The 52,478-nt window shown below is 70.8% G+C and carries 74 protein-coding genes and 2 tRNA genes; 24 read left to right on the forward strand and 52 right to left on the reverse strand.

Going from position 1 to position 52,478, the window contains the following annotated elements; genetic code table 11:
- The 4 genes from ACYVK5_RS12995 to ACYVK5_RS13010 all read right to left on the reverse strand — a co-directional run.
- A partial coding sequence (locus ACYVK5_RS12995; RefSeq protein WP_460705561.1) for a hypothetical protein occupies positions 1-529 on the reverse strand: 529 nt, incomplete at its 3' end.
- A 1-nt stretch (position 530) separates the two neighbouring features.
- Entirely contained in the window at positions 531-1,733 is a 1,203-nt protein-coding gene (locus ACYVK5_RS13000; protein WP_460705563.1) for a Gp37-like protein, read from the reverse strand.
- The gene (locus ACYVK5_RS13005) at positions 1,730-2,680 is read right to left on the reverse strand and encodes a hypothetical protein (protein ID WP_460705565.1); all 951 of its coding nucleotides are present in this window, start codon (positions 2,678-2,680) and stop codon (positions 1,730-1,732) included. The genes ACYVK5_RS13000 and ACYVK5_RS13005 overlap by 4 nt, the downstream gene beginning before the upstream one ends.
- Positions 2,677-5,349, reverse strand: a complete 2,673-nt coding sequence (locus ACYVK5_RS13010; protein WP_460705567.1) for a phage tail tape measure protein — start codon at positions 5,347-5,349, stop codon at positions 2,677-2,679. Before ACYVK5_RS13010 ends, ACYVK5_RS13005 begins: the two co-directional genes overlap by 4 nt.
- A 57-nt stretch (positions 5,350-5,406) precedes the next feature.
- On the opposite strand from ACYVK5_RS13010, the gene ACYVK5_RS13015 reads away from it, so the two are divergent.
- Positions 5,407-5,838 (forward strand): hypothetical protein, encoded by a 432-nt coding sequence (locus ACYVK5_RS13015; RefSeq protein ID WP_460705569.1) that lies wholly within the window; start codon positions 5,407-5,409, stop codon positions 5,836-5,838.
- Positions 5,839-5,843: 5 nt separating this feature from the next.
- Here ACYVK5_RS13015 and ACYVK5_RS13020 read toward each other — a convergent pair whose 3' ends face one another.
- From ACYVK5_RS13020 to ACYVK5_RS13240, 45 genes are all read right to left on the reverse strand, one after another.
- Positions 5,844-6,215, reverse strand: a complete 372-nt coding sequence (locus tag ACYVK5_RS13020; RefSeq protein WP_460705571.1) for a hypothetical protein — start codon at positions 6,213-6,215, stop codon at positions 5,844-5,846.
- A 23-nt stretch (positions 6,216-6,238) separates the two neighbouring features.
- On the reverse strand, positions 6,239-6,733 hold the full coding sequence (locus ACYVK5_RS13025) for a hypothetical protein (RefSeq protein ID WP_460705573.1): 495 nt from the start codon (positions 6,731-6,733) through the stop codon (positions 6,239-6,241).
- A gap of 90 nt (positions 6,734-6,823) precedes the next feature.
- Complete coding sequence (locus tag ACYVK5_RS13030) at positions 6,824-7,324, reverse strand: phage tail tube protein (RefSeq protein ID WP_460705575.1); 501 nt, start codon at positions 7,322-7,324, stop codon at positions 6,824-6,826.
- 6 nt (positions 7,325-7,330) lie between these two features.
- The gene (locus ACYVK5_RS13035) at positions 7,331-7,561 is read right to left on the reverse strand and encodes a hypothetical protein (protein ID WP_460705577.1); all 231 of its coding nucleotides are present in this window, start codon (positions 7,559-7,561) and stop codon (positions 7,331-7,333) included.
- Positions 7,562-7,627: 66 nt separating this feature from the next.
- Positions 7,628-8,032, reverse strand: coding sequence for a hypothetical protein (locus ACYVK5_RS13040; RefSeq protein WP_460705579.1), 405 nt, complete (start codon positions 8,030-8,032; stop codon positions 7,628-7,630).
- Positions 8,029-8,418, reverse strand: a complete 390-nt coding sequence (locus ACYVK5_RS13045) for a hypothetical protein (RefSeq protein WP_460705581.1) — start codon at positions 8,416-8,418, stop codon at positions 8,029-8,031. Before ACYVK5_RS13045 ends, ACYVK5_RS13040 begins: the two co-directional genes overlap by 4 nt.
- Position 8,419: 1 nt before the next feature.
- The gene (locus ACYVK5_RS13050; RefSeq protein ID WP_460705583.1) at positions 8,420-8,812 is read right to left on the reverse strand and encodes a DUF6093 family protein; all 393 of its coding nucleotides are present in this window, start codon (positions 8,810-8,812) and stop codon (positions 8,420-8,422) included.
- A complete protein-coding gene (locus tag ACYVK5_RS13055) occupies positions 8,809-9,396 on the reverse strand; it encodes a hypothetical protein (protein WP_460705585.1) in 588 nt (195 codons plus the stop codon). Before ACYVK5_RS13055 ends, ACYVK5_RS13050 begins: the two co-directional genes overlap by 4 nt.
- 19 nt (positions 9,397-9,415) lie before the next feature.
- Positions 9,416-9,727 carry a hypothetical protein gene (locus ACYVK5_RS13060; protein ID WP_460705588.1) on the reverse strand — a complete coding sequence of 104 codons (312 nt, stop codon included), beginning with the start codon at positions 9,725-9,727 and terminating at the stop codon, positions 9,416-9,418.
- Positions 9,728-9,771: 44 nt separating this feature from the next.
- Positions 9,772-10,617, reverse strand: coding sequence for a hypothetical protein (locus tag ACYVK5_RS13065; RefSeq protein ID WP_460705590.1), 846 nt, complete (start codon positions 10,615-10,617; stop codon positions 9,772-9,774).
- Between the two features lie 16 nt (positions 10,618-10,633).
- A complete protein-coding gene (locus ACYVK5_RS13070) occupies positions 10,634-11,338 on the reverse strand; it encodes a hypothetical protein (RefSeq protein ID WP_460705592.1) in 705 nt (234 codons plus the stop codon).
- 71 nt (positions 11,339-11,409) lie between these two features.
- Positions 11,410-12,468, reverse strand: a complete 1,059-nt coding sequence (locus ACYVK5_RS13075) for a hypothetical protein (protein WP_460705594.1) — start codon at positions 12,466-12,468, stop codon at positions 11,410-11,412.
- Positions 12,431-13,894, reverse strand: coding sequence for a phage portal protein (locus tag ACYVK5_RS13080; protein ID WP_460705596.1), 1,464 nt, complete (start codon positions 13,892-13,894; stop codon positions 12,431-12,433). The genes ACYVK5_RS13075 and ACYVK5_RS13080 overlap by 38 nt, the downstream gene beginning before the upstream one ends.
- A gap of 2 nt (positions 13,895-13,896) precedes the next feature.
- The gene (locus tag ACYVK5_RS13085; protein WP_460705598.1) at positions 13,897-14,574 is read right to left on the reverse strand and encodes a terminase; all 678 of its coding nucleotides are present in this window, start codon (positions 14,572-14,574) and stop codon (positions 13,897-13,899) included.
- Entirely contained in the window at positions 14,558-15,610 is a 1,053-nt protein-coding gene (locus ACYVK5_RS13090; RefSeq protein ID WP_460705600.1) for a terminase, read from the reverse strand. Before ACYVK5_RS13090 ends, ACYVK5_RS13085 begins: the two co-directional genes overlap by 17 nt.
- The gene (locus tag ACYVK5_RS13095) at positions 15,600-16,112 is read right to left on the reverse strand and encodes a hypothetical protein (protein ID WP_460705602.1); all 513 of its coding nucleotides are present in this window, start codon (positions 16,110-16,112) and stop codon (positions 15,600-15,602) included. Before ACYVK5_RS13095 ends, ACYVK5_RS13090 begins: the two co-directional genes overlap by 11 nt.
- A 3-nt stretch (positions 16,113-16,115) precedes the next feature.
- Entirely contained in the window at positions 16,116-16,373 is a 258-nt protein-coding gene (locus ACYVK5_RS13100) for a hypothetical protein (RefSeq protein ID WP_460705604.1), read from the reverse strand.
- A 718-nt stretch (positions 16,374-17,091) separates the two neighbouring features.
- Positions 17,092-17,331 (reverse strand): hypothetical protein, encoded by a 240-nt coding sequence (locus ACYVK5_RS13105; RefSeq protein ID WP_460705606.1) that lies wholly within the window; start codon positions 17,329-17,331, stop codon positions 17,092-17,094.
- A complete protein-coding gene (locus tag ACYVK5_RS13110) occupies positions 17,328-17,624 on the reverse strand; it encodes a hypothetical protein (protein WP_460705608.1) in 297 nt (98 codons plus the stop codon). Before ACYVK5_RS13110 ends, ACYVK5_RS13105 begins: the two co-directional genes overlap by 4 nt.
- Positions 17,621-17,917 (reverse strand): DUF6221 family protein, encoded by a 297-nt coding sequence (locus ACYVK5_RS13115; protein ID WP_460705610.1) that lies wholly within the window; start codon positions 17,915-17,917, stop codon positions 17,621-17,623. The genes ACYVK5_RS13110 and ACYVK5_RS13115 overlap by 4 nt, the downstream gene beginning before the upstream one ends.
- Positions 17,918-18,087: 170 nt before the next feature.
- Positions 18,088-18,999 carry a hypothetical protein gene (locus ACYVK5_RS13120; RefSeq protein ID WP_460705612.1) on the reverse strand — a complete coding sequence of 304 codons (912 nt, stop codon included), beginning with the start codon at positions 18,997-18,999 and terminating at the stop codon, positions 18,088-18,090.
- Complete coding sequence (locus ACYVK5_RS13125; RefSeq protein ID WP_460705614.1) at positions 18,996-19,649, reverse strand: hypothetical protein; 654 nt, start codon at positions 19,647-19,649, stop codon at positions 18,996-18,998. Before ACYVK5_RS13125 ends, ACYVK5_RS13120 begins: the two co-directional genes overlap by 4 nt.
- A 331-nt stretch (positions 19,650-19,980) precedes the next feature.
- On the reverse strand, positions 19,981-20,319 hold the full coding sequence (locus ACYVK5_RS13130; protein WP_460705616.1) for a hypothetical protein: 339 nt from the start codon (positions 20,317-20,319) through the stop codon (positions 19,981-19,983).
- Entirely contained in the window at positions 20,316-20,564 is a 249-nt protein-coding gene (locus tag ACYVK5_RS13135; RefSeq protein WP_460705618.1) for a hypothetical protein, read from the reverse strand. Before ACYVK5_RS13135 ends, ACYVK5_RS13130 begins: the two co-directional genes overlap by 4 nt.
- A complete protein-coding gene (locus ACYVK5_RS13140; RefSeq protein ID WP_460705620.1) occupies positions 20,557-20,736 on the reverse strand; it encodes a hypothetical protein in 180 nt (59 codons plus the stop codon). Before ACYVK5_RS13140 ends, ACYVK5_RS13135 begins: the two co-directional genes overlap by 8 nt.
- Complete coding sequence (locus ACYVK5_RS13145; protein WP_460705622.1) at positions 20,729-21,178, reverse strand: hypothetical protein; 450 nt, start codon at positions 21,176-21,178, stop codon at positions 20,729-20,731. Before ACYVK5_RS13145 ends, ACYVK5_RS13140 begins: the two co-directional genes overlap by 8 nt.
- Positions 21,175-21,726, reverse strand: a complete 552-nt coding sequence (locus ACYVK5_RS13150; protein ID WP_460705624.1) for a hypothetical protein — start codon at positions 21,724-21,726, stop codon at positions 21,175-21,177. The genes ACYVK5_RS13145 and ACYVK5_RS13150 overlap by 4 nt, the downstream gene beginning before the upstream one ends.
- Complete coding sequence (locus ACYVK5_RS13155; protein ID WP_460705626.1) at positions 21,723-21,947, reverse strand: hypothetical protein; 225 nt, start codon at positions 21,945-21,947, stop codon at positions 21,723-21,725. Before ACYVK5_RS13155 ends, ACYVK5_RS13150 begins: the two co-directional genes overlap by 4 nt.
- A 63-nt stretch (positions 21,948-22,010) precedes the next feature.
- Entirely contained in the window at positions 22,011-22,493 is a 483-nt protein-coding gene (locus ACYVK5_RS13160) for a hypothetical protein (protein WP_460705628.1), read from the reverse strand.
- Positions 22,486-22,869, reverse strand: coding sequence for a VRR-NUC domain-containing protein (locus ACYVK5_RS13165; protein WP_460705630.1), 384 nt, complete (start codon positions 22,867-22,869; stop codon positions 22,486-22,488). Before ACYVK5_RS13165 ends, ACYVK5_RS13160 begins: the two co-directional genes overlap by 8 nt.
- Positions 22,866-23,150: a hypothetical protein gene (locus ACYVK5_RS13170; RefSeq protein WP_460705632.1), complete on the reverse strand. Its 285-nt coding sequence runs from the start codon at positions 23,148-23,150 to the stop codon at positions 22,866-22,868. Before ACYVK5_RS13170 ends, ACYVK5_RS13165 begins: the two co-directional genes overlap by 4 nt.
- Positions 23,150-23,404, reverse strand: coding sequence for a hypothetical protein (locus tag ACYVK5_RS13175; protein ID WP_460705634.1), 255 nt, complete (start codon positions 23,402-23,404; stop codon positions 23,150-23,152). Before ACYVK5_RS13175 ends, ACYVK5_RS13170 begins: the two co-directional genes overlap by 1 nt.
- Positions 23,401-23,661, reverse strand: coding sequence for a hypothetical protein (locus ACYVK5_RS13180; RefSeq protein WP_460705636.1), 261 nt, complete (start codon positions 23,659-23,661; stop codon positions 23,401-23,403). Before ACYVK5_RS13180 ends, ACYVK5_RS13175 begins: the two co-directional genes overlap by 4 nt.
- Positions 23,658-23,930: a hypothetical protein gene (locus ACYVK5_RS13185; protein WP_460705638.1), complete on the reverse strand. Its 273-nt coding sequence runs from the start codon at positions 23,928-23,930 to the stop codon at positions 23,658-23,660. Before ACYVK5_RS13185 ends, ACYVK5_RS13180 begins: the two co-directional genes overlap by 4 nt.
- Positions 23,930-24,370, reverse strand: coding sequence for a hypothetical protein (locus tag ACYVK5_RS13190; protein ID WP_460705640.1), 441 nt, complete (start codon positions 24,368-24,370; stop codon positions 23,930-23,932). Before ACYVK5_RS13190 ends, ACYVK5_RS13185 begins: the two co-directional genes overlap by 1 nt.
- Entirely contained in the window at positions 24,367-25,488 is a 1,122-nt protein-coding gene (locus tag ACYVK5_RS13195; RefSeq protein ID WP_460705642.1) for a hypothetical protein, read from the reverse strand. Before ACYVK5_RS13195 ends, ACYVK5_RS13190 begins: the two co-directional genes overlap by 4 nt.
- The gene (locus ACYVK5_RS13200) at positions 25,485-25,871 is read right to left on the reverse strand and encodes an AsnC family protein (RefSeq protein ID WP_460705644.1); all 387 of its coding nucleotides are present in this window, start codon (positions 25,869-25,871) and stop codon (positions 25,485-25,487) included. Before ACYVK5_RS13200 ends, ACYVK5_RS13195 begins: the two co-directional genes overlap by 4 nt.
- Positions 25,868-26,470, reverse strand: a complete 603-nt coding sequence (locus tag ACYVK5_RS13205; RefSeq protein WP_460705646.1) for a DUF4326 domain-containing protein — start codon at positions 26,468-26,470, stop codon at positions 25,868-25,870. Before ACYVK5_RS13205 ends, ACYVK5_RS13200 begins: the two co-directional genes overlap by 4 nt.
- Positions 26,470-26,754 carry a hypothetical protein gene (locus ACYVK5_RS13210; protein WP_460705648.1) on the reverse strand — a complete coding sequence of 95 codons (285 nt, stop codon included), beginning with the start codon at positions 26,752-26,754 and terminating at the stop codon, positions 26,470-26,472. The genes ACYVK5_RS13205 and ACYVK5_RS13210 overlap by 1 nt, the downstream gene beginning before the upstream one ends.
- A 115-nt stretch (positions 26,755-26,869) precedes the next feature.
- Positions 26,870-26,992, reverse strand: coding sequence for a hypothetical protein (locus tag ACYVK5_RS13215; RefSeq protein WP_460705650.1), 123 nt, complete (start codon positions 26,990-26,992; stop codon positions 26,870-26,872).
- A complete protein-coding gene (locus tag ACYVK5_RS13220; protein WP_460705652.1) occupies positions 26,989-27,144 on the reverse strand; it encodes a hypothetical protein in 156 nt (51 codons plus the stop codon). Before ACYVK5_RS13220 ends, ACYVK5_RS13215 begins: the two co-directional genes overlap by 4 nt.
- Complete coding sequence (locus tag ACYVK5_RS13225; protein WP_460705654.1) at positions 27,141-27,362, reverse strand: hypothetical protein; 222 nt, start codon at positions 27,360-27,362, stop codon at positions 27,141-27,143. Before ACYVK5_RS13225 ends, ACYVK5_RS13220 begins: the two co-directional genes overlap by 4 nt.
- Entirely contained in the window at positions 27,359-27,661 is a 303-nt protein-coding gene (locus ACYVK5_RS13230; protein WP_460705656.1) for a hypothetical protein, read from the reverse strand. Before ACYVK5_RS13230 ends, ACYVK5_RS13225 begins: the two co-directional genes overlap by 4 nt.
- Positions 27,658-28,668 carry a hypothetical protein gene (locus tag ACYVK5_RS13235; RefSeq protein WP_460705658.1) on the reverse strand — a complete coding sequence of 337 codons (1,011 nt, stop codon included), beginning with the start codon at positions 28,666-28,668 and terminating at the stop codon, positions 27,658-27,660. Before ACYVK5_RS13235 ends, ACYVK5_RS13230 begins: the two co-directional genes overlap by 4 nt.
- On the reverse strand, positions 28,665-29,027 hold the full coding sequence (locus ACYVK5_RS13240; protein WP_460705660.1) for a KOW motif-containing protein: 363 nt from the start codon (positions 29,025-29,027) through the stop codon (positions 28,665-28,667). Before ACYVK5_RS13240 ends, ACYVK5_RS13235 begins: the two co-directional genes overlap by 4 nt.
- 110 nt (positions 29,028-29,137) lie before the next feature.
- On the opposite strand from ACYVK5_RS13240, the gene ACYVK5_RS13245 reads away from it, so the two are divergent.
- Entirely contained in the window at positions 29,138-29,755 is a 618-nt protein-coding gene (locus ACYVK5_RS13245) for a hypothetical protein (RefSeq protein ID WP_460705662.1), read from the forward strand.
- A gap of 57 nt (positions 29,756-29,812) precedes the next feature.
- On the opposite strand, the gene ACYVK5_RS13250 is transcribed toward ACYVK5_RS13245, so the two are convergent.
- Positions 29,813-30,043 carry a helix-turn-helix domain-containing protein gene (locus ACYVK5_RS13250; RefSeq protein WP_460705664.1) on the reverse strand — a complete coding sequence of 77 codons (231 nt, stop codon included), beginning with the start codon at positions 30,041-30,043 and terminating at the stop codon, positions 29,813-29,815.
- A complete protein-coding gene (locus ACYVK5_RS13255) occupies positions 30,040-30,309 on the reverse strand; it encodes a hypothetical protein (RefSeq protein ID WP_460705666.1) in 270 nt (89 codons plus the stop codon). The genes ACYVK5_RS13250 and ACYVK5_RS13255 overlap by 4 nt, the downstream gene beginning before the upstream one ends.
- A gap of 114 nt (positions 30,310-30,423) precedes the next feature.
- Here ACYVK5_RS13255 and ACYVK5_RS13260 point away from each other — a divergent pair, with 114 nt between their 5' ends.
- From ACYVK5_RS13260 to ACYVK5_RS13290, 7 genes are all read left to right on the forward strand, one after another.
- On the forward strand, positions 30,424-30,702 hold the full coding sequence (locus ACYVK5_RS13260; RefSeq protein WP_460705669.1) for a helix-turn-helix domain-containing protein: 279 nt from the start codon (positions 30,424-30,426) through the stop codon (positions 30,700-30,702).
- 285 nt (positions 30,703-30,987) lie between these two features.
- Complete coding sequence (locus ACYVK5_RS13265; protein ID WP_460705671.1) at positions 30,988-32,175, forward strand: tyrosine-type recombinase/integrase; 1,188 nt, start codon at positions 30,988-30,990, stop codon at positions 32,173-32,175.
- 362 nt (positions 32,176-32,537) lie between these two features.
- Positions 32,538-33,719 carry a helix-turn-helix domain-containing protein gene (locus ACYVK5_RS13270; protein WP_460705673.1) on the forward strand — a complete coding sequence of 394 codons (1,182 nt, stop codon included), beginning with the start codon at positions 32,538-32,540 and terminating at the stop codon, positions 33,717-33,719.
- A gap of 395 nt (positions 33,720-34,114) precedes the next feature.
- Positions 34,115-34,450: a hypothetical protein gene (locus ACYVK5_RS13275; RefSeq protein WP_460705675.1), complete on the forward strand. Its 336-nt coding sequence runs from the start codon at positions 34,115-34,117 to the stop codon at positions 34,448-34,450.
- A 312-nt stretch (positions 34,451-34,762) separates the two neighbouring features.
- Positions 34,763-35,278: a hypothetical protein gene (locus ACYVK5_RS13280; protein ID WP_460705677.1), complete on the forward strand. Its 516-nt coding sequence runs from the start codon at positions 34,763-34,765 to the stop codon at positions 35,276-35,278.
- Between the two features lie 30 nt (positions 35,279-35,308).
- A complete protein-coding gene (locus ACYVK5_RS13285; protein ID WP_460705679.1) occupies positions 35,309-35,710 on the forward strand; it encodes a helix-turn-helix domain-containing protein in 402 nt (133 codons plus the stop codon).
- A gap of 50 nt (positions 35,711-35,760) precedes the next feature.
- Complete coding sequence (locus ACYVK5_RS13290; protein WP_460705681.1) at positions 35,761-36,204, forward strand: hypothetical protein; 444 nt, start codon at positions 35,761-35,763, stop codon at positions 36,202-36,204.
- Positions 36,205-36,586: 382 nt separating this feature from the next.
- Here the strand turns inward: ACYVK5_RS13290 and ACYVK5_RS13295 are convergent, their stop codons facing one another.
- Positions 36,587-38,290 carry a GMC oxidoreductase gene (locus ACYVK5_RS13295; protein ID WP_460705683.1) on the reverse strand — a complete coding sequence of 568 codons (1,704 nt, stop codon included), beginning with the start codon at positions 38,288-38,290 and terminating at the stop codon, positions 36,587-36,589.
- Positions 38,291-38,438: 148 nt separating this feature from the next.
- Here ACYVK5_RS13295 and ACYVK5_RS13300 point away from each other — a divergent pair.
- From ACYVK5_RS13300 to pcaDC, 15 genes are all read left to right on the forward strand, one after another.
- A tRNA-Ser gene (locus ACYVK5_RS13300) sits at positions 38,439-38,527 on the forward strand.
- A gap of 364 nt (positions 38,528-38,891) precedes the next feature.
- Positions 38,892-38,967: transfer RNA gene (locus ACYVK5_RS13305), tRNA-Arg, on the forward strand.
- An 836-nt stretch (positions 38,968-39,803) separates the two neighbouring features.
- The gene (locus ACYVK5_RS13310; protein ID WP_460705685.1) at positions 39,804-40,766 is read left to right on the forward strand and encodes an ABC transporter substrate-binding protein; all 963 of its coding nucleotides are present in this window, start codon (positions 39,804-39,806) and stop codon (positions 40,764-40,766) included.
- A complete protein-coding gene (locus ACYVK5_RS13315; protein ID WP_460705687.1) occupies positions 40,763-41,581 on the forward strand; it encodes an ABC transporter permease in 819 nt (272 codons plus the stop codon). Before ACYVK5_RS13310 ends, ACYVK5_RS13315 begins: the two co-directional genes overlap by 4 nt.
- On the forward strand, positions 41,578-42,498 hold the full coding sequence (locus ACYVK5_RS13320; protein ID WP_460705689.1) for an ABC transporter permease: 921 nt from the start codon (positions 41,578-41,580) through the stop codon (positions 42,496-42,498). Before ACYVK5_RS13315 ends, ACYVK5_RS13320 begins: the two co-directional genes overlap by 4 nt.
- Position 42,499: 1 nt before the next feature.
- Positions 42,500-43,315: an ABC transporter ATP-binding protein gene (locus tag ACYVK5_RS13325; RefSeq protein WP_460705691.1), complete on the forward strand. Its 816-nt coding sequence runs from the start codon at positions 42,500-42,502 to the stop codon at positions 43,313-43,315.
- Between the two features lie 42 nt (positions 43,316-43,357).
- Positions 43,358-44,152: an IclR family transcriptional regulator gene (locus tag ACYVK5_RS13330; protein WP_460705693.1), complete on the forward strand. Its 795-nt coding sequence runs from the start codon at positions 43,358-43,360 to the stop codon at positions 44,150-44,152.
- Positions 44,153-44,224: 72 nt separating this feature from the next.
- Positions 44,225-45,430, forward strand: coding sequence for a thiolase family protein (locus ACYVK5_RS13335; RefSeq protein ID WP_460705695.1), 1,206 nt, complete (start codon positions 44,225-44,227; stop codon positions 45,428-45,430).
- Complete coding sequence (locus ACYVK5_RS13340) at positions 45,427-46,140, forward strand: 3-oxoacid CoA-transferase subunit A (RefSeq protein ID WP_460705697.1); 714 nt, start codon at positions 45,427-45,429, stop codon at positions 46,138-46,140. The genes ACYVK5_RS13335 and ACYVK5_RS13340 overlap by 4 nt, the downstream gene beginning before the upstream one ends.
- Before the next feature lie 50 nt (positions 46,141-46,190).
- Positions 46,191-46,826, forward strand: a complete 636-nt coding sequence (locus ACYVK5_RS13345; RefSeq protein WP_460705707.1) for a 3-oxoacid CoA-transferase subunit B — start codon at positions 46,191-46,193, stop codon at positions 46,824-46,826.
- Positions 46,823-48,001: a 4-hydroxybenzoate 3-monooxygenase gene (locus tag ACYVK5_RS13350; protein ID WP_460705699.1), complete on the forward strand. Its 1,179-nt coding sequence runs from the start codon at positions 46,823-46,825 to the stop codon at positions 47,999-48,001. The genes ACYVK5_RS13345 and ACYVK5_RS13350 overlap by 4 nt, the downstream gene beginning before the upstream one ends.
- Before the next feature lie 185 nt (positions 48,002-48,186).
- A complete protein-coding gene (gene pcaH / locus ACYVK5_RS13355) occupies positions 48,187-49,023 on the forward strand; it encodes a protocatechuate 3,4-dioxygenase subunit beta (RefSeq protein WP_460705709.1) in 837 nt (278 codons plus the stop codon).
- The gene (gene pcaG / locus ACYVK5_RS13360) at positions 49,016-49,666 is read left to right on the forward strand and encodes a protocatechuate 3,4-dioxygenase subunit alpha (RefSeq protein WP_460705701.1); all 651 of its coding nucleotides are present in this window, start codon (positions 49,016-49,018) and stop codon (positions 49,664-49,666) included. The genes pcaH and pcaG overlap by 8 nt, the downstream gene beginning before the upstream one ends.
- 36 nt (positions 49,667-49,702) lie before the next feature.
- Positions 49,703-50,956, forward strand: a complete 1,254-nt coding sequence (locus tag ACYVK5_RS13365; RefSeq protein WP_460705703.1) for a lyase family protein — start codon at positions 49,703-49,705, stop codon at positions 50,954-50,956.
- A gap of 20 nt (positions 50,957-50,976) precedes the next feature.
- On the forward strand, positions 50,977-52,182 hold the full coding sequence (gene pcaDC, locus ACYVK5_RS13370; RefSeq protein ID WP_460705705.1) for a bifunctional 3-oxoadipate enol-lactonase/4-carboxymuconolactone decarboxylase PcaDC: 1,206 nt from the start codon (positions 50,977-50,979) through the stop codon (positions 52,180-52,182).
- Positions 52,183-52,478: the final 296 nt, after the last annotated feature.

Consider the following 52,478-nt stretch of genomic DNA (forward strand, 5'->3'; position numbering starts at 1 on the left):
TCAGGGGCGCGGCTGGCAGGGTGGCGCCTGGCTCGACCAGGATGGTGCGTCCCAGCCAGGAGCGCTCCGGGACGGCGATCGCCTGATTCAGGCCCTCCCCCTCGATGCGGGTCACGCGCCACAGGCGCACGTCCGTGGTCGGGTCGTAGTCGGGCGCGTCGGCCGATCCCTCGGTTCCTGCGATGCGGTGCAGGCGGACCGGGCCGGGCGCGGTGCCGAAGGCGACCGGGTCGAAGCGGGCTACGATGCGGTCGGTGCGGCCGGTCGCGCCGCCGCCGACCGAGGCGGGGATGTCGATGGACTGTGTGGTGCCGGCCTCGATCCGCAGTGCACGGCCGACCACGACGGCGATCGAGTCGAGCGTGGCCGATCCGACCTCGGCCGTGTCCGATCCCGACGGCAGCGTGATGTTGAATGCGGTGCCGTCGGTGTCGGCGACGATGCCCCTGTCGTCGCCGAAGATCCAGCCCCAGTTCTCGTCGGTGAACGCCACGCCGTCCAGCGGCCCGGACTCCTGTACTTCCGCCATATCAGCGGCTCCTCTCCAGTCTGGCCAGACGCGCGAGCAAGCGGTTGATGCGTGCCACCTCGGCGGTGGATGTGGACGTGGCCCCGGGGGCACCCACGACCAGGGACACCTCGTCGGCGGCGCCCGGGCGTACTCGGGTGGCGACCTCTCGGACGCGGCGATCGGAGACCTCGACCGGGAAGTCGGGAAGCTCGATGCCGACGACGGCGCCGAGGTCGTAGTCGACGCCGCGGATCAGATCGCCGGTGGCGGAGGCCGTGAGCTCGACCGAGGACGGCGAGCCACCAGCAGCGAGCCGTTCGGCTAGGACGTCGTCGACCACTGATTGGTCGTCGGTCTGCCGGTCCACCAGCTGCTCGCGACGCCGGCCCCACAGGGCCTCGCCGCCTGCGTCCACGAGCTGGGCGGCCTCGCGTGCGGCCTGCTCCCCGGCAGCGAACGCGATCGCGGCCGTGGTCTCGGGCTCGCTGAGGGAGTAGCCCCAGGAGGTCATCAGCCCGGTGGCGCGCAGTGCGTCGGTGGCGCCGAATGTGACATTCGCGCTGACGTCGGTGACGTCGGTGACCTGCACCAGGAGGCGCGGCGCGCTTGGTGTCGGCTCGTCGTGCACGACCCGCACACGCAGGTTGCCCGCTTCGGCCAGCGACGCGACGACGTCGCCTAGCACGTCCATGCGCGCCTGCCAGGTCGCCGTCCCGCCACGATCCAGCGAGGCCGGCACCACCAGGTCGGTCAGGCGGCGGTCGACCAGCGGCGCGGCCGGGCCGAGGTTGTCGGCGATGTAGCCCAGCAGTAGCGCCTCACGTGAGCCCGTGCGGGTGTCGTGCGAGACGGTGAACGTGGACAGGGTCGAGGTCAGGGCGTGTGCCGGGTCCGGCCAGCACAGGCGCGACCACAGCTCACGGTTGTCCTCGATGAACCCGAGGGTGATCGTGTCCTGCAGGACCATCACGCCCTGGTCGTCGGGCACCCACTCGGCGCGACGCCGGATCGTGCGCACCTGCCCGGACATGACCTGCTCGCCCTCGCGATCCAGGATCGCGCCCATACCCGGGGTGAACACGCGCAGCTGCTCGGCCGGACCCTTCACGACCCACGTGCCGGGCGCGTTGTACCGCTCTACCGGGTCGAGCTCGTCGAACTGGGGCGGGTCCAGCGTGCGCCCCAGATCCGCGTCACGCGGCGCGAGCGTCCAGGCGGTCACCACAGGCTCCGGTACTGACCCCGCCACGAGATCCGCAGCTGCGTGCTCGCGTCAGCGCCAGGTGCGGACACGTCGATGCGGGTCGTGCCCAGACTGAACGGGACACCGAGCGATCCGCGGGCCAGATGCCCGGCTGCCGGCTCACCGTCCAGCCGGACCGACTTGCCCCGCGGGCTCGTGACGATCCGCAGGGTCGCGCCGCCCGCGACACCGGCCGGCACGTCGATCCGCAGACCGTTGTCCCCCGTGATCAGGACCGACGAGGCCGGACCGGTCAGCTCGAACGTCGGGTACACCGGCACCGCCGACGTCATCACGATCGGCGTATCCGCCCCGGCGATCGCCGAGGAGACCAGGTAGATCTGCCCCCAGATCCCGCCCAGGAACGGCGTCGTGTCCTGCACCAGTGCGAACTCCCGGACCTGCTCGGCCTGGTCCTCGGCGAACGGCTGCACGGCGAGCGCGTCCAGCGGGTACCGGGCAGCCCACGGCAGCAGGCCACCCGTCCCCTCCAGACCCGAGCGGTAGGCCAAGTTCAGGCGCCGCATGCCTGACGCCGACCGGCACACGAGACGGAAGTTCCCATCCGGCGTCATGTCGCGGGCAGGGTCGGTCAGGTCCCGCAGCGCCTGCACCTCACGCCACTGCTCGGCCTGATCGCGCGTATTGACCATCAACGGCAACAGCACCGGCCGCGACGGCGTCGACGTGCCCTGCACGACCTCACCGGCCGCGCCGGGCAGCCCGCTGGAGTACAGGCTGGAGGGTGCGACCTCCAGGCCCAGGTTTCCCGTCTGCAGCTGCAGCGGGCCCTCATGATCGGCCCCACCGATCTGCAGCACGCGAGCGCCGTCCCACGACTCCAGCCAGAACCGCCGGGAATCGGACGGTTCGGCGGTCGGGGGCGGCTCAGCGCCACGCGCTGAGGCCAGGACGTAGAAGGTCACGACGGCGACACCTCCGGGTCCTGCAGCTCCAGGACACGATCGGCATGCAGCAGATCCCGCACACCGAACTCGCGGCCGTTGTTGTTCACCGTGATCGACCGATACGTCGTCGCCCCCACCGGCTGCGCCGTCGAGGACGGCGCAGCGACCGGCATGACGAACTGCCGGGCAGTCATCTCCACCGCGCCACCGTTCGCGAAGTGCGCCATGCCCGAGTGCAGCGCCTGCCGGAACGCATACACGCCCGCCTGCCCGCCCATCGCCTGCACGTCAGCGACGTCGAGCATGTGCTCACCGGGCATCGCCATGACCGGCACCGAGTCGCGGCCCGGGACCCCGCCATAGACGGCGCCGCCGTCAGCCATGGCCGTGGCCCCGAGGCTGCCGCGGAACGCGATTGCGATCGTGCGGCCTGACGCGTCCTTGATGAACGACTCCAGCGAGTTGCGCGCGCTCGTGGTGTCGGCCACGACCTCGGTCGTGACGGTCTTCGGGATCAGTCCAAGCTGGTCGGCGAGCTGGCGCGCCTGCTCCTTCGTGGCGCCCATCGACTGCGCGGTCTTGATGAACCGGTCCCGCGTCGTCTGCATCGTGTCCTGCAGCTCCTGCTGAGAGGATCCGGTGGCGTGCATGGACTCGATCAGGTCCCATCCGGAGTCCGCAATGGCGTCCAACGCGGCCTGGTTGTCCCGGCCCTTGGACGTGGTGATGTCCAAGGTGCGGCCGTTCTCCTTGAGGGCGCCCGTTGCGGCGTCGAGCGCCTCCTCGGCCGAGCGTTGGGCGTCACGAAGGTCGAGCACGCCGTTCGCTGCGGTCTGCTGGGCGGAGATCGCCTCGCCGAGCACGTCGACGTATTCCTCGGTCTGCGCAGTCAGGTCGGCGGTGGCCTCGGTGAGCCCCTCGGACTCCTCTGCAGACTCGGCCTTGGCGCGGGCCTCCTGCGCGGTCCGGCGCTCAGCCTCAGTCAGAGACTCGGACTGGCGCTCGAGCTCGTCCCGCAGGCTCCGGGCGGTGTCCCGGTTGGAGCTGTTGATCTTGTCCCATACGGACGCGTTCTCGACGTAGTCGGTTAGCGCGCCGTCGACGCGCTCGACAGCGTCCGCCTCGCCCAGCACGTAGCCGGTGAGGTCCTCGGTGGCGATGCCCATCCGGTCGGCGAGGTCTATCCAGGTCGTGGACCCGTCCACCCAGGACTTGGTGCTGCTCGCCAGCGACTCCGCGATGACATCTGCCGTCTTCTCCGTGGAGCTTCCGAGGTCGTCGAGCGTGGCCGCGTACGCCTCGGTCCGAGCCTTCGCGTCGGCGGCGCTCTGCAGCCAGATCGTCAGGGCCACCGTTGCCACCCCGAGGGCGGCGCCCATGGCGCCGACGGCGATCGTCGCGGTCCGGGTCGTGATGCCCAGGGCCTTCATGGCGTCTCGCGTCTCCACGACGCCGACCGTGAGCTTCCCCAGCCCCGCCACGCCCAGGAGGGCAAGGCCGCCGGCGCCGGCGATCATGGTCGTCGCGTTCAGCACGGGCCCGGGGATCTCCCCGATGGCGTCGACCAGAGTTTCAGTGCGCTGCACCATGTCTCGCAGGACGTCGTTCGCGCCGCCCCTGGACTGGATGAACACGGTGTCCAGCGATCCGCCGAGTGCCTCGAGGTCGCCGGCGAGGTTGTCGAGCTGGATGGCCGCGGTTTCGGCCGCGTAGCCCTGGTCGTCGACAGCCCCAGTCCACTCGCGGACACCCTCGGCGCCCTGCTTGTAGATGATCGAGGCGGCGCGCACGGCGTCCGACCCGAAGATGGTCGCCAGCGCGCTGTTGCGCTGCTGGGGCGTCAGATCCTCAAGCGCACTCTGGAGGTTCCCTGCCAGTGCCTCGAGCCCGACGAAGTTGCCCTGCGCGTCGTAGGCGCTGATGCCCAGGCGTTCCATCTCCGTGGCCGCCGTGGACGAGGGCGCCGAGAGCACCTGCAGCATCGTCTTGAAGGAGGTGCCGGCGTCGGATCCGAGCAGACCCGCCGAGGCGAACGCGGACAGAGCCGCCGTCGTCTCTTCGATCGTCAGGCCCGTCTGCGCGGCAATGAGGCCGGACTGGTTGAGCGCCTGGCCCAGGTCGGTGACACCGCCCTGAGCCTTTCCGGCGCCGGCCGCGAGCAGGTCGGCGACGTGACCGACATCCGATCCCTTGAGGCCGAACTGCGTCAACGCGCTGGCCGCCGTCTCGGCGGCCTCGGACACATCGATCCCGCCCGCCGCCGCGAGCGCCAGCGCGCCGTCCAGTCCGCCCGCGAGGATGTCGGTCGTCGAGACGCCGGCCTTGGCGAGTTCCTCGATCGCGCCGGCTGCCTCGCTCGCGGAGAACGACGTGTCCGCGCCGGCCCGGATCGCGGCCTCACGGAGTGCGTCCAGCTCCGCACCGGTGGCGTGCGTCGCCGCGGACACCGAGGACATGGCCTTGTCGAACTCGGCGAACCGCTGGACCGCGACCCCGGCCACGCCGAGCGCGACCGTGCCGACCGTTGCCAGCCGGTTCGACAGCAGGTCGATGCTGGCGGAGTTGTCCCGCACGCCGCTTTCGACCTTGGACGCGAAGTCCGTCATGGCGCGCTGTGCGGCGCCGAGCTGGGCGCGCAGGCCCGGGATGTCGATGCCGAAGCGGAACTTCACGGTGCGGTCGGCCACGAGTTCACCCCCTGTTTTGCTGGTCAGGCGCGGTGGACCGCGAGCACGATGGGCGGCATGACTGAGGACGTGGGAAGCGCCGCGGAGGCGAAGGGGCAGGGCGGCGAGAGCGAACCGGGCGGCGTCGGCACCGGGAAGGGATGTTTGTTCGGGTGCCTCGGAGTCATCGCCGTGCTGCTGCTGGTGGCTTTCGTGCCTGTCTTGCTGGCGATGTCTGGCGTGTGGGACGACGACGGTGATTGGGAGCCCACTTCTTCGCAGGCGGCCGAAATTTGCGAAGAGTGGGTGTCCGAGAAGCTCAAGTCGCCCTCGACGGCCGATTTCTCCGAGGAGCGGGAATCGTCAACCGGGACCGACTCGTGGACGATCACTGGGCTCGTGGATGCGCAGAACAGCTTCGGCGCGATGATCCGCGCTGAGTGGAGGTGCGATGTGCGGTGGGACGTGGCCGGCGAGCGGTGGCGCGGCTCGGCGACGCTCATCGAGTAGCCGAGCTACGGCTTGAGCCCGGCTCCCCATAGGAGGGCGTCGTCGTGCTCGCCTGGTGCTTTGGCGCGGGCCGCCTGGGCGCGTTTGATCGCGGTGGTGACGTGGCAACGGGTTGGTAGGGGCACCTCGAGGTTGAACTCGGTCTCCGGTGCCTGGCAGATCTCGCGCGGCATCCCGCACAGCGGGCACACATGCTCGGTGCGCCATGCCGCGAGGGAGAGCATCCAGGCTCGTTCCGTGTCGTCCCACTCGACCTCGGGGCGTGAGGCGACCAGGCGTCCGTCGGTGTCGTACTCGTAGATCGTGCGCGGTTCCCAGCCCTGCATCCGCTTGTAGCTGATGCCGAGCCGCTCGGCCGCTTCCACCTCCGCGCGCACGGCCGGGTCTTGGAGGCGGCCTGTCAGAAAGGGTCGGACGACCCGCGGTTTAGCTCCAGCAGAGCCATGCCGAACACCTGGTAGGTGCCGTCGGAGATCTCCTCGAGCACCGGCCCCCACTCGGTGGCGGCCACCTCCACGGGCTCATGCGAGTCGCGGTAGCGCACTGCGATGACGCACTTCGGCCACGCCTCGGCCACGAAGGTGTCCCAGTTGATCCGGAACGCCTTGTCGGCCGTCTTGTCAGTGCGCGGAGGGTTCGACGCCTCCAGCTCCGCCCACTCCTTACGGCGCAGAGCTTCGAGCTCCACCTCGAGCACCGTGGCGGCAGCAGCCTCCTTGAGCTCCGCCACTACCTTGGTCGCCTTGCGCACCGCGGTGGAGTTCTCCGAGGCGCGGTACTTCTTCCGGGCCGCAGCCAGCTCGCTCTCGGCAGTCTCGATCTGCGCGGCGACAGCGAGGTCGGGGTAGAACGCGACGAGCCTGCGGGCCCGCTTGATCTTGTCGGCAAGGGCCATGGGTAACTCCCTACGCGGATAACGCGGATGGACCCTGGCCCGCCCGCTCCGCGTCAGGACGGGCAGGCCAGGGGGTCGAGGTGACCGCGGTCAGGCGGCGACGACGGCGGCGGGCTCGTGAGCCTCGACGAACGTGTTCCACAGCGAGCGCAGGACCGTGTTCGCGTCCGCCGCGACCTCCGAGTTGACACCCACGTCGAACTCGGTGATGGCCACGACGTCGGCCGCGGCGAATGCGTCGTCGAACGCCTTGCCGCGACGGCGTGCCGCGAACCAGTGCGATCCCTCGGTCAGCGCGTCGGCGAGCTCGTTGTCGGGCGACGCGGAGTTCGTGTTGTCGATGCCCGTGATCTGGAGCGTGGGCGTCTTGCGGCCCGGCTTCGCGCGGGTGATCGTGTCGCACTCGCGCTCGTCGGTGATCGTGGCCTGCTCGATCTGGAACGCATACCCGCCCGGGGTCAAGTAGCACGAGATCTCGACCGCCGTCACCGCGGTCAGCTCGGCCACCGTGGGTGCGGTGATGTCAGCGATGGCCGGGACGAGGACGGTCTTGATGTTGCCGTCCGCCGGCGTGCTGGGGATGTCTGCCATGAGGGCTTACTCCTCCGTGGTGGTGGTCTCGTCGCCAGCGGACGCCGCGACGTCAGGCACCCCGGAGGGCGCGAGCTTGAGGTGATGCTTCGAAAGACGCCGGACAGCCGAGGGCGGGTACTGCTTCTGCTTGACCCGCTCGACCCGGCCCTGACGCAGCAGAAGCGAGTTCTCCAGGACGTCGAACTCGTGACCCGTGGACGGATCCTTCACACGCACGTAGACGGGCTTGGGCATGGCACTACCTCCGAGGGCATGAGTCGGGACCCCGACGCTGGTCACGTGGGGCGGGGACGGTGGTTCTCAAGGGATGCGGGAGATCGTCAGGTCAAACCCGAGCCTGGCCACCTGGTAGCGCAGGTCGGTGTCCGTGGCCGTGAGCCCGGCCCGGTAGGGACCGGTGCTGTAGCGGTGCACCACCACGCCCAGCGAGTAGCCCGCGACCGCCACGCGAGCGCCGGACCACGCCAGGCGTGCCTCCTCGCCGATCACGCGCGCCTGCCCGGCCGTCAGCGCTGCGACGGTCACCCACCAGCGGGCCACTCCGCCGTGTGACGAGCCCGCGCCGCCCTCGATGTTGTCTGGCATCGACAGGGAGCCGACCAGCCACGGCGCCACGGCGTTGCCCGGCGCCTCGTCATCGTGGAACGGGTGCGGCACTGGGGCGAGCGCTGCGAGGGCAAGGTGGATGTGCTCCGGGTTGCTCACAGCAAACCCTCGATGATGTCGCCGATGTGCCGCTCGATGACCGCGGCCTCCGACTCCAGCAGGCCATCGATCTTCACCGACCCGCCGCCGCCGTTCGCGCCGCCATCGACCGCGATACCGGCCAGTGAGCCCGCGCCGCGGCCGGTCTCTGGGCCCACCTCGTAGGCGATCTCGCGAAAGCTGCCCTTGCGCTCGTAGGAAACCGCGGCGGCCACCCGCTTGAAGTGCGGCGACGCCGCGAACGCAGCGGCCATGTCCTTCTTGAGGACGTTCGCAGCCTTCTCAAGCACGCCGTCGACCTCGGGTATAGCCCGTGCCGGGATGCGACCCAGGTCAGCAGCCAGGGCGCGGGCCTCGGAGGCGTCGACCGTGAAGCCGTCGGCCATCTCAGACCTCCTCCTCGACCCCGAGCCGGTATGCGGTCGCCATGCTCTTGTGCAGCAGCGCTGCCACGCGGTACCGACGGCCGGTCAGCTGCGCATCAAGCGTCGCCGCGGTGATCTCGACGACATCGCCCACCTCCGGTGCGAACGACGCGACCGGGACGTGCACCGTGTACCGCTGCACTGCCCGAATGGCCTCCGCCACCTCCGGGTTGAACTCCTGCGCCTCGTAGGTCTGCACCTTGCAACGGCCCGTGTAGAGCAAGGTCTTCGACGGCGTGACCTCACCCGTGTCTGGATCGGTCACCGGATCCCCGATCCGGTGCACCGTGCACGTGTCGACCATCAGCTTCTCGGCGGCGCGGCGGCCGGCGCGGATGGTGGAGACCGCGGTCATCGAACGGTTCCCATGACCGTGGAGCCGGTGCCGAACCGTGCGCGGAGCCATGTGCGGGTGCGGTCGGGGAGTTCCATCGGGGAGACGAGCTCGTCGTCGCCGGTCTGCATGCCGTACTGGTAGTCGTCGATGCGTTCATACGACTTGCCGCGCTTGGGGTCGTACCCGTCGTCGGCGGAGGCGAGGCCGGCGGCGACGAGGGAGCAGACCAGGCCGACGATGTCGGCCGGGACGGGGTCGTAGCCGTGGGTGAACGTCACGACGAGCTCGCCCGGCGTCTTGTCGGGCTGCTGCCAGTAGCAGTCGCGCCACAGTGCCGAGCCGCGCAGCTTGTAGTCGGTGACCGCGACGCCGTCGAGCGTGACGGTGGCGACCGCCTGCACGGGCCGGGCGGGTAGCTCGATGCGGCGGGATGCTTCGGTCCACAGCGTGACCGTGGACGTGGACCGGCTGATCGCCGATCCTGCCGCGTCCCGCACGGCGGACGACGCCTCATCCAGGAGCGCGTCGATGCGGTCGGTGTCGCTGGTGTCGATGCCGCGGGCCTGCAGGTCGGCCACCGCGGCAAGCGGTGTGAGTGCCACGGTGGCCTCCCTGGTTCGGTCATTCCTCGGGCGGGGCCTGCGTGGTCGCCGCGGTGATCGCGGCGAGCATGTCGGCCTTCGTGGTTGCCCCGGCCAGGTCGATGTCGTTGTCCTTGGCCCATGCCTTGAGGTTCGCGCCGGTCCAGTCCTTGGCGGGGGGTCCGTCGGGGTAGTCCGGGGCAGGCGGGCCCCCGACGCGCGTGTAGTCGTTCTTGTTCTTGAGCAGCGACTTCGCGGCGGACGGGGAGACCGAGACGGTGCGCCCGTTCGGGCCCTTGACCTTGACCCGCTCGGCCCGTGCCTGGGCGGCCTTGTTCTTCTGGGTAGCCACGGTGGGCTCTCCTTCCTGTTCTGGGGCCGAAGCCGTCAGGGGAATCAGATGATGACGTCGGCCGAGGCGAGCGCCGTGGGGCGCACGACCCGGGAGCCGTACAGGTGCAGGCCCTTGACGATGTCGGCGAAGCCCTTCTCCTTGCGGGTCGCCTCGGTCTTGGCGATCTGCTCGGCGTAGGTGGTGGCCATGTCCGACCCAGCGATCACGAGCGAGCCCGTGGTCGCACCGCCGGGCGCGTTGTTGGACTTGCGCACCGAGAACCCGGCGGCCTGCCCGACCATGCCGTTGGCGCGCGTGACCGCGCCCGCCTCGTCACCCGCGGCGACGAATCGGTCGTCGCGCAGCAGCAGGCCGTGGAACTTCGGGGTGACCACGACGAAGCGGTCCTCGGTCGGCACGTCCGACTCATCCAGCAGGACGCCGAGGTCGACCAGGACGTCGTACGCCTCGGCCGGCAGGGCGAGCGTCGCCTCGGGCAGCGCGTTGCCGGCGTCCACGTTCGTGCCCATGAGCCCGGACACGAACTGGTCGGCCACGTCACGCAGCCGGTACGCCGCCTTGCGGGCCTGCTCGGTCAGCACCGCGCCACCGGAGCGGGCCTGACGCTTCTCGACGTCGTCGACCTCGAACGCGAAGTACTTCGACTGGTCGATCAGCAGCGTCTGGTCGCTGTCGTCGACGTCCTCGATCGTGATGTCGGTGTGCGGGGTGTAGTCGCCGATGGTGGGGTCGGCGAGCGAGGTGATGTGCACGGTGTCGCCGTACTCGGCGATGTCGCCCTCGTAGTCGCGGTTCACGACGCCGGGGGCGGCGTACACGAGCGCCTTCTCCAGCGCGACCAGGAGCTCCGCGCTCCACACCTCGGGCTTGAATGCATCGATGGCCATGTCGGCCCTCCCTTACTTAGGAGCTGAGGTACTCGTCCAGGAGTCCTGCAGCCTTGGCGTCAACAATTTGCTGGGGCGTGGCGCCCTCGACGTCGGCCTTCGTCCACTGCTTCGGCTTCTCGGACCCCTCACGGGCCGAGGTGGGCGAGGTGAAGACCGGCGGTGTGCCGCCTTGCGCGGCGAGGTACGGCTTGGACTTGGCGAGCGCCTCGAGGCGCTCGGTGATGACGGCGCGGTCTACCTCGCCGTCGTCCTCGACCTGGATGTCCGACAGGTCGAGGTAGAGCAGGGCGTCGTTTGGGTCGTTCAGCTGGCCGGCGGCCAGGGCGCGCACCTCGGACTTGAGGATGCGCTGGTTTGCCTTGGCGTTGGCTTCGGCGAGGACCGCAGCGCGTTCCCGCTCGGCCTCGTACTCGGCCTCCTTGCCCTGAGCGGTGGCGAGCTGGGCGCGCAGCTTCTCGGCCTCGTCCTTGGGGATCGCGGCCTTGAGCTTCTTCTCCAGGTCACGGCTGACCTGCTGCTGCGCCTCGAACCGCTTCTGCCAGTCCGTCTCGCCCGTCTCGCCCTCGCCGGCCGGCTTACCGCCGGCGGGCGGCGGGTCACCTGCCGGTGCGCCGGACGGCGGCGGGTCGGTCTTCGGGGGCGTGCCGCCCGAGCCCGGCTCGGCAGGGGCCGCCGGGCCGTCGGCGAACATCAGACGCTGGTTGATGAGTCGGTACATGGGTACTCCTTCGCCGCCTTACGCGGTCGTCGGTAGGTGCCGGGCCGCCCTTGCGGCGGCACGGGGGAGGTTCAGCGGACGCGCGTGGCGACGCCGCCGGTGACGCGGAAGATCGGCTGATCCGGGCGCAGCCAGCCGTAGGTGCGCAGCATCGACAGCGCCTGCTCACGAGTCGCCGCGCGGGAGTAGATCGTCTCGGGCATCAACCGAAAGCTCGTGGCGCGGCGGTACCGCTCACCCGCCGTGCGCTGCACCCGCCCGGCCAGCCCCGCCGCATCCATCGCCCGGAAGGCGACACCGCGCACCGTGGTGCCCTCGGTGGTGTACGTGATCCGCTCCGAATACACCTGCGCGGACCGGACTCCCTTGCGGTAGGCGTTGATCAGCTGGTCGAAATCGGCGCCGTCACGGTAGGCACGGGCGTTCGCTCTCGAACCGAGCGCCTTGGCCAGCTGCGCATCGTCGAGGCTGTCGAGGTAGGCGTGCCGGTGGACCGTGAAGTCCCCGGCGACCGACTCCGTGACCGGAATCGAGCGGCAGTCACAACGCGGGTGACGCTGGAACGCCGTCCTGGCCGAGGACTCCCCGGCCAGCTGGATACAGCGCCCGCACGAGGGCGGGGACAGCATCCGCACATACCGGGTCACGTGCCGTGAGTGGCCGACCATCTTCTCCGCCGTGCGGCCCGTATCCGACAACACGGTGCCGGCCGCCGTGGTCAGGAACTTCCCCCCGGCCGCGAGCGCCGCGGTGATGGTGGCGCCGGCGGCGATTTCGGTCTTGGTGTGGGTGACGGCCCCGTACATGAGGGATTCGGTGGGTCGCCCGTCGCCGGCGGTGCCGGCCAGGGTGGCAGGTGCGACGGCGTACTCGGGTTCCCGGACGGTCTGTCCGGTCTGGTCGAGCACGGTGGGGATGAACTGCAGCGATCCGGCGGTCACGCGTTCCTGGGCGAGGTCGAGGATCTGCAGCATGCGGGGGGCGAGGGCGAGCCAGGAGTCGTCCAGGTCGTCGCCGCTCATGCGCCGCCAGACCCGGAGGAGGGCGGCCACCGCGGCGCCGATCTCGGCGCGTTGTGCGGCGCCGTACGCCTCAGCCGACGGCGGCAGGCTCTGGAGCAGCGCTGGCATCAGTGGCCTCGCTCGTGGTGGCTACCGCTGAGGCGTTCTTCTCGCCCAGCAGGCCCAGGTACGGGTCGTCCTGTTCGCGGCGGATCATGTCCATGACGCGGCGCACCTCTTCGGGGTCCAGGCCGTACTCCTCGGCGATGAACTCCATGGGGAAGCCGATGTTCCGCAGCTTCAGCAGGCCGTCCACGAGCTGGGCTTCGGAGCGGAACTGGGGCTTGCGCCACAGCACCTTGCCAACTGCGATCTTCTCGGCGCGGGCCGTGTCACCGCCGGCCACGGCCAGGAGCCGGTTGAGCTCGCGCACGGCCGGCTGGGCGTAGCCGATGCGCTCGTTCGCCTTGGACACCAGGCCCGCTTCGGCCAGGTCGTAGCCGGTGGCCGGGACGTTGTCGGAGGCGGACAGGAGGTAGTGGCTCGGGGTGCGGGTCTGGGCGGCGATGTGGGCGACGGCCAGCTCGATGACCTTGACGAACCCGTCGACGCTGCCGGCGGTCCATTCCCCGATCTGGATGCCCTGGCCCTCCAGCCACGCGACGCGGTCGCGGATCAGGGAGTCGAGCTCGAGGGGACGTTCCCCGATCTTGTTGCCGGCCTCGTCCTTGATGTCCTCCTTGGGCATCTGGCCGTTCGTGATGACGCGGCCGGGCAAGCTGATGTAGTCCAGCGAGTTGAGCGTGTACGCCCACACGAGGTTGATGGAGTCCTGCATCGGCATGACGCCGCTGATGTCACTGATCGGGTCGTTGTCCAGCAGGGCCTGGTTGCGCATCTCGACCAGGGGCACCGCGCCCAGCGGATTCGTGGTGCCCTGCTCCCGGTCGGGGTTGAACGTCCAGTCCACGTCCGGGGGCACGTACCGGTCCCCGTCAGCCACAGCGGCCTTCTTGCGGGTCAGGGAGAACGACATCGTCGGCAGCAGCAGCTGCGCGTACTGGTGGGTGTCGTCCTGCGTGATCGTCAGGCCGGCACGACGCTCACCCGTGGTCGCGTCGTAGGTGACCGCCGCCGAGTCGGGGTTCTCGAACGTGAGACGCCCACCGTTGTGCGGGGACACGAGCCCGAAGGCGCGCTTGGCGATCGTCATCATCATCAGCGCCTCGTTCAGCTTCCCGAACGCGTCGTTCCGATCCCACGTGCGCTCGAGCTCCACGTCGGCGCGACGCTCCCCGGCCAGCCGCATCCCCAGATAGCCCAGGCGCTCGATCGGGGCCTGGGCGACCGGCGCGCACCAGTTGTCCGAGAACCCGACGAACCGCTTCTCGAAGTACTCCTTGAACTCGTCCGAGGCGAACCGCATACGCCCCTCGGCGCCGCGGTAGTACCGCGTCGCCGTCTCCACGTTCGGGCGCCGCGCCTGGATCTTGTCCGCCAGGAGGCGCGCCAGTTCCAGCACCTGGTCCGCCGTGATCGTGGGGGTCTGGGTCATGCTCACCTCCTGCGCGTGGAACGGGCCGTGTAGACCCTGGTCGGGCGTCGCTCGGGCCAGCCGGCGGCCCGCATGTCCGAGGCCGCCTCGTGCGCGAGCACGCTGGTCACCGCCATGTCGATCTTCTGGTGCCGCTCGGGCTTCATCAGCCCGTACCGTTCACCGGTACGGGCCACCTTGCGGGCGTTGGCCATGTGCGTGGCCGTGATCGGGCAGCCGTCCTGCGTGATCAACCCGCCGGACAGGTCCGCCTCGAAGCGGCGCAGCGCCTCATACACCGCGCCGTAGCGGGCCGAGCCCGACATCTGCCAGGAGATGAACCGTCGCGGCTTGCCCTCCTGGTCCGGGTGCTTCGTCGCCCACCGTTCGATGTCCGACTCCCACGACAGCTCGTCGCGGAACCCGGGGTCGCTGTAGACGCGCAGCACGTCGTACCGGCCGCAGATCTCATCCCAGGCGACGTCGACCTGGTCGTGCGGGATCGTGCCGCCCCACTCGCGCGGGTCCCAGATCGCCGGGCGGCGGTCCGGCCCGTAGCGCGGCGTGAAGATGTAGCCGGCCTTGGTCTCCAACTTGATGCCGGTGATGTCGTCGTTCTCCGACCCGTCGAACCCGCCACACACGCTCGTGCCGCGGGGCGGGTTCGCCCGCCACGGCGGGCGCTTACCTGGCGCCGGCATACGCGTCCTCCCACGCCCCGGCCGGCAGCCACGCGCCCGCGCCCGGGTGCAGCCGGTTGCCGAAGAACCGCTCGGCCTGCGCGATCTCGCCGGCGTTGATCAGGTCGCGGGCCTCAGCCTCGATCCCGTCCAGGTCCACATGCCCGCCACGGGCACGCGAGGCGTCCTCGTAGGCGAACCGGTGGATCTTGGCCCGGTCGGACTTGTTCTCGTACGCCAGCGACTTGGGCGCCTGCCGGAACTGGACGTAGACGTCCTTCTCCGCACCCTCGTACGTCTTCTGCGCCGCCGAGTCTCCCGACGGATCCCACGCGTTGGTCACCATCGACGCCCGCGCGCCCATGCCCGCCAGGCCCCGCCACTGGGTATGGGCCACCTGCAGCATCTTGTTCGCCCGCGTCCAGATCCCGACCTCGTCCTGGACCACGAACGTCACCCGCTGACCCAAACGGCTCTTGGCCGAGGAGGTGACCGCGTCGATCCGCCCGTCCCCGGGCAGACGCGTGAACTCCTCACCGGGCCGGATGTCCAGGTCGCCCAGCGGCCCGAGCTCCACCATCGAGCGCAACGCGTCGTACACGTTCCCGACCTGGTCCTCGGACGTCGCCGTGATCTGGATCAGCGGCGTCGCCCACGGCATCCCCATCGGCTCGCCCGGCTCATACCCGAACTCCCAGCCACACCCGCAGCCGTGCTCCGCACACACGTACCCGTCATCGGCGCCCGCCCAGCCTCCGAACAGCGCCGGCCCGACGCCCTCCAGCAGGCAATGCGCCGCCTCGATCGGCGACTTGCCGACCTTCTGCGGCGCCACGAGCATGCCGCGACGGTTCACGAACGCCGGCCCCAGCACCGGATCGTCCGGCACCCACTTCGCGCCCGCCCGCACCATGTAGTAGGCGGCCAGGTAGCGCAGCTGGTAGTCGTACAGCCGAAACGGCGCACCCGCCCGGAGCCGGTCCGGCACCACGCAGTGCGCCTCGATCCACTCCAGGGCGACACTCAGCGGTTGCGGGCGCCTCCTCTCACGCGCCACCGTTCACCGAACGAAGACGGTCACGCACCGAGTTCGACCGCGGCGCCGGCACCGGCCGCGAGCGCCGCTCGGCCAACTCGTCGGTCACCACCTTCCACCGCAGACGCAGCATCGAGGCCGGGTCCAGGCCGAGCCGGTCCCCGATCATCCGGGCCTCGGACAACTTCTGCTTCTCGCCCGTGCGCTCACCCAGGACCTGCAGGCGCACGTACAGCGCCACCCGGTCAGCGCATCGCAGGCGCTCCCACATGACGGCCTGCGGCTTGGCCCACATCTCGGCCCACAGCTGGAGCTCACGCTCGCCGAGCTCCATCCGGCGCGTCTCGGCCTCGTCGCTGTCGCCGAACACGGTCACCGGCGGCAGCGGCCACTCCGGGGCCGGCTTCTGCCGGCCCTCGGACGGCAGGCTGATCCAGCCGGCCTTGTCGTCCTTGCGGTCACGACGCAGCGCGTTCGGGTCCGGCGGCGGCCCAGAGTTGACCCGTGCTCCCCCGCGGGGCATGGCTCAGGCCACCTTGATGCCGCGAGCGCCCAGCGTCTCCCGCAGCTCGTCGAGGTCGGCGTCGACGACCAGCCCGTCGAGGTCGACGGGCGTCGTCGCGCAGATGACGAACCGCGCACCCATCGTGTTCCGCAGGCTCTCCGCCTGGTCGGCGACGGTCTCCGCCTCGTGCGACGTGAGCATGTCGAACACGACGCCGTACGGCGCCGCGGTGACGCCGCCCACGCTCTCGGGCGGTAGGGGCAGAACTCGGATGCGCATTGCTCCTCCTCGGCCGCCTTGCGCGGCGTCAGTGGTGGTCGGGCGAGGCCTTGCGCACACGCCCGTTGCCGGTCATCGCCGCAGGTCAGCGGCGGTTTCCGGGATTGTTTGAACCTGACAGACTTCTTAGAGCCCTCCCCGGCGGTACGGCGGGCCCGGGGCGAGGGGGGCACCCCCACCCCGCAGGCCACGGCGCCGGCGCGCGGACTCGCGCGCCATTCAGACGCGGTCGTTGAAGCCAGCAGGCCGCGTTCGCGCGGTCTTTCCGCCGTGACACGACGCGCACAGACCGCGGCCGCGCTGCGGGTCGTCGGGGTTGAGGCCGTCGTCCACCAGCTCGGCCCGCTCACGCGGCCAGTGGTCAGCCACCGTCGAGCGGCGGGCACACAGTCCGTCGTGCCGGCCACACTCACCGGTGCACACGCACCGGGGGTGCTTGGCCAGCACCCCCTCACGGAAGGTGCGGTGCCCCTTGCTGCTGTACGGGTTTCCGGTCGGCCGCCTTGCGCGGTCCCCGGCAGCCCGGCAGTCCGGGCACCGCCCGATCCCCTCGTGCAGGGTGGGGCACCCCGGGCGGGAGCACACCCTCCAGGCCATGCTCACCCCCGGGTGCGGCGAAGGCCCGGCACCTGATGGTGTCCGGGCCTTCGAGCCAGTACGGCTCACTGTGGCACACAGTACTCCCCACCACCGACACCACGCCACCAGCCACGCGCCGTCAGAGTGTCGGCCTGCGGTGCACCGCCTGCCGCAGGTTGGCCTCCAGCGCCTGCTCGTCAATGAGGAAGACCATCCCGGCGGGCAGCCAGCGGGACACCCTGACGGTCACGATGCCTTCGAGGCCACGTGCCTTGACCGTCTCGACCGCCCGCGACTCCAGGTCGGGCGGGACGATGAGCGTACGCCGTGAGTCCTCGTACACCTGTGCCCAGAACCGGACGTCGTCGAGCATGCTCATGGCACCCACCGCGCTACCGCCACATCATCGAGCACCGACTGCAGCGCAGCGAGACGCGCGTCCGCCGACTGCCGAGGCGACCGAGCGAAGCCCTGACGGAACAGTTCCTCACGCCGCGCCACCTCCTCCAACGCCAGCTCCACACCACGCGGGCCAAGCACCGCCGCGAGCGCCGCGAGCGCCTTCTCGTGCTCGACCGCCTGCTCGACACGGCGGGACGTCGCGACACCGACAGATGCCAGGCAGGCGGCGAGCCCGGTCACCTTCCTCGCATCGATCTTGAGCCTGATCACTGTGCCCTCCAGTCAGGGTCGAAGTCCGGGTGCTCGGCGTACGGGCGTGCGAGCTCGACGAGCACGGCGTGGATCTCGTAGGTGTCTCGGCGTGGGTCATCCATCATCTCCACGATCGTCCGCTTGGCCGCGACGTCAGCGAGGATGCGATCCGTGTCCACCAGGGCCCGAATTCCAGTACCGCCTCCGCGGATCTGCAGCATCGGGCGCCCCATCATGACCTGGTGCGCCATGTCTCGCGCCACTGACTCTTCCTCGTCGAGCCGCGCCGCCAGGAACTCGGTGATGGTCATGCGCTCGTCCTTCCTGCCGCTGATCCGTAGTAGCGGGTATGTCCCTCCCTGGTCCGGCTCTCTGCAGCAGGCGGGTGGAACCGGGCCGCTCACGAACCAGACGTCGAGTGTGGTGCCGTCCCAACCCACGATCACATCCATCGGGCTGCCATGCGGGCATACGTCGGTGCTCATGCGCTGGTCCGGCTGTTCTCGGCCTGGCCGAGCAGGTCTCGCACGTCGCCCAGGCGGTACAGCGGGCGTGCGGGGCGGCCGGTGGACATGCCGCGGCGCGGTAGCCGGCCTCGGGCGGCCCAGTGCTCGAGGCGCTTCTCGGAGACGTTGACGCCGAACCCGGCCAGGGCGCGCACGATCTCCATGCGGGTCAGCAGCAGGTCCTCGGACCGGGCGAGCATCCGGTCCCACGTCTCCGCCGTGCGGTGGGTGGTCCCGCAGCGGGGACACTCGATCTCGACGTCGCCCTCGCGGGCGTACAGCGGCGCCTGGCACTCCACGGATGCGCCTTCCTCGTCGGCGATCGTCGCGTCGCATGCCCCGATCGCCACCCGCGCCGGCGCATTGTCGATCGCGCGCACCGCCTGCCGTACCGCGGAGGTCAGGTCCCCGATCAGGTCCCCGCCCGAGGGCTGGTGGCGCATCCAATCGATCTGCGTGGACAGCCACGTCGCCAGCGCCTGCATGGTGTCCAGGGGCCGGAACAGGCCACGGGTGCGGGCGATCTCGTCGGCCACCGCGGTCATAGCGTCGCGCAGCGTCCACCGCGCCTCGCCCGTCTGGTACCTGTAGGGCAGCCGGCCGATGGCGCGGACCGACGTCGACACGTTGGCCATCGTCTCCACGAGCTGGGTCGCCAGCCCGGGATCGATCTCCGGCAGGCCGGTGGGCACCGACTCCGTCTCGAACGAGCTGCCCGCCACCCGCTGCTGAACGTGCGGGCGCGCGACCGGCCGGTCCACGAGCCCATCCAGCAGCCGGCGCAGCCGATCCCCGCACTGGGGGCACACGTACGCCGTGTCCGGGACCCCCCGGTCGCAGTCCTCCACCATGCACAGCTGATCCATCTCCATCGCGCTCTTGGTCATGCCGCCCCTCCGCTCTCCTGGTCGACCTGCGCCTTGACCCACGCCTCGTGCCGTTTCCTGGCCCCACCACACGGCCCGCACTTGTCCTCGGTACCGATCGGGTGCCGCGAGCAGAACGGGCTGGGTTCGGCAGTACCGGCCAGATCGGCGAGCGTCCTCCCAGCACCACCCGCCGCGCCCCTGCCGCCGTCTCCCCCGCCCCTTCCTTCCTCCCCCTCTTCCTTCCTTCCCCCCACTACCGCGGGGGTCTCGCGAGCCGCTCGCGAGGATGTCGCGAGGGTCTGTGTAGAGGAATCGACGGTGTCGGGAGTGGCATCGCCCGACGGCGGGGGCGGTATGCGTGAAGGCTGTGCCCGGTCGGTCTTGGGCCACTCGGCCAGCACGAAGTACGTGCGCCCGTCGACGTCGTACAGCTGCAGGTACCCGGCGTCCTCCAGGGCGACGAGGTGAAAGTCGATCGCGTCGTTGTCCACCGCCGGCGTCAACGGCCACAGCTGCGCCTTGATCAACGTCGGATTCGCCGACCCCCGCCCGTGATCGTCCGCGTAGAACCGCAGGCCCAACCCCGTCAACCGCACCTCCGGCGGGAGCTCCAACAGCTCCTCGTCGCTGAACATCGATGGCGGAACGCTCCGCTGCCTGCTGGTCACGGCCACGACCGAACCCCCCAAATATCGCTCTCAACATTGCTTGGTACGTCTGCGCCGTCACCCGGAAGCACTCCGTGTACCCCCGGCCGTTCGGCAGCACATCCCGCGACTCATCCGCCGACGCGAACGCCCGCACGAACCCCGCCTCCGCGAGCGCCTCCAGGGCACCCTTCTCCCAGTGCTTGGACGTGCCCCGCTGGGCGACGACGACCCGGCCGCCGGTCGCGGCCAGGCGGCGCAGCCTGTGCATCCGCCAGGCGCGGCCGACCTTCACGATGCCGAGGTCGTCCCAGACGACGACGTAGGTGATCGCGAGCTCGGGGATGTGCATCTACTTCCCTCTCTCCTCGGACGCCGCGCGTGCCCGCAGCCACTCGGTGACGTGCTGGGCTGTGGCGATCCGCTCCTGCGCGGGGTCGAAGCGTCGCGGTGCGTCCGCCCACTCGCCTCGCTGCCAGTCGTCCGCCGCCACCTCCAGCGCCCGCGCGGCGATCAGGGGCGCGACGGTCTCCAGATCGGCGCGGACCCCCTCGGTCACGCGCTCCTTGAGGTCGCCGTGGAAGTCCTCCCATGCGGGCCAGTTCTCCGGGTACTTGTCGAGCCGGACCATGTCCTCGTACCGACGCCTACCGAGCGCCTCCACGATCTCGTCGGCGATCAACTCGCTCACTTCACACGCTCCATGGTCAGCCGATAGACCTCCTGCGACGGCGATCGGTCGGCCGTCTCCAGGAAGTCGATGGTCACGTCGAGCCGGTCGTAGTCGTTCACCACGACCAGCCAGGCGTCATACGTCGAGTCGTAGGCGGACGAGCAGCCGATGAGGTCCGCGAGCATGTGCGCCACCTCGGCGTGCTTGTCGCGGCTCTGGGTGGGGTGTAGGTCGTCGGCTCCTCGGCCGGCTCGCTCAGCCACAGGTGCACCTCGCGATCGCCCGGAGGCATCCGTGGCAGCGCACCGTGTAGCCGTCGCTGTCGTAGGCGCCCAGGTACGTCTGCCAGCGCCCGCAGCGGCACCGAGGGAGCGCGTTCCGGCGCGTCAGTTCGTTGGCGAGGTCTTCTGTCGAGACGCCCGAGAGGTCAGCCACGGTCCGCCTCCGTCCCGCCGTCGAGCGCGGCGCGCAGCTGCGCGAGGCTCGCCATCGGCTCCCGGATGTGCTCGATGCATACGGGGTACGTCTCCTGGACGTCAGGCTCGATGCGCCAGGCCACAGCGATCCCGTTGCACGGCTGTTCCTCGCCGTCGACGTCGCCGAGGTCGGGCACGACAGCCTCGTGACACTCGAGCCAGCGGAACAGGTCCTGCACCCGCGACGCCTGAGCCCGCACCAGCTCCAGGCGGTGACTCGCGGCGCGCAGGTACTCCAGCAGGTCCGCGTTGGCCGCGTGCAGTCGATCGGCCTCCCGCACGAGGTCGCGCACCTCCGCCGCGGTGACACCGAAGTGGCCGTCCTCCTCGTACCCAGCCGGGATGAGCGCGAGGAGCTGAACCCTGAGAGGCGGGCTGGGCGTCGTGTCGGCGGCCGTCACCGGGCACTCCCCAGCCCAGGCTGGAAGCTGCCGAACCCGATCTGCGGGGCCTGATGGTCCGGCACCGCGTGCTCGACGTAGGCGTCCAGCGTCGACTCGCGCGGCAGCTCGGGCGACTGCCCGGTGAGGAGACCGCGCTCCTCCAAGAGCGCGAACACCGCGCGGGCAGCCGGCTCCGTGCCGAGCGTGATCGTGTTCCCGTGCCGCTCCACCGCGAGGCCGTCACGGATCGCCTCGTCGACGTCCTGCACCGACACCGGAAGCACCGTGAAGCTCGGCGGCGAAGCTGGAACGAACTGGAGGAGCCGGGATCGAAGGCCAGACAGGTCCGGGGTGATGACCTGCTCGACGACGCGCACGTCGTCGTCGCAGCCGCACAGGGGCGTGTGCCGGCCGCCGTGTTTCCCGTCGGGGCCCAGAGGGCGCAGCACGTCGCACAGGTCGATCAACGCCTGGAAGATCCGCGACTCCTGCACGCTCGCGGCCCCCTGCTGCGCGCACAGTCGCTCCCGCAGCATCTTCACGCTCGGCGCCCCAGCGCCCGTCACGCCTGGTCACCGTTCAGCTTGTCGCCCGGCTCGATCGTGACGGTGACCTCGCTCGGCTCACCCATCGCCCGGTGATCGGCCGGCGACATGTACAACTCCGGCGGCCCGTACAGGCCGATGCCCTCGTCCTCCTTGGGCATCGCGAACGTGGGCGACTCGGGGTCGACCAGGTCGAGCAGGACCTTGCGCTTGGTCAGTGCCATCGTGGTGCTCTCTTTCATGGGTGGGGCGGATGGGGTCACAGTCGTAGCGAGCCCGAGGCGGCCGGGCAGTGTCGGCCACGGTCACGCCTCCCCGAGGAGCGCGGCGCGGACGACGTCGGCGATGTGGCGGTCGCGCGCCGTTTGCGCCGGGTCCTCCGTCGTGTCCCAGCCGCAGACACACATGACGCGTCGTACGCGGTCTCCCTCGACGGCGACACCCTTCGTGTGGTGCGCGGCGAGCACGCCCGCCAGGTCGACGTCGTCGAGGCGGTCGCGGACGACGGTGGTGGGCATGATGTGGAGGTCGACGGCGTGTGCGAGGCCGAGGCCGCCGGTCTCGGCGTACTCCTGCCCGCGCTCGAGCAGGAAACCCTGATCGAGCTGGACATCGAGGCCGAGGATGTCCTCGATCTCGTTCCCGATGATGCGCAGCGGCTCGCCGGCGTCGTCGGTCAGCTCGTCCTTGTCCAGGCGGCCGGCGCACGCGTAGATCGCGGCGAGCAGCAGCTCCATCTCCTCGGATGCCTCGTCGGAGATCGGGGCGGTGGTGGTGTCGTCAGACATGGGTGGGTCGCTTCCTGTTGATGGTGGTCATTTCCTTCTCGATGCGGCCGGACACCCAGTCGCGGGGACGCCACACGTCCGCGTCGATGCCGAGGTCGCGCAGGTGGTGGAGCCAGTCGGCCTGTTCGTCGGTGACCTTGCGGCGTTCGTCCTTGAGCTCGCGGACCAGGAGCAGCCCGCGGTCCGCGGAGGCGAGGACGACGTCGGGCCAGCCGCGCTCGGACTTGCGAGAGTCGTGCGTGTGGTAGACGAGCAGGCGCAGCTCACGGGCCAGCTTCCGGACGTTCGCCAGCAACGTGTCCTCCGACATGTCCCGGGCGACCTGCGCGCGGAACTCCGCAGCCGTGACCAGCGCCGGGCTGCGAGCGCCGGTCATGACGCCGCCTTGAGGGCGTCGCGCCAGCCGGGCTGCTCCCGGTCGCGCCCCTTGGTGCATGGGCCGCACAGCCCGTTCCCGGCGTGCTTGCGCACCCCGGGCGGCAAGGTGTCCTTGCTCCAGCGGCGGCTTGCGGGTGCCAGCGGCGTGCCGCAGTCGTGGCACGGGTCCCCGAATCGGATGTGCGGGACCTTCGCCCACATCCGGTCCCACGCCGTGGCGGTGTTGAGCGTGACGACGTCGCCGCGAGCGCCGGTCATGTGGCGCAGCTTCGTGACCATCAGGTTTCCTTGCCCACGATGGCGGTGCGGAGGGCGCCGGCACGTTCGCGGCACCCGATGCACGGGGCATCCTCGAACGCATGCATGAGCGGGCAGATCGCCCGCGCCATCTCGTCGATGTCGAGCGCGGTGGCGAGAACGCCGCGGGCGATCTCGTCGGCCAGTCGGGGGCTGACGTGCGCGGCTCTGGCCGAGACCGCGCTCACGACGGCCTGGGCGCCCCGCTCGAGGGCGGGTGTGGTCTCGGTGCTCACCAGTCATCGTCCTCCTCGAGGTCGTAGTCGGTGTCGTCGCCGGCCGCGAGCGCCGCGTAGTCGGGCATCGGGGGCGGCTGGTAGGTCGGCGGGGTGGTGCGTGGCTTGCGGCAGGCGGCGCGGCACCGGCGGCAGGTGGCGAGGTGATCGCCGGGGGCGTGGGCGGCGGCGAGGTGGTCGGAGGCGCAGCCGGCGCACGGGTTGGTCTGGTCGTGGATCGTGCACATGACGCGGTTGCGGGCCCGGGTGGTCGTCACAGGGGCCTCCAGTCGATGGGGTCGGGGACCCGCGCCTGGCAGTCGTTGCACGACGCGATGCGGGTCGGGTGGGAGGCGCACCAGGCGTCGAGGTAGCGACGGTGCACCTCGTAGGAGGGAGCCGGGTGCCCGCACGGCGGGTACACGATCCACACCGCGGGGCGCGGGCAGGGGCGCTGCCGCTTCCCGGTGGAGCAGGGGACCTCGGCGGTCAGGTCGACGGTGTCGGTGAGGGTCTCGTCGACGGCGGGCGGGGTGAGGGTGGGCATCAGAACAGCGCTCCCTGTACCGCGACGGCCTCGGGCCAGGAGCCGGCGTCGGTGTAGTCGGACTCCTCGAGGTCCCACACCTCGCCGGTGTCGATGTCGGTCACCTCGTCCAGGCCGCAGCCGGGGCAGCGGCGCACGTGCAGACGTGCGACCGGGCGGGCCGGCACCTCGATGTTGACGCTGTAGCGGTGGCCGGAGCGGGTGCGGCGCTCCACGGGGGTCGTGAACGTCTCGCCCGGGGCCCGGTGGAGCTTCCCGACGGCGCGCAGCTCGGCATCACGGATCCAGCCGCAGCCCGTACACGCGAACTCGTGCGCCGGAGCGTGGAACACCATCGACGTGTGCGGCTCGTCGCGCCACGGCGTCCACTCGACGCGACGGCCGTCCCACAGCGGCGGCAGGTCGTGGGCGCGGGAGTGCGCCAGGGTCAGGGGCGTCATGCCGCCACCCGCCTCTTGCGCGGACGGGTCTCGGTCGGGATGACGTGTGTGCGCTCCTGGCGGCGGGCGGTAGCTGCAGCGGTCAGGATTTGCAGGACGTCTTCGCGGCCCAGGCGATAGGCGGTGCGCTCGACGGTGTCGAGAGTGACGCCGACCCGGTCGGCGGCGCGGCCATGGTCCTCGCCGGACCTGACCAGGTGGAGCCACTCGGTGAGGCGGTCGTCGGCGCCGGAGCTCCCCTCAGCGCGCGCAGGCTGGGCGGCAGGGTCGTCGATCACGTCGTCGTCCCATGCGGCGGGCGGGACCCACCCGGACGCTGCGGCGCGGTGACGCGCTCGGACGGCGGCGGCTCGCTCCCACCGGTCACCCTCGGGCGGGGCCTGGTCCCACAGCCGGTCGTACACGTCACCGATGGCGCGGGCGGTGGCCGCGCTGACGTCCTGCCCGCGAAGGGCGCGATCGATGGCCTGCCGGTCGACGCCGGAGCGTGCGGCGATCTGCGGCGTGGACCAGCCGAGCGCGGCCAGCGCCTGGACACGCCTGGCGGTCCCGACGCCAGCCACGGGCGCGGCGGGCGCGAGGGCGTGCAGCGATGGGCGGACGGTGAGAATCTTGTCCGCGGTCTCCCGGCGCACGCGTACACACGGGGGCCGGCGCCGCCCGTCACCGAGGCTGGCGCCGAACAGGATCTTCGACACCGCGCCCGTGGAGACCCCGGCCAGGCCCGCGATGCGCTTCCATCCGAGCCCAGCCGCCTGCAGCGTGGCGAGGTGCTCGCGCACGACGTCGCCATCCGTCCATTCCTCTGCGGCGCGCCCGTAGGCGTGCTTGCGCTTGCGCTCGGTCTCGTACGCCATGGCCGCCTCCTTGCAGGGCAGGCAGCGGCAGTAGTCCAGGACGTAGGCGTTGCGGGTGCCGTGCTCGTGCGGGGCACCCTCGTGGAGACACGGCTTCGGAGTGCGATCCACGGCCCGCATCCGCTCGGCGTGGCGGCGCGCCCTGGCCCGCTTCTCGCGCCAGCTGTCGCAGGAATGCTGGCGTCGCGCGTGCTCTGCCATGGGCTCGGACTTGTAGGAGCCGTGCCAGCCGCAGTCACACCAGGCGTTGACCCGCTTCACGAGACACCCCCACCGATCTGCCCCGCGCGCCACCGCGCGATACGACGGCGCACCGTCTCGGGTGCGACACCGGCCAGCACGCCGATGTCTCGCAGAGACATGTCGCCGTCCCACAGCTCAGCCATGCGTGCGGGCGTCAGTGCCTCGGCGTCTTGCGGCGTCTCGTCGGCCGTCTCAGGTGAGACGGGTGCCGTCTCGTGCGACGGCGCCGGCGTCTCGGGTGAGACGGGCGGCGTCTCGATGTCCGTCGCATCCGAGACGGCCGAGACGATGGCGCGACACCACGCCGCGAGCTCGGGGGCGACGTGCGGGCACTCGGCCAGGTGGACGGTCACCGTGGCGACGTCGGCCGGCAGGTCCGTGCCGCAGGCGGTGTGCATCATGACGCGTCACCGCTGTTCGCGATCTCCAGGAGCACGTCCGCGTGACACGGCTCGCCGAGCGGGCACCAGCACGCGAGGTCGTGACCGTGCAGCGGAGCGATCCACTCCTCGAACCGGCCGGGCTCGTCGCGGCGACGGGCGTTCATGAAGGACGCGAAGGCGTCGACCGCATGGCCGAGCGCACGGCCGTGTGAGTCTTCGCCGCCGTAGGACGCGTACAGCGCGTACTCCTCGAGGCGGCGCGGGCGGGACCATGTGTCGCGGACGTCGGACGAGGGCGGCCCGTAGACCGTGCCCTTCTCCACGCGCAGTGGGTTGCCCCACCTGGTCGTGCGGTCGACCTTCACGGCGCCCTCGGGCTTGCGCCAGTCCCTCGTGCGGCGCAGCTGGATACGCAATGGCCGGTCCAGGCGGTCCACGAGCTGCGGCAGATCAGCGGTACGCGTCGCGTACAGCGCCGCGGCGATCCGGTCGGCCGGCTGCTTGCCCATGACGGCGTCGAGCAGTTCGCGCTCGGTGTCGAGCTCGGGCGGCAGCTCCGCGCCCGTCGGGCCGGGCTCGAGGACGAGAGCCTCGGGGATCGTGGTCATGGTCGACATCAGCTCTGCTCCATCCGGCGGGAAGTGGTCGGGTGCCAGGCCGGGACACCGGCAGGCGGTGCGGGCGGCGGCGTCGACCGCAGTCGGTCGACGAACTCGGCGAGGTGGACCCGGTCGATCGTCTGCGCGGCTCTTGCCCACGAAGCCACGAGCTTGGCCACCGCGGCGTCGAGCTCCTCGTCCGTGACCTTGGCCAGCGGGTCCGGATTGCGGGGACCGCCGTCCTCGCGCCACTCGTCGGGACCGACCAGCGGACGCAACCAGCGCGGAATCCTGATAGCCATCACTGCTCCTTCCGGTGACGCGGCACGGGGCGGGTCTTCCACGCGGTCCAGACCATGTCGCCGACCGTGGCCAGCAGGCCGAACGAGACGGCGGCCAGCCCGATCTCCAACAGGCTCACGGGACCACCACCCACAAGGCGGTGAACGTGCCGGCGAACTGCCAGCCCAGCAGCGCCAGCAGGCAGCCGCCCAGCACCAGGACGCTGGCGGTCGAGTAGGTGTCAGCGCGGCGGGTCATGACGCGATCGCCTCCCGGAAGGTGCGGTACGCGTCGCGGATGTCCGGCGGACAGTCCGGCTCGGTGACGGCGTCGCCGACGACCTCGGCCAGGGCCTCCAGGGCGCGCAGCTTCCGCTCGGCGCGCAGGCCCTCCTCGATGAGTGCGTTCACTGGTCCACGCTCCGATCCGCGCAGCGGCACGCCGCCCCGCGCTCAAGCCGGTCCACAACCGGCGAAGGCTCGACCGAGGGCACGGCCGGGGTCACGATGTAGGCGCCGTCGGGCACGCTCGAGCCCCAGGCGTGGCCGATCCCGAGGCCGAGGCCCATCGCGATGACGACCATGGCCACGACGTGGCCGGTCTGCGCTGTGTCTAGGCGGGTCTTCACGAGACACCCCCGCTCGCACGCTGGTAGTCGAGCGTGGCGCTGGCCAGGACGTCGCTCGGCACGGCGTCGGGCTCGACGGCGAGGACCGCGGCGACGACTGCGCCGGGAGCACCCAGGACCGCGAGCGCCTCCAGCCACATGGCGGCCTCCTCGAGCTGCCCGACGGCGATCCGCCGTGCCCGGGCGGCCCATGCCAGCGCGATGGGCGTCCTCCCGGCCTGCTCGGCGGTCGCGTGGGCCGCGGATGCGAGCGCTTCGGCGTGGATGGACGGGGCCGGCATCCTCGTGCGGGCGGTCACCGGGCATCCCTGTTCGTGTCGCCCTCGGGGTATCCGGCGATCTCGTCGAGGGTGACCTGTCGCGGCGCCGACCCGTCGACCGGATTCACCTTCCACCGGCGGTCCCAGCCGTCGCCGTCCTGGTAGCGGTGGCGGCTGTCGACGATCGCCTGGGTGCCGTCATGCAGGAGCACGCGGTCGCCGATCACGGGCACGGCCATCGCCGTCGGGTCGTCCGGGTCGACGGCGGCCGGAGTCGCCGCTCGACCTGCGGGGCAGTGGCAGGTGACGGTCTTATTCGTTCCGCCGCCGCCCTGGGGGTAACGCTCGTGCGCGGTGTACGTGCCGCGTCCACCGCAGTAGGCGCAGCGCTCGGCCTCGCGGTGCACGCCGTCCTCCTCGGCCACGTCGGCGGGCTCGCCCTGGGGCTCAGTGCCGCACGTGCACCCGTCCTCCCACTCGTGGCACGTGTCGCACCACTCCGGCGGAGTCTCGCCGTCTGGCTGCTCGTGCGAGAGCTGGTGCTCGCGGACCTCCTCCTCGAACTCGTACGGGTTGTCCGGGTCGACCGGCCCGGCAGCGCCGATCGCGAAGTCGCAGCCGTCCTGCGGGCACTCGAACAGGTCCACCCCAGACGTCTTCGCCTCGGGCTCGTCCACCTTCGGCTCCGGCGCGGCAACGTGCGGCGGCGCGGGTGCGGCGTTCACCGCGGGGGCGTCGTCGGCCTCGTCCGCGATGTGCACGACCGACATACCCACGGTGCCCGCGTACAGCGCGTTCTCGCCCTCGTTGCGGATCCGACCCGTGGGCAGTACCGCCTTCGTGTGCGTACCGCTCTGGCGCACGGGGAGGCCGTGGGCCGCGGCGAACTCCTCAACGGCCTCACGCGAGGTCACGATCTCCGTGATCGTCAGCGCCTGTTCCGGGATGTGCCGGCCGGGGATTCCGTGCTCCTCGACCAGGTCCGCCAGCTCGCGCAGGCCGCCCGCGATGTCGGCCGCCGTCAGCGGCTCCCACCCGGCGCTCACGCCACACCCCCGAACGACAGCGTGACGCCGTCCGACGAAGCCGGGCCCTGGACCGGGACGTAGGGGATCGGCGCGTCGAACGGGGAGCGGCGGGCGGCAGCCTGCGCGGCCCAGAACCGCCCCAGGGTCACGCGCGGCGTGCGACGCGGGAGCGGGCGACCCTGCCCGAGCGCCTCGGCGCCCTCGATGGCCAGGTCGAGCGCGAGCTCGTCGGGGTAGTAGGCGTTCCAGTCATCGACCGGCGTGCCGTCGAGGTTGACGCGGATACGGCCGAGGCCGAGGTCCACCACGGCTCCGGTGCGGCCGGTGTGGGGGCCGGCGACGACCTGGACGCGGTCGCCGGGGTTGAACGATGCCATTGGTATGGTTCCTTCCGGTGGGGCCGTCCCGGGTGTCTGGCGATGCAGGGGCGGCCTTGTCGTGTGCCTGAGACCGTCAGGCGGCGGGGTCGAGCCGGTAGATTTCCGGCATGGAGTGGTGGGAAGGGTTCTGGGGCTGGCTGATCCCTGCCGCGACGTCGGTCATCGCTGCCGCGGTGGTCGTCGTGCAGGAGGTCCGGCACATGCGTGAGAAGCCCAGGGCGGGGCTGAGCATCAAGCACCTCGGCGAGCTCGCAGACGAGGACGGGCCGGCCTGGAAGGTGTTCCAGCTCGCGAACACTGGCGACGCGGCGGCACATATCCCGGCCATCGGGGTCGTGGGCGCAGAACCAGGCTTCCCGGACGGGGAGCACGAGAAGTTCCTCATTCCGCAGGCGCTTCCCCCGTGGAGCGAACACGTCTTCGCCGTCGAGCATGGCGACACGAGCCGCGCGTGGGCGTGGATCGTCACGAGAAGTCACCGTCGTCCTGGGCGGATGGTTGCGCGGTGGCTGCCGCTCGACGAGCGAGGTCCACTGATGGAAGATCTGCTGCGTCAAGTCGACGAAGCAAGGTCTCCTCGGGCACGCCTGTCACGATGGCTACGGCGTAAGCGGCTACCTGCCTCTCCCGCCGGCGTGCCAGTAGTGCGGCTCCCCCGAGGGCGACGACTGTCAGAAGAAGAGGAAGGCCTCGTGCCGGACGGTCTGCGCACGCTGCGGCCGTGAGAACAACACCCGCGACCGCGAGAATCCACAACGGCCAGGTCGGCATCCTGCGGTACCTCATGCCGTCCTCCCCGCGCGGTACTCGGTCAGGTCCGTCACGGACGGCGCCGTGTGGGGGCACGGGACCTGGTCGAGCCAGGCGTCCAGGCACTCGGGCCGGATCGTCCAGCGGCCGCCCTTGACGCGCTGCGTGCCGTGCAGCTCGGCCGCCTCGAGCGCCCTGCGCACGGTCACCGGATGCCGACGGGCATCAGCGGCCGCCTCCGCGACCGTCAGGCGGGCGGTCACGCCGAAACCAGCTCTGCTGCGTTGATCGCGTCCTCGGCGGCCTCCGCCTCGGCGAGCAGAGTGGACGGCCGAGTCTTGAGCGCCCGGGCGATCGCGACGAGCTCGGTGTGCTTGATGCCCGTTGCGTCGAAGAATCGCCGCTGCGTCGTGGTGAGCGGGAGAGCTGCGAGTCGCGCCACCTCGGCGACGCTGAGGTCGAGTTCCTTTCGACGGCGGGTGAGGGTACCCGCCAGGGTGGCTGAACCACCCGTATGGGTTGCCGGCATGATCAGGACGCTACAGGCGTCCCGAGGGCGCGTCAACCCATATGGGTAGGCTGGCGGACCTAGATCACCCTGTACGGGTTACCGCGCAACCCATATGTGGCTACCATCGCTTCAATGAGCACAAGCACAGGCCCCACCAGGGACGCCATGACCATCGCGCTCGGCCGCACCATTGCCGCCGAGCGGACCGCGAAGGGATGGACCCAGGAGGAACTGGCCGAGCGACTCAACATCCATGTCAATTCGCTCCGGCGTTACGAGCTTGGCCAGCGAGACATTCCGCACACGGTGACCATCGCCGTCGCACAGGCGGTCGGCCGACGCGCCTCGGAGCTCGTTCGAGACTCCGAGGAGCGCGCGGACCGGGAGGCTACCGAGGGTCCATCGCAGTGAGGTCCAAGCCGAGCGTTCGGATCCGGACCCACAGATCAATCGTGGTCGTCGCGTCGTCCCACTCGGGCAGCGCTGTCGTGGGTGAAGACGCATCAAAGTTGTCGGTGTCCCCTGTTTCTGCCATATGGAGATCTTGCGACCTTCTGCCTCCTTCGTAAAGACGTTTCGAAAACCTCACCCTCTCGCATTCTTGGCCAGGTAACGGACATTAACGCCTATATCGACCGTCCAAGATAGTTCATTTCCGCACGCATCTACATTCCGCAATGGGGAGGTGGCGCCGATATGGCATGGGTGCGAACTCTGCCGTCCGGCAAGTACGAGGGCCGGTACCGCGGCCCGGACAAGAAGACCAGGACCGTTCCCGGTGGGCCGTTCGTCCACAAGGCCGAGGCGCGGCGCGTGGCAGCCGCGGCCGAGGCCGATTCCCGCTCGCTCGGCTGGCGCGACCCCGCCGCCGCCGGGCGCACGTGGCGCGAGTGGTGCGAGGAGTGGTGGCCGAGCCGCAAGGTGGCCGCGAGCACCATGAAGACCGACGTCGGAACCCGGGACCTGCACCTGATGACCCGGTGGGGCGACGTCCCGCTGATCGACATCACCCGGCAGGACGTGAAGAAGTGGGCCGCCGAGCTGCGCAGCACGACCGACGAGGACGGCGAGGTCACCATCCACCACGCCGCCTCCACCGTGCGCAACATCGTCTACCTGTTGTCCTCGTCGCTGCGCGCCGCCGTCGACGCCGAGATCCTCGTGGCGAACGTCGCTGCCGACCTCAAGCTCCCCCAGCCCGCACCCGGCAAGGAACGCTTCCTGGACCGCGACGAGTTCGACAAGCTCGTCGATCAGCTCCAGGGCGCCGACCGGGCCATGGTGCTGCTCCTGGCCGGCACCGGGATGCGCTGGGGCGAGGCGGCCGGCCTGCACCGCCACCGCATCGACCTGCGGCGCGGCATGATCGAGATCGTCGAAGCCCACGTGATCAGCGCCAACCACATCGCCCCGGTACCCAAGGGGAAGAGAATGCGGTCCGTGCCGATCGCACCATGGGTGGACCTGTCCGCGCTGGACACGGACGGCCCCGACACCTGCGGAGTGGAGCACCTCGAGGGCCACTGCCGCAGCGGCCTACTGCTCACAGCCGACGTCGGCAAGCACAAGGGCAATCTCATCACGCATGCCTCGTTCTCCCCCCGGTTCGACAAGGCGGTGGCCGACGCAGGCCTCGGGCACGTGCGCATCCACGACCTGAGGCACACCTACGCCTCGTGGCTACTCCAGGGCGGGCGGTCGATCGCCGAGGTCGGGAAGCTCCTCGGGCACGTGAGCGCGGTCACGACCGAGCGGTACTCATGGCTCGCCGAGCTCGCCTCCAAGGACGTCCTGAACGCCCTCGGCCCCGGCCCCGGCACACCCACACCGGCGCTCGTCGACGAGCTCGCCGCCCGGCGCGCCCGCCGGTCCGCGAGCGCCTGAGGGCGTCGCGCAGATGGCGCAGAAATGGCGCAGCCACCGACCGCACGGCGCTACACGAGACTTTACGAATCGGCCCGCGGACGGCCCCGGATCGTTGGTATTCCGCCGTTCTGCTTCTTTACACTTCTCGACGCTATACGGCGCTACGGGGCAATCCACGGACTTGAAAACCGTTGTGCGGCAACGCACCGGGGGTTCGAATCCCTCGCCCTCCGCCGTTGTCGAGGCCCGAGGATCGTTGGAATTGCAGCGGTTCTCGGGCCTTCGTCGTGTCCGGACCGGGCTCCGTGGGCACAGATTGGGCACACCCGTCCGGGATTCGGAATGATCTGTGGTGACGCAGTCCGGCTAGTCTCGGGGGCATGTCTGCCACTCTGGGCGAACGGCTGCGGGAGGTGCGCAAGCGTCGAGGGCTGACGCAGCGGGAGTTGGCGAGCGAGTCCGGGATGTCGCTGTCGCTAATCCGGAAGCTGGAGCAGGGCGAACTGCGGGGCGCGCGTCTGGAGACGGTGCGTCGGCTGGCCGCGACGCTGCGGGTGCCCACGACGCGGCTGGTGACGTCCACCAGCGAGGACGGGGCGAGCGCCTCGACCCTCGACCGGTGGGCCGGGGTCCGCGAGGCGCTGACCGCGCCCGTTCGAGACGTCGAGGAGTTACCGGAGCCACCGACGGTGGCCGGGGTCGCGGCGGCGGCTGAGGCGGCCGTTCCGCTGTTCTCGAGCGACCGGTTCGCCGAGCTGCAGGTGGCCCTGCCGGTGTTGCTACGGGAGGCGGACACGGTGGCTCGGCTCGATCCGGCTGGACGACAAGTCCGGGTGCGGTTGTTGCAGCTCACGGGGTGGCTGTTGACGCAGACGCGGCAGTTCGAGGCTGCACAGTGGTCTCTTGATGCCGCACTGGAGGGTTCGGCGGACCGGATCCAGGGTGCGGCCACGGTCTCGACGATGTGCTGGCTGCTGCTGCGTCAGGGGCAGCTCGGGCAGGCGCGCGAGCTGGCCACGCGGTGGGCCGACGACGTCGAGCCGCGCCTGTCCCGGGCCACGCCTGACGAACTGGCCGCGTGGGGGTGGCTGCTGCTGCGGCTGTCAGCAGCTGCGATTCGGGACAACCGCGAGGACGAAGCCGAGGACGCGCTGCGGCTGGCACATGCCGCCGCAGTGTCCCTCGGGCGGGAGTTTGCTCCCGACGGTGACTTCCTGCGGGCGTTCGGCCCGGTGACGGTGACGTTGAAGCGGACCGAGAACGCGATGATCCTGGACCGCCCGGACGTGGTGCTACACATCGCCGAGCGCATCCCGACCGGAGGGTTCCGGCCGACGTCGAACAACCGCAACCGTCACCTGCTGGACGTGGCCGAGGCATACACCCGGACGCGGCAGTACGGGAACGCGGTCGAGACCTTGGCCGGCATCCGCGCAGCGGCGCCGGAGTGGCTGCCCAACCAGCGGTACGCCCGGGACATCCTTGGGCGCATTGTGGCCCGGCGCCGGACGCTCACCCCCGAGATGCGGTCTCTTGCCGACACGATGGGCATGCCCGTCTGATCCGGGTTCCGTGGCACTTCCCGTTCGGCGCGATCAAAAGTGCCATTGTTCCTGCGTGTAGCGGTCCATAGCGTCAAATGCATGACGCAACCAACCAGGCCCCAACACGTCGCTCCCGACCCGAGCGGCACACTGCTGGAGGCCGGAAGCTCAACGTCCGATGTCGTCCCTCCTCCCCTGCGTCACGTGAGTGTGTCGTTGTGCGTCGCTCCGCGGTGCACCTGGGTTGCCGAACTCGGCGAGGCGGTGTGCTTCCGCCACGGCGGCGGCGAGTGGGTCGAGGACCTCCGACAGGCGGCCGACCAGTGATGGCGGCGCCCGAGCCCCAGGACTGGACACCCCCGCCGCGGCTGCGAATCGTGGTCGGCCGGCACGCAGGGCGGTCGGGTTTCCTGGTGAGGCGCGGGGAGGAGTCGGTGACCGTGGACCTCGGCGTCCCCGTCGACGGGGGCAGTGGGATCGTCGTCGTCCCGATCGCGTCCGTCCGGGACGACGACGTCCCAGTGCCGGGCGCTGCCAGCTCGGCGCCGCTGCCCCGCGTGTGGAAGGTGGGCGACCGGGTGAAGCGTGTGGAGGGACCGGAGATTCTGCTCGGTTCGGTCGGGACGGTCGTCGCGGTGGATATCCCCGGCCGTTGGCCCATCCGCGTGCAGGTCGACGCCCGCATTGGGTTCGGGGAGGTGCTGTGCTCGGCCGACGAGCTCGCGCCCGAAGACGAGGCCGGGCCGTGATCTGGGTGCTCGTGGGATACGTCGTCGTACTGGTGGTGTTGCTGGGAGTGCAGTCTGCATCGCGATCACGGCGGTAAAACGGCGACGAGCCCCGTCTGGCCGAAGTCGGGCGGGGCTCGGGTCCGCCCCCAGGCGGACGGCGCGGTGCCGGGTGGAGAACGGCCCGGGGTCGCGCCAGCTTCAGGCTGCGGTCATCGCGGGCGGGTGCCTACGGCCGGGGCGGGTGAGATGGCGGGTGAACTTTGGCCCAAAGTGGTTCCGTTCACGCCTTCTGTCGGGTTCAATGGAGCCCCGACCAGCGAAGGAGCGTGCGTGTCATCGACTGCTGCCTCACCTCACCGTTTGGCAATGCCACGGCGCAGCTGCCTGGACGAGACAGGGCAACCCGGTCCCGGCGGGTCCTGGTATGTTCCACGCGACAAGGAGAATAACGGGTCGCTCTGGTGGAAGTTGGACTATGCCGGGACCCTCAACAGGTTCCCGCGCACCACACGAGCACTACTCTCCAGCCAGATCAAACGGAAGCTGCAGCGGGCCATGCAGGGCTCGTTGACGTATGGTCACGGTCGAGAGTATGACGTCGAGAAGATGAACAAGACGGACTACGTGCTTGAGATTCGCTTCGACCGACAGTGGGGCGACAATCCACAGGAGCAGCTCCGAGTTCGGATCTACTTCAACGAACCTGCACCCCGGCAGCAAGTGCTGAAGCTGTTGAAGATGGCCGCCAAACATGACTACCCACTCGGGAAGCAAGAGCAAGACAGTCACGCTCTCGATGCGCAGGGGCGGCTTGATAGCTGCACGTTTGAACGGTTGGCCGCTTGAAAACGACGTCATCGCCAGAGGGGAAAGATCATGAATCTTGACGAGATTCTTGGCATTGATCCTGACGACCCGATGGACGCACTCGCCGAACGTCTAGTCGCCCATGACGAAAACCTGCTCGACGAACTGATCGCGTTGCGCAAGCAGCGCGGTTACAGCCGGAGCGATATGGCTCGTGAGATCGGAACCACGGAGGCAGTCATCGCTCGAATGGAGCAGGGCGAACGAGACCCTCAACTCTCCCTGCTACGCCACTACGCCCTGGTCTTGCAGGCTGAGATCCGGCATCAAGTCGACCTCTACGACCACGCGCGTGTTCAGCATGCCCGGCGAGCTGCGCTGGGGGCCGGTCCGACACAACGAGCATTCGCGACCTATGACACCGCGGTACGCAGTGTGGCCGCACGCGGGAAATGGATGATTCGTCGATGAGCTCAGCGCCCTTTCCTTACGTAATGCGTGGACTTGGCATCGCACGATGCATGGCGCAGCCGATTGAACATGAAAAGACCCAACTGCACTGGACGATCGCAGGCATCCACCTGACGCCCCTCGATGCGGAATCCGATTCGTCCAGGGAGCCATTAAAGGAACGGCACCCCGACTGGGCAATACTCGGTGAACTCTTTGCGCACAGCACTGATGGTGCTGTGGCTGTCACCTCGGAGATCATTCTGAACTATCGCAACGTTGAGGATGCGCTTTCGCTTGCGGACGAAGGTCGGCGGCGCGACGAGCTCGACCGGCTTGCTGACGAGCTGCAGCACCTGCTCTACGACTCGGCCGCGAACTTTGCTCGCATGCTGAAGAATTCCATCGACCTCGACGTGGAGGTCCCGATCGTGACGCCGGAACTCAGCGTCCACATGGCCGATACGTCCGATGCTGATGCTCCCGAGCCCGAGCCCGAGAGCGAGCACGCCTAACGCACGACCCGAGCAGGAAGAACGAAACCGCCCCGCCCACCGCGAGGGGAGCGGGGCGGTTCTGTGTGGAGGCATGGACGCCCGCCGGTGCCCCGGGCCGTTGGGAGGCGGGCGCGTCCTGGGCGGCGATGCTGGCCGGGTGCGGGCGGAAGTTCGAATCCCTCGCCCTCCGCTCCGGTGATGGGCGATCTGTGTCGCCCTGCGGGGGATCCAGGCCGCCTTCGCCATTTCTTGTGGGGGCGCAGCCCCCACGCCCCGCCTGGGGCATTGCCCCAGACCCTTGCCGGGGTGGGCTTGCGGGTTCGGGGGCGCCGTCCGGGGCTTTCTCCCCGGACGCCCTCTTGGGCGTTGCCTGCGGCCAGGCGCCAGTCCTCGCGATCCTTCAGGTGATGTCCACGATCGGCAGCCGGAGGCCGGCCGGCGCCGAGTCGGGGACGGCGGGACGGGCCGGGCGTACCGGGGAGATGCGCCGGTAGGGGGCGCCGAGTGCGGGGCGGCCGTCGTCGTCGCCCTTGTTGGGCCACAGCGCGCATGCACGTTCCGCCTGGGCCGTGATCGTGAGCGTCGGGTTCACGCCGATGTTCGCGGTGATGGTGGTGCCGTCCATCACGTGGAGACCGGGGTGACCGTACATCCGCAGGTACGGGTCGACGACGCCACGCTCGGGGGACGCACCGATCGTGCAACCGCCCATGATGTGTGCCGTCATCGGAGCGCCGAACGGTTCGGTCACGATGCTCCCGGCGACACCGCCCATCCGGTCGGCCATCCGCCGGGCGGTCTCGTGTCCTTCCGGGATCCACACCGGGTTGGGCTTCTCCTCCGGCCTCCGCGTCGTGAGCTTCCGCCCGAGCACCCCGCGACGCAGGTAGGCGTCCAGGGAGTTGTCGTGGCTCTGCATCACGAGGGCGATGACGGCGCGCTCGGACCAGCGCCGGTAGTCCACCAGGACTTGCAGCCACCTGAGGTGCCGGAGCAGCACGCCGCCCCAGCGGAGCGCGCGCAGCGGACGGTCGCCGGGGACCAGTGGCGTGACGAGGGCACCCATCAGATTGGATCCCTTGCCGTACCGGGTGGGTTCCACGTGCGTGTGCTCGTCGGGGAAGATCGAGGACGTGATCGCGACGCCCTGTGAGTAGTCGACGTCGGACACCTTCTTGGTCACGGCGCCGAGCAGGGACTCGGAGTTGGTCCGCGTCAGGCGTCCCAGCCGGTCCGAGATGTGCGGGAGCGCGCCGTCGGCCTTCATCCGGTGCAGCAGGTCCTGCGTACCCAGCGTCCCCGCCGCGAAGACCACCTCGCGGGCGGTGAACCGTTTGCGGTCCTTGCCCCTGCGGCTGGTGCGGTGCGTGAGGACCTCGTAGCCGCCGCCCGCCAGTGGTCTGACGACGCGTGCGGTGGTGAGCGGACGGACCTCGGCCCCGGCCTGCTCGGCGAGGTAGAGATAGTTCTTGACGAGCGAGTTCTTGGCGCCGTGGCGGCAGCCGGTCATGCACTCCCCGCACTCCCGGCAGCCCGTGCGCTCGGGGCCGGCGCCGCCGAAGAACGGATCGGCGAACGTCCGGTCCGGGCTGGGATCGGAGGCTCCGCCAGGGCCGAAGTACACGGCGACGTCGGTGGGCCGGAAGGTGTCGGCGACGCCCATGTCGGCGGCGACGTCGCGGATCAGGCGGTCCGCGGGCGAGTCACCATGATAGGTGGTCACGCCGAGCATGCGGGAGGCCTGGTCGTAGTAGGGGTCCAGCTCGGACTTCCAGTCGGTGATGTCGGCCCAGGCCGGATCCTGGAAGAACGCGTCGTTGCGGGGCCGGTAGGACACGTTCGCGTACACCAGCGACCCCCCGCCGACGCCGTTGCCCGTCAGGCACAGCACGTTGCGCAGGAGCGTGACGCGCTGGATCCCGAAGCAGCCGAGCTTCGGTGCCCAGAGGTAGTCCCTCAGGTGCCAGTTGTTCCTGGCGAACTCATGGTCCGCGAAGCGTCGGCCCGCCTCGAGCACGCCGACCGTGTAGCCCTTCTCGGTGAGCCTCAGCGCGGCGACGCTGCCGCCGAAGCCCGATCCGATGACCAAGACGTCGTAGTCCATGGGCCGAAGGTACTGGAGTATTGATGAAAACTTCAATAACACGCGATCCTGGCGGCGGCGACCCCCATCCGTGACCCACTTTGCCGGACGGCGGGTGCGCCAGGTACTCTGGGCTGCGCGCTCGCCGCCCTACGTGGTGGCCGCGCGAGGAGACGTCGCATAGTCAGGCCTAGTGCGCCACCCTGCTAAGGTGGTAACGGTGCAAGCCGTTCGCGGGTTCAAATCCCGCCGTCTCCGCTTCGGCGATGGGTGAGGTGTGCCTACTTCGTAGGCCGTTTCGCCTTCGCCGTTTCTGTGGGGGCGCAGCCCCCACGCCCCGCAGCGATGGGCGAGGTGTGCCTACTTCGTAGGCCGTTTCGCCTTCGCCGTTTCTTGTGGGGGCGCAGCCCCCACGCCCCGCCTGGGGCTCTGCCTCAGACCCCGCGTGGGTGGCCTTGTGTGGTCAGCGGACTCTCGTGTGGGTGGTGTTCGTAGCGGCAGCAGGGTGGGTGTGGTGTCGTCGGTCACGAAGTCGGATTTCGGTTTTGGAACCCGGTCGTGAGGCGGTAGTGTTCTCGTCGTTCGGCCGCGTGAGTGGTCGGCACGGTAGAAGTACCGGTAGGCGCCCGTAGCTCAACGGATAGAGCATCTGACTACGGATCAGAAGGTTGGGGGTTCGAATCCCTCCGGGCGCACCATCTGTAACGAGGCCCCGGCCAGCGGAAACGCTGGCCGGGGCCTTTGTCGTTCTCGGCGCTGTACCCGACCTCGGAGTGAGCGGCGGGCTGCTGTCCTGCGCCTGAGGTTCGGGGTGGTAGTCCGTTGCGGCTCGTCGCGAACCGCAGCCTGCGTGCGCCGATCGCCGTCGAGCCGCAGGGACACGCCGACGACACCGGGAATTGTCGGCGTGTCACTGCGGATCGGCGACGGAAACCGTTTGCGAACTGCGGTTCGGCCGGCACCAACGAACTCACGGTGCGGTTCGAGCGCAGGCAACCGTCGCGCGGCTGCGGTTGGACCCGCGCTGCCGACATGATGGTGCGGTTCGCCGGAAGCAGCCCGGCGCGAGGTCGCAGTTCGTGACGAACCGCAAGGGACTACCACCCCGAACCTCTGGCGCGGGATATTGGCGGCACAGATGCGTGTCCGCTCTGACGTTCGGGATTAGCGGCCAGAAATCGTGTCCGTCCCGGGCATGTCGTGGTGTCATCTGGAGCGTCCGGCCCAGCCTTTGCGGGCTCGGAGTTCCCGGCTCGAACCCAGGGTTGGCGATGGGCGGCCGGCTGGTTCCTGACGGTCCGTCGCCGATGGCTCGGGGCGGACGCCGCTCCCGCCGACGCTGCGCCCCACCTCACCGTCGGGGCCGCACCTCACCGTCGTGGCCTCGCCGCCGTCGGGCCGAGGGCCGCCGTCGTCGTCGCCGATGGTTGACGCCGGAGTCGGCCCTTCGCTACGTTCTCTGTGAGCACACTCGTTCGTTATGCGAATCTCCGACGGCCAGGGGTGTGCCGAGCATGTTCAAGGGAGAACTACCGTGAATCGCATCGTCTCGTCCGTGGCCGCCGGCGCGGCCGTCGTACTGACCCTCGCCGCCTGCAGCGGTGCGGAGGAACCGGCCGAGTCCGCCGAAGGAGAGCTCACCGAGGTGACGGTCGGCGTGATTCCGATCGTCGACGTTGCACCGATCTACCTGGGCAAGGAGAAGGGCTTCTTCGAGGCGCAGGGGCTCGACGTCAACCTCGAGCTCGCCCAGGGCGGTGCGGCGATCGTGCCGTCGGTCGTCTCGGGGGAGTACGAGTTCGGCTTCAGCAACGTCACGTCGCTGCTCATCGGAGCGAGCAAGGGCGTGCCGGTCAAGGTCGTCGGGCCGGGAAACTTCACCACGGGCGAGGTCGGGAACGACTTCGGCGGCGTGGTCGCAGGCGCCGACTCGGGGATCGAGGACGTCGCCGACCTCGACGGCGCCACGGTCGCGGTCAACACCTTGAACAACATCGGCGACTCCACGGTGCGGCACGTCGTCGAGGAGGCGGGCGGCGACCCGGGTGGGGTCGACTTCGTCGAGATGGGCTTCCCCGACATGCCCGCCGCGGTCGCGAACGGTGACGTCGACGCCGCATGGATCCTGGAGCCGTTCCTGACGATCGCTCAGGACCAGGGCGCGGAGCTGATCTCGTCGAACTACGCCGAGACCGACCCCGAACTGATGATCGCCGCGTACTTCACGAGCGACCAGCTCGTCGCCGAGGAGCCCGAGACGGTGGAGGCGTTCCGGACGGCGCTCACCGAGTCGCTCGCCTACGCCGAGGAGAACCCGGACGAGACGCGCGAGATTCTCGACAGCTACACGGAGATCGACCCCGCAGTGAAGGAGGCCATGGTGATGCCACGGTTCGACACCGAGGTGACCGCGGACTCGTTCCAGACCCTCGCGGACCTCGCCCTCGAGTACGGCCTGGTCGACGGTGAGATCGACACCTCCCAGCTGCTGCCGTGAGCTCTCGCACCACCGCTCGCACCACCGCACGCACCGGCGTCCGGGCGCCGGCCTGGGCGCTCGGCGCGGCCGGGATCGTGACGTTCCTGGCCGTGCTCGAGCTGGCGCCCCGCACCGGCGTCGTGGACGCGCGCTTTCTCCCGCCGGCCTCACGGATCGGCCTGGCGCTCGGGGAGCGGCTCGCGACGCCGGAGTTCTGGGTCGCTCTGGGTCAGACGCTCACCACCTGGATCACCGGCCTGGCGATCTCGCTCGCCGCGGGGGTCCTGCTGGGTGTCGTCATCGGGATGGTCCCGGTGCTGCGCAAGCTCACCGCATCCACGATCGAGTTCCTGCGACCGGTCCCGTCGGTGGCCCTGATCCCGGCGGTCGTGCTGATCGTGGGCCCGGGCAGGATGGAGTCCACTCTCGTGCTCGTGGTCTACGCGAGCTTCTGGCAGGTGCTCATCCAGGTTCTCGCGGGTGTGCAGGACGTGGACCCGGTGGCGGCCGACACCGCGCGCTCCTACCGCTTCTCGATCTGGGCCCGCGTGCGGACCCTCATCTGGCCCACCGCGCTCCCGTACGCGATGACCGGGCTGCGCCTCGGCGCGTCGGTGGCGCTGATCCTGACCGTGACCGGGGAGATGCTGCTCGGCACGCCGGGAATCGGGAAGCTCCTCGGCGTCGCTCGGGAGTCGGGTGCCTACCCGTCCATGTACGCACTCGTCGTCGTGGCCGGCCTGCTGGGACTGGCGCTCAACCTGCTGGCGCGGCTGGTCGAGGCTCGCGCCCTGTTCTGGCATCCGTCCGTGCGAGGGGAGGTCCCGGCATGATCCCGTCCGACGCGCCCGCGGAGGCCGCGGGCAGTCGTCGTCCACAGGGCGCCGACGGCGCGGGCCACTCACAGGAAGTGAGCCGTCCGCAGGCCGCGGGCCGCCCACGGCTTGCCGTCCGCGTGCTCCGGAACGTCGGCTGGACCCTGTTCCTGCCGGCCGTGATCCTCGCCGTCTGGTGGTTCGCCAGCGCGAACAGCACGTCCTTCTTCAACCCTCCGCTCGCCGACATCCTCGGCACGTTCGGGTCCACGTGGTTCGGCACCGGCGGGGAGGGGCTCGCCGACTCCCGCCTGACCCGCGACGTCCTGCCGAGCGTCGGCCGGCTGCTCGCCGGGCTCGCGGTGGCGGGGGTCGCCGGGATCCTCGCGGGTGTGGCTATCGGCCTGTCCCGCGGGCTGCGCGCGTTCACCGAGCCGGTGCTCGAGTTCTTCCGGGCGATCCCGCCGCCGATCATGGTCCCGGTGCTGGTGCTCTTCTTCGGCATCGACACCACGATGAAGGTGGCCGTCATCGCGTTCGGCACGCTGTGGCCGATCCTGCTGAACACGGTCGAGGGAGTCCGCGGACTCGACCCGGTGCTGCGGGACACCGCCCGGGCCTACCGTCTCGGCCGGTTCGCCCTGCTCACCAAGCTGATCCTGCCCGGCGCGGCCCCGCAGATCGTGACGGGCGCCCGCCAGGGGCTGTCGCTCGGGATCATCCTCATGGTGATCAGCGAGATGTTCGCGGCCAAGGACGGCCTCGGCTTCTCGATCGTCCAGTTCCAGCGCAGCTTCGCCGTGCCCGAGATGTGGTCCGGCGTGATCCTGCTCGGACTGCTCGGCCTGCTGCTCGCCCAGATCTTCCGGCTCGTCACCGACCGGATTCTCGCCTGGTACCACGGGTACCTGCAGTCCCAGCGCGGAGGTGCCTGAGATGTCAGACCGGACCATGCTGGCCGTCGAACACCTGAACAAGGTCTACTCGGGAGCCGGCGGGCCGGTGGAGGCCATCGCCGACCTGTCCTTCGAGATCGCGCCGGGGGAACTCGTGTGCGTCGTCGGCCCGTCCGGCGCGGGCAAGACCACCCTGCTGCGCTGCCTGGCGGGCCTGCTGCCCGCCACCGCCGGCGAGGTGCGGCTCGCGGAGGACCTCGTGACCGCGCCTCCCGCCGGGATGGCCGTGGTGCTGCAGGAGTACGGCCGCTCGCTCTTCCCCTGGCTGACCGTGGCGCAGAACGTGGAGCTGCCGCTCAAGGAGAAGCGCCTGAACCGGGGACGACGGCGGGAACTGGTGGCCGAGACCCTCGACGCGGTCGGCCTGGGCGACGTGCCGGACAAGTACCCGTGGCAGCTGTCGGGCGGCATGCAGCAGCGTGTGGCGATCGCCCGGGCGGCCGCCTACGAGCCGCAGGTGCTGCTCATGGACGAGCCGTTCGCCGCCGTCGACGCGCAGACCCGGTTCGACCTGGAGGATCTCGTCCGTTCCCTGTGGAAGCGGCTCGGGGTCACCGTCGTCTTCGTCACGCACGACATCGACGAGGCGATCTACTTGGCCGAACGTGTGCTCGTGCTGTCCGGACGGCCTACGGTGCTGCTTGAGGACGTCCGGGTCACCCTGGGCGCGGAGCGCAGTCAGCTCGAGACCCGGTCGGAGCCGGAATTCGCACGGCTGCGCACCCACGTCTACGAGCTGATCCAGGCGGCGAAGCGGGGCGTCCGGTCGGTGGCCGAGGCCCGCCTGACCCACTGACGTGCCGACCCGTCGTACCGAGCAGCGAGAGGGCGAGAGACCGTGAACGGAACAGCAGCCGAGGACGGCGGAAGCCGGCCGGGGGAGTTCGTGCAGTCCCTCGAACGGGGCCTGGCCGTGATCCGTGCCTTCGGCGCGGCGCACCCGGCCATGACCCTGAGCGAGGTCGCCCGGGAGACGGGCCTGAGCCGCGCGTCCGCGCGCCGCTTCCTGCACACCCTCGTCGAGCTCGGCTACGTCGCCACGGACGGGCGCTGCTTCACGCTGCGCCCCCGCGCGCTGGAGCTCGGCTACGCCTACCTGTCGGGGCTGACGCTCCCGGAGGTCGCGCAGCCGCACCTGGAGGCCCTGAGCGAGCAGGTCGGCGAGTCGACGTCGGTCGCCGTGCTGGACGACGCGGACGTGGTCTACGTCGCCCGGGTGGCGACCCATCGGATCATGAGCGCGGCGATCCAGGTGGGGACCCGCTTCCCCGCCTACGCCACGTCCATGGGCCGGGCCGTCCTGGCAGGGCTCGACGACGACGCCCGCGACGACTTCCTCGCCCGCGCCGAGCTGCGCCCCCTGACACCGCGGACACTCACCACCCCGGACGCCCTGCGCGCCGAGCTGGCACGGGTCCGCGAGCAGGGCTACGCGCTCGTGGACCAGGAGCTGGAGGAGGGACTGCGCTCGCTGGCCGTCCCGCTGCGGGGCACGAACGGCGACGTCGTCGCCGCGGTCAACGTGTCCGCACCGGTCCGGCGCGGCGATGTCGAGACGCTCGTCGCCGAGATCCTCCCGCCGCTGCGCAAGACGGCAGCGGAGATCGAGGCCGATCTCCAGCGGGTTCCGTAGTCCCGAGCCGGGTGTTAGTGTCAGATGTGCGCGTGAAGAACATGAGTTCGTAGAGCGAACAGGGATGGTGCAATGAGGCAGGCATTCGTGTACGACGCGGTCCGGACGCCGTTCGGCCGGTACGGCGGCGCGCTCGCCGGGGCGCGGCCGGACGATCTCGCCGCCTTCGTGCTGGAACAGCAGGTCAGCCGGGCGGGGGGACTCGACGCCGCGCGGATCGACGACGTGATCCTCGGCAACGCCAACGGCGCGGGCGAGGACAACCGCAACGTCGCCCGCATGGCCGTCCTCCTCGCGGGCCTGCCGGTCACCGTGCCCGCCGCCACGGTGAACCGCCTGTGCGGCTCGGCCCTCGACGCGGCGATCCAGGGCGCCCGGGCCATCGAGTGCGGCGACGCCGACGTCGTGCTTGCCGGCGGCGTCGAATCCATGAGCCGCGCTCCCTGGGTGGTGCCGAAGCCGGCTCGGGGCTTCCCGGCCGGAAATCTGGAGATGGTCTCCACCACCCTGGGCTGGCGCCTCACCAACGACCGCATGGAGCCCGACTGGACCGTCTCCATGGGGGAGGGCACCGAGCGCCTGCGGGAGAGGTTCAAGATCTCGCGCGAGCGCCAGGACGAGTTCGCGCTGCGCTCGCACCGTCTCGCGCACGAGGCGTGGGAAGCCGGCCGCTACGACGACCTGGTCGTGACCTATACGGGGCCGGGTGCCGGCAAGGAGCCGCTGGTCCGCGACGAGCCGATCCGCCCGGGCGGCGCGCCCGAGAAGCTCGCCGCGCTCACCCCGAGCTTCCGCCCGGACGGCACCATCACGGCCGCGAACGCCTCGCCGCTCACCGACGGCGCGAGCGCCGCCCTGCTCGGCTCGGAGGCCGCGGCCGACCTCACGGGTCTGCAGCCGCTGGCCCGCGTGGCCGGCCGGGCGGCGGTCGCGGGCGAGCCGCAGTACTTCGGGTACGCGCCCGTGGAGGCCGCGAACACGGCACTGGAGCGGTCGGGCATCACGTGGGACGACGTGGCCGCCGTCGAACTCAACGAGGCGTTCGCGGCGCAGTCGCTGGCGTGCGTCGATGCCTGGAAGATCGACGAGGCGATCGTGAACGCGTGGGGCGGGGCGATCGCCGTCGGCCATCCCCTGGGCGCGTCCGGGACGCGCGTGCTCGGCACCCTCGCTCGGCGCCTGCGGGCCGAACGCGGCCGGTGGGGTGTCGCGGCGATCTGCATCGGGGTGGGTCAGGGCCTGGCGGTGGTGCTCGAGAACACCGAGGCCGGAGGATGACGCGCTTCGCTGAGACGGCACGTGCCGCGCTCGGCGACGTCGCCGACGGGGCCACCGTGATGATCGGCGGCTTCGGGCCGGCGGGCCAGCCGGTCGAGCTCGTGGAGGCGCTGCTGGAGAGCGGCGCGGCAGATCTCGTCGTCGTCTCCAACAACGCCGGCAACGGCGAGGACGCCCTCGCCCGCCTGATCGCGCGTCGCCGGGTGCGACGTATCGTCTGCTCCTTCCCCCGGCAGGTGGACTCCTGGCACTTCGACGCGGCGTACCGGGCGGGGGAGATCGAGCTCGAGCTGGTACCGCAGGGCAACCTCGCCGAGCGCATCCGCGCGGCGGGCGCGGGCCTGGGCGGATTCTTCACGCCGACCGGCTACGGCACCCCGCTGGCGGAGGGCAAGGAGACCCGGGAGATCGACGGCGTGCCGATGGTGCTCGAAGCGCCGATCGGCGCGGACATCGCGCTGATCAAGGCGCACCGGGCCGACGGCGTCGGCAACCTCACCTACCGCCGGACCGCCCGCAACTTCGGGCCGGTGATGGCGACGGCGGCCCGCCGCACGGTGGTGCAGGTCACCGAGGTGGTGCCGACCGGGGAGATGGACCCGGAGGCCGTCGTGACGCCCGGCATCTACGTGGACACGGTGGTACGGCTCGACGGGACGACGACGATCGCGGGAGTCCTGGCGTCCGCAGCGAAGGAGGCCGTGTCGTGAGTGGTACGACGACGGAGCGGGCGGCGCGCGCTCCGCTGACGAGAGCAGAGATGGGCGCTCGCGTGGCCGCCGACATCGCCCCGGGCTCCTACGTGAACCTGGGGATCGGGCTGCCCACCCTGGTGGCCGACCACCTGCCCGAGGGCGCGCGCATCGTGCTGCACACCGAGAACGGCATGCTCGGCATGGGGCCGGCCCCGGCGCCCGAGGACGTGGACCCCGAGCTGATCAACGCGGGCAAGGCACCGGTCACCGAGCTGCCGGGTGCCGCGTACTTCCACCAGGCGGACTCGTTCGCGATGATGCGCGGCGGCCACATCGACGTGTGCGTGCTGGGCGCCTTCCAGGTGTCCGTCACCGGCGACCTCGCGAACTGGTCCACGGGCACGCCCGGCGCGGTCCCCGCCGTCGGCGGCGCGATGGACCTGGCCGTCGGCGCCCGGCGCAGCGTCGTGATGATGACGCTCCTGACCAAGGACGGCCGGCCCAAGCTCGTGCCGGAGTGCACGCTGCCGCTGACGGGCGTGGCGTGCGTGTCGCGGGTCTACAGCGACCTCGCGGTGATCGACGTCGGCCCCGAGGGCGCCGTCGTCGTCGAGACGTACGGCGTCACCCGCGCCGAGCTGTCCGACCTGCTCGGCATCCCGCTGCAGCCGGCCGGGACGACGCCGGGAGGGACGCCATGACGCCCGAACGCACCCAGGTGGCGATCGTCGGCGGCGGACCCGCGGGGCTCCTGCTGTCCGCGCTGCTCGCGCGGGACGGCGTCGACCACGTGGTGCTCGAGTCGCGTACGCACGAGGAGATCGCGAACACGCACCGCGCGGGCATCCTCGAAGCCGCCTCGGTACAGGCACTGGTCGACGCCGGACTCGACCGCGTCATCCGCGAGGGTGACCGGCACGAAGGCATCGACCTGCGGTTCGCCGGCGAGATGCACCGCATCGACTTCGCCGGACTGGTCGACTCCGCCGTCTGGCTCTACCCGCAGACGGAGGTCTTCAAGGACCTCGCCGCCCGGCGCGCCGCCGACGGCGGCGACATCCGCTACGGCGCGGCCGCCACCGACGTCGTCGGCCTCGACACCACCACGCCCGGCGTCGTCTACCAGACCGACGGCGCCCGGCGCGAACTCCGCGCCGACATCCTCGTGGGCGCCGACGGCTCCCACTCGGTCTGCCGCCACGTGCTCCCGGAGGCCGTGCGCCGCTCCTACTCCTACGAGTACCCGTACGCCTGGTTCGGAGTCATCGTCGAGGCGCCGCGCAGCGCCCCCGAGCTCGTGTACACGGCGTCGGACCGCGGCTTCGCGCTGATCTCCCAGCGCACCCCGACCCACCAGCGGATGTACTTCCAGTGCGACCCGGACGAGGACCCCGCCGCCTGGGACGACGAACGGATCTGGGCCGAGCTCCAGGCACGCGTCGCGGGCTTGGACGGGTTCACCCTGAAGGAAGGGCCCGTCGAGGAACGCACCGTGCTGCGGTTCCGCTCGTCCGTCGTCGAACCCGTACGGCACGGCCGCATGCTGCTCGCCGGCGACGCCGCCCACACCGTCCCGCCCACCGGCGCCAAGGGGCTGAACCTGGCGCTCGCGGATGTCGTCGTGCTGCACGACGTCCTGTCGGCATGGCGGCGCACCGGCGACGACGACGTGCTCGACGAGTACGGACGCCGCGCGGGCCGCCGCGTCTGGCGGGCGCAGAACTTCTCGGCCTGGATGAGCCGGATGCTGCACTCCCATCCCGGGGAGTCGGGTTTCGAGGCCCGGCGGCGGGTCGCGGAACTGCGCACGCTGGCGGAGTCCGAGGCCGGGCGGAGATTCCTGGCCGAGGGCTACACCGGCTGGGGACCGATCTGACAGGAGGGCGCAACGTGAGCACGACGCGACAGACATCGCCGGACGGCACGGCCGGCCCCGGCGCGACGGCGGACTCCGGGCCTGACACCGGCACGCCGTCCGGGCCCGGCACGGCGGCGGCCGACGTCAGCGAGCCGGCCGGGGTCGTCGGCGGGCCGGCCGGGATCACCGACGAGCCGGCCGGGATCACCGACGGGGCAGGAGCCTCGGACGCGCCGCCCGACACGCGGCTCGACACCGCCGCCGAACCGCAGTCCGCGATCACCGCCGAGATCCGGCGGATCGAGGAGACGTACCGTGCCGGCGTCGCGGCGGGCGCGCCCCGGGAACCGGGCCCGCGCCTCGACTACCCGCCCTACCGCAGCACCCTGCTGCGCCATCCGACCAAGTCGCCGCACCTCGCGGACCCCGAGACGATCGAACTGTTCGCTCCCGTGTTCGGCGAACGCGACGTGTCGCCGCTGGAGGCCGACCTGACCGTCCAGCACCACGGCGAGCCGATCGGCGAACGGATCGTGGTGACCGGACGGGTCGTGGACGGCGACGGCCGCCCGGTGCGCCGTCAGCTCGTGGAGATCTGGCAGGCGAACGCCGGCGGGCGATACCTGCACAAGCGCGATCAGCACCCGGCACCGCTCGACCCGAACTTCACCGGCGTCGGCCGCACCCTGACCGACGACGACGGCTGGTACCGGTTCCAGACCATCAAGCCCGGCCCGTACCCGTGGAAGAACCATTTCAACGCGTGGCGGCCCGCACACATCCACTTCTCCCTGTTCGGCCGGGACTTCACGCAGCGCGTGGTGACGCAGATGTACTTCCCCGGAGACCCGCTGTTCCCGCTCGACCCCATCTACCAGACCATCCCGGACGCCGACGCCCGCGACCGGCTGATCGCCGTCTACGACCACGACGTGACCAGCCACGAGTGGGCGACCGGCTACCGCTGGGACATCGTCCTGACCGGCGGCGGGCGCACGGTGTTCGAGCACGACCGCCCCGAGGAGGAGGACCATGAGTGAGCCGCGGAAGACCGAGCCGCGCGTGACACGAGGCCTCGCGGGCGCCACCGCCGGCGACGACGCCCCGGCCCGCCTGGCGCCGACACCCGGCCAGACGGTGGGACCGTTCTTCGGCTATGCCCTGCCGTTCGACAAGGGCAACGAGATCGTCGAGCCGGGCACCCCGGGCGCGGTCCGCCTGCACGGCACCGTGACCGACGGCGCCGGGGCGCCTGTCCCCGACGCCCTCATCGAACTCTGGGGCGCCACACCCACGGGCGACGTCATCCGCCACGGCGGCCACCTCGCCCGCGACGGCCGCTTCACCGGTTGGGGCCGCGCCGCCACCGACCGCGGCGGCTACTATTGGTTCCGGACACTCGAACCCGGCACGGCGCAGCCGGACGACGACGGCGTGGGCCGGCCGGCGCCCTTCTTCGCCCTCACCGTCCTCGGCCGCGGCCTGCCCGACCGGCTCTTCACCCGCGCCTACCTCCCCGACGGCGAACCCGGCGGAACGTTCCTGGACGGGCTCGCCCCCGACCGCCGTCGTACCGTGATGTGCGAACGCGAACCCGACGGCTCCCTGCGCTTCGACATCTGCCTGCAGGGTGACCGCGAGACCGTGTTCCTGGACTTCGGAGGACGCGATCCACGTGGATGAACCGGTGATTCCGGACAGCGCCGGAAGGTGGTCACCGTGACCGACGTCGGCCTGCTCACCCCCGGCCTGCACGGCCCCGCCGGACACCGGTCCGACGACGTCGCGGTGCTCCGCGCCATGCTCCGCGCGGAGATCGCGTGGGTCGAGGCGCAGACCGCGCTGAGGCTCGCCCCGCCGGAGGCGCACGACGCCGTGGCGGACGCGGCGCGGACCCTGCTCGGCGGGGGGCGCCCGGGCGACGATCCGGCACCGGCCGGCGAGGTGGCGCTCGCCCTCGCGGCGGCGCTCGCGGAGGAGTCCGCGGCCACCGGCAACCCGGTGATGCCCCTCGTGTCCCGGCTGCGCGAGGCACTGCCGGCCGACGCCTCGCCCGCCGCCGCATCAGCCGTGCACACAGGCCTGACCAGCCAGGACGTCGTCGACACCGCCCTGATGCTCATCGTGGCGGACGCCGTCGTCCAGCTCCGCCGCGACCTCGGGCGCGCTCGTACCGCACTCGCCGGCCTCGCCCGCGAGCACCGCTCCACACCGGTCCTCGCCCACACCCTCGCCCAGCCCGCCGTCCCGACGACGTTCGGCGCACGCGCCGCGACCTGGCTGCAGGGCCTCGCCGAGGCCGAGACCACTCTGGATCGCCTCGACCACCCCGTGGCCTGGGGCGGCGCGGCCGGAACCCTCGACAAGGCAGCCGGCACCACCCAGGTGCGACTCGACACCGTCGACGCCTGGGCAACCCGCCTCGGACTCACCGTCCCCGCTGCGCCCTGGCACGTGACACGGTTCCCCGTGCTGCGGGCAGGCGCGGCACTCGCCGAGGTGTGCGCCGCACTCGGCAAGATCGCCGCGGACGTCCTCACCGGTGTTCGCGACGGCGAACTGCGCGAACCCTCCGCCCCGGGACGCGGCGCGTCGTCGACCATGGCACACAAACGGAACCCCGTGCTGTCTCTCCTGCTGCGGCGCTCCGCGACAGCCGCGCCCGGCGCACTGCAGACCCTGCACACGGCCGCCGGGTTCGCGGTCGACGAGCGGCCCGACGGCACCTGGCACGCCGAGTGGCCGGCACTCCGGGACCTGGTCCGGCACGCCGTCGGGGGCGCGGCGCTCGCGGCCGAGCTGCTGGAGGGACTGTCGCTGGACGTGGAGGCTGCGGCCGGGAACCTGTCCGCCGGACTGGGCGGTGCGGGCGGAGCCGGCACCGCCGGTGAGCCGGAGGCGTCGCAGGTGTGGGACACGGGCGTGGCCGAGGCGGTGGTGGACCGGGTGCTGGCGAACTACCCCGCGAACTGATGACCGAGCGAAGGAGCGACATGACCACATCCCGGCCCGCGACGGGCGCCGTCCGGTTCGCCGTGCGGGACGCCTCGCGCCCGCTCGTCGTGCTCGGGCCATCGCTGGGCACGTCGGCCGAGGCGTTGTGGCGCGACGTCGCCGCGCTGCTGTCCCCGCGCCTGGACGTCGTCGGCTGGGACCTCCCGGGCCATGGGACCTCACCGGCGCTCGACGGCGGGGACGCCGACGACGGGTTCACGCTGGCCGACCTCGCCGCCGGCGTGCTCGACGTCGTCGCGGAGACTCAGGCGGCCCGCGGCGACGACGGGGCACGCTTCTGGTACGCCGGTGACTCGGTCGGCGGGGCCGTGGGGCTGCAGTTGCTGCTGGATGCACCCGGGCGAGTGGCCGGAGCCGCCCTGATCAGTACGGGGGTGCGGATCGGGACGCCGGAGGCGTGGCACGAGCGGGCGGAGCTCGTCGCCGCGGCCGGCACGCCGACGCAGGTCAGCGGGTCCGCCGAGCGGTGGTTCGCGCCGGGCTTCATCGAGCGGCGGCCGGACGTGGCCACCCGGCTGCTCGCGTCGCTGCAGGTCGCCGACCGATTCGGCTATGCGGCGGTGTGCCGTGCGCTGGCCGGGTTCGACGTGCGGTCGCGGCTGGGAGAGATCGAGGCACCCGTCGTGGCCGTCGCGGGACGGCACGACAGGGTGACACCGGTGGAGAGCCTGGAGGAGATCGTCTCCGGCGTGCGGCAGGGCAGGCTGCTCGTGCTGGACGATGTCGCGCACCTGCCTCCCGCGGAAAGTCCCGAGGCGGTGGCACGGGTGGTCGCGGAGCTCGTGGTCGCGGAGCTCGTGGGGGTCTCTGACCGGCGGCACGGCGAGGGCCTCGCGGTACGTCGTGAGGTGCTCTCGGAGGAGCACGTGGATCGTGCGATCGCGCGTACGACGCCGTTCACCCGCGACTTCCAGGATCTGATCACGCGATATGCATGGGGTGAGATCTGGACGCGGCCCGGTCTGGACCGGAGGACGAGGTCGGCGGTGACGTTGACGGCGCTCGTCGCCGGAGGCCACTGGGACGAGCTCGCGATGCACGTCCGCGCGGCACGCCGGAACGGCCTGACCGTCGAGGAGATCGGCGAGGTGCTGCTGCAGACGGCGATCTACTGCTCGGTGCCGAGCGCCAACCACGCTTTCGAGGTCGCGAACCGGGTGCTCAGCGAAGATGGGGAAATCTGAACGAAAAATTACCGAGCCTCGGTCTGGATGAGAGTTCCTTGGTGAACGAGGGGTGGACGGCGCGTTCCGGCGCGCCTCGGAGGGCTCGGCCAGGGGATGCGGCCAGGCATGACTGGCCTTCACTTGGTCTTCGAGGTCGCGAAGCCGCTGGTGTGGTGGCCGTCACGGCCGTCCGATTTTGACTCGGTGGCCTCCCTCCCGTAATGTTCTGGTCGTTCGCCCAAAAGGGAGGCACGGACAGGAACCGCGGAGAACGCGGGCTGGCCGGTCCCGAGGCGGAAACTCACTCAAGGTCT

This window comes from Myceligenerans halotolerans (assembly GCF_054782975.1).

What these genes read in the sequence shown, in the direction of transcription:
- ACYVK5_RS13015 (WP_460705569.1), top strand. Translation starts at nt 5,407, where the DNA reads ATGACTGAGGACGTGGGAAGCGCCGCGGAGGCGAAGGGGCAGGGCGGC.
- ACYVK5_RS13025 (WP_460705573.1), bottom strand. Translation starts at nt 6,733, where the DNA reads ATGGCCCTTGCCGACAAGATCAAGCGGGCCCGCAGGCTCGTCGCGTTC.
- ACYVK5_RS13030 (WP_460705575.1), bottom strand. Translation starts at nt 7,324, where the DNA reads ATGGCAGACATCCCCAGCACGCCGGCGGACGGCAACATCAAGACCGTC.
- ACYVK5_RS13035 (WP_460705577.1), bottom strand. Translation starts at nt 7,561, where the DNA reads ATGCCCAAGCCCGTCTACGTGCGTGTGAAGGATCCGTCCACGGGTCAC.
- ACYVK5_RS13045 (WP_460705581.1), bottom strand. Translation starts at nt 8,418, where the DNA reads ATGGCCGACGGCTTCACGGTCGACGCCTCCGAGGCCCGCGCCCTGGCT.
- ACYVK5_RS13050 (WP_460705583.1), bottom strand. Translation starts at nt 8,812, where the DNA reads ATGACCGCGGTCTCCACCATCCGCGCCGGCCGCCGCGCCGCCGAGAAG.
- ACYVK5_RS13065 (WP_460705590.1), bottom strand. Translation starts at nt 10,617, where the DNA reads ATGGCCATCGATGCATTCAAGCCCGAGGTGTGGAGCGCGGAGCTCCTG.
- ACYVK5_RS13070 (WP_460705592.1), bottom strand. Translation starts at nt 11,338, where the DNA reads ATGTACCGACTCATCAACCAGCGTCTGATGTTCGCCGACGGCCCGGCG.
- ACYVK5_RS13075 (WP_460705594.1), bottom strand. Translation starts at nt 12,468, where the DNA reads ATGCCAGCGCTGCTCCAGAGCCTGCCGCCGTCGGCTGAGGCGTACGGC.
- ACYVK5_RS13080 (WP_460705596.1), bottom strand. Translation starts at nt 13,894, where the DNA reads ATGACCCAGACCCCCACGATCACGGCGGACCAGGTGCTGGAACTGGCG.
- ACYVK5_RS13085 (WP_460705598.1), bottom strand. Translation starts at nt 14,574, where the DNA reads ATGCCGGCGCCAGGTAAGCGCCCGCCGTGGCGGGCGAACCCGCCCCGC.
- ACYVK5_RS13095 (WP_460705602.1), bottom strand. Translation starts at nt 16,112, where the DNA reads ATGCCCCGCGGGGGAGCACGGGTCAACTCTGGGCCGCCGCCGGACCCG.
- ACYVK5_RS13100 (WP_460705604.1), bottom strand. Translation starts at nt 16,373, where the DNA reads ATGCGCATCCGAGTTCTGCCCCTACCGCCCGAGAGCGTGGGCGGCGTC.
- ACYVK5_RS13105 (WP_460705606.1), bottom strand. Translation starts at nt 17,331, where the DNA reads ATGAGCATGCTCGACGACGTCCGGTTCTGGGCACAGGTGTACGAGGAC.
- ACYVK5_RS13115 (WP_460705610.1), bottom strand. Translation starts at nt 17,917, where the DNA reads ATGACCATCACCGAGTTCCTGGCGGCGCGGCTCGACGAGGAAGAGTCA.
- ACYVK5_RS13120 (WP_460705612.1), bottom strand. Translation starts at nt 18,999, where the DNA reads ATGACCAAGAGCGCGATGGAGATGGATCAGCTGTGCATGGTGGAGGAC.
- ACYVK5_RS13155 (WP_460705626.1), bottom strand. Translation starts at nt 21,947, where the DNA reads ATGAAAGAGAGCACCACGATGGCACTGACCAAGCGCAAGGTCCTGCTC.
- ACYVK5_RS13160 (WP_460705628.1), bottom strand. Translation starts at nt 22,493, where the DNA reads ATGTCTGACGACACCACCACCGCCCCGATCTCCGACGAGGCATCCGAG.
- ACYVK5_RS13165 (WP_460705630.1), bottom strand. Translation starts at nt 22,869, where the DNA reads ATGACCGGCGCTCGCAGCCCGGCGCTGGTCACGGCTGCGGAGTTCCGC.
- ACYVK5_RS13170 (WP_460705632.1), bottom strand. Translation starts at nt 23,150, where the DNA reads ATGGTCACGAAGCTGCGCCACATGACCGGCGCTCGCGGCGACGTCGTC.
- ACYVK5_RS13185 (WP_460705638.1), bottom strand. Translation starts at nt 23,930, where the DNA reads ATGCCCACCCTCACCCCGCCCGCCGTCGACGAGACCCTCACCGACACC.
- ACYVK5_RS13190 (WP_460705640.1), bottom strand. Translation starts at nt 24,370, where the DNA reads ATGACGCCCCTGACCCTGGCGCACTCCCGCGCCCACGACCTGCCGCCG.
- ACYVK5_RS13200 (WP_460705644.1), bottom strand. Translation starts at nt 25,871, where the DNA reads ATGATGCACACCGCCTGCGGCACGGACCTGCCGGCCGACGTCGCCACG.
- ACYVK5_RS13205 (WP_460705646.1), bottom strand. Translation starts at nt 26,470, where the DNA reads ATGTCGACCATGACCACGATCCCCGAGGCTCTCGTCCTCGAGCCCGGC.
- ACYVK5_RS13210 (WP_460705648.1), bottom strand. Translation starts at nt 26,754, where the DNA reads ATGGCTATCAGGATTCCGCGCTGGTTGCGTCCGCTGGTCGGTCCCGAC.
- ACYVK5_RS13215 (WP_460705650.1), bottom strand. Translation starts at nt 26,992, where the DNA reads ATGACCCGCCGCGCTGACACCTACTCGACCGCCAGCGTCCTGGTGCTG.
- ACYVK5_RS13240 (WP_460705660.1), bottom strand. Translation starts at nt 29,027, where the DNA reads ATGGCATCGTTCAACCCCGGCGACCGCGTCCAGGTCGTCGCCGGCCCC.
- ACYVK5_RS13245 (WP_460705662.1), top strand. Translation starts at nt 29,138, where the DNA reads ATGGAGTGGTGGGAAGGGTTCTGGGGCTGGCTGATCCCTGCCGCGACG.
- ACYVK5_RS13255 (WP_460705666.1), bottom strand. Translation starts at nt 30,309, where the DNA reads ATGCCGGCAACCCATACGGGTGGTTCAGCCACCCTGGCGGGTACCCTC.
- ACYVK5_RS13260 (WP_460705669.1), top strand. Translation starts at nt 30,424, where the DNA reads ATGAGCACAAGCACAGGCCCCACCAGGGACGCCATGACCATCGCGCTC.
- ACYVK5_RS13265 (WP_460705671.1), top strand. Translation starts at nt 30,988, where the DNA reads ATGGCATGGGTGCGAACTCTGCCGTCCGGCAAGTACGAGGGCCGGTAC.
- ACYVK5_RS13270 (WP_460705673.1), top strand. Translation starts at nt 32,538, where the DNA reads ATGTCTGCCACTCTGGGCGAACGGCTGCGGGAGGTGCGCAAGCGTCGA.
- ACYVK5_RS13285 (WP_460705679.1), top strand. Translation starts at nt 35,309, where the DNA reads ATGAATCTTGACGAGATTCTTGGCATTGATCCTGACGACCCGATGGAC.
- ACYVK5_RS13290 (WP_460705681.1), top strand. Translation starts at nt 35,761, where the DNA reads ATGGCGCAGCCGATTGAACATGAAAAGACCCAACTGCACTGGACGATC.
- ACYVK5_RS13295 (WP_460705683.1), bottom strand. Translation starts at nt 38,290, where the DNA reads ATGGACTACGACGTCTTGGTCATCGGATCGGGCTTCGGCGGCAGCGTC.
- ACYVK5_RS13320 (WP_460705689.1), top strand. Translation starts at nt 41,578, where the DNA reads ATGATCCCGTCCGACGCGCCCGCGGAGGCCGCGGGCAGTCGTCGTCCA.
- ACYVK5_RS13325 (WP_460705691.1), top strand. Translation starts at nt 42,500, where the DNA reads ATGTCAGACCGGACCATGCTGGCCGTCGAACACCTGAACAAGGTCTAC.
- ACYVK5_RS13335 (WP_460705695.1), top strand. Translation starts at nt 44,225, where the DNA reads ATGAGGCAGGCATTCGTGTACGACGCGGTCCGGACGCCGTTCGGCCGG.
- ACYVK5_RS13340 (WP_460705697.1), top strand. Translation starts at nt 45,427, where the DNA reads ATGACGCGCTTCGCTGAGACGGCACGTGCCGCGCTCGGCGACGTCGCC.
- ACYVK5_RS13345 (WP_460705707.1), top strand. Translation starts at nt 46,191, where the DNA reads ATGGGCGCTCGCGTGGCCGCCGACATCGCCCCGGGCTCCTACGTGAAC.
- ACYVK5_RS13350 (WP_460705699.1), top strand. Translation starts at nt 46,823, where the DNA reads ATGACGCCCGAACGCACCCAGGTGGCGATCGTCGGCGGCGGACCCGCG.
- pcaG (WP_460705701.1), top strand. Translation starts at nt 49,016, where the DNA reads ATGAGTGAGCCGCGGAAGACCGAGCCGCGCGTGACACGAGGCCTCGCG.
- pcaDC (WP_460705705.1), top strand. Translation starts at nt 50,977, where the DNA reads ATGACCACATCCCGGCCCGCGACGGGCGCCGTCCGGTTCGCCGTGCGG.